Source organism: Dyella sp. C9, assembly GCF_003332825.1.
Lineage (GTDB): Bacteria > Pseudomonadota > Gammaproteobacteria > Xanthomonadales > Rhodanobacteraceae > Dyella.
Genome location: NZ_QIRF01000003.1, coordinates 399228 through 454381 on the forward strand (window position 1 = coordinate 399228; position 55154 = coordinate 454381).

At 66.2% G+C, this 55154-nt stretch carries 53 protein-coding genes and 1 tRNA gene (2 of these 54 cut by a window edge); 33 read left to right on the forward strand and 21 right to left on the reverse strand.

Annotated elements, in window-relative coordinates; translation table 11 throughout:
- Positions 1-945, forward strand: partial view of a nicotinate phosphoribosyltransferase gene (gene pncB / locus DVU99_RS06475; RefSeq protein WP_114239377.1) — the 3' portion only. It extends 252 nt beyond the left edge of the window; the window shows 945 of its 1197 coding nt (coding positions 253-1197); the start codon falls outside the window, past its left edge; it ends in the stop codon at positions 943-945.
- A 90-nt stretch (positions 946-1035) separates the two neighbouring features.
- Here pncB and DVU99_RS06480 read toward each other — a convergent pair whose 3' ends face one another.
- The 3 genes from DVU99_RS06480 to DVU99_RS06490 form a co-directional block, all read right to left on the reverse strand.
- The gene (locus tag DVU99_RS06480; RefSeq protein WP_198670204.1) at positions 1036-1845 is read right to left on the reverse strand and encodes a MetQ/NlpA family ABC transporter substrate-binding protein; all 810 of its coding nucleotides are present in this window, start codon (positions 1843-1845) and stop codon (positions 1036-1038) included.
- A gap of 67 nt (positions 1846-1912) precedes the next feature.
- On the reverse strand, positions 1913-2596 hold the full coding sequence (locus DVU99_RS06485) for a methionine ABC transporter permease (RefSeq protein ID WP_198670205.1): 684 nt from the start codon (positions 2594-2596) through the stop codon (positions 1913-1915).
- Positions 2593-3624, reverse strand: coding sequence for a methionine ABC transporter ATP-binding protein (locus DVU99_RS06490; RefSeq protein ID WP_114239378.1), 1032 nt, complete (start codon positions 3622-3624; stop codon positions 2593-2595). The genes DVU99_RS06485 and DVU99_RS06490 overlap by 4 nt, the downstream gene beginning before the upstream one ends.
- Positions 3625-3760: 136 nt before the next feature.
- Between DVU99_RS06490 and DVU99_RS06495 the strand changes: the two genes are divergently transcribed.
- Positions 3761-4246 (forward strand): glutathione peroxidase, encoded by a 486-nt coding sequence (locus DVU99_RS06495; protein ID WP_114239379.1) that lies wholly within the window; start codon positions 3761-3763, stop codon positions 4244-4246.
- Here the strand turns inward: DVU99_RS06495 and dacB are convergent.
- On the reverse strand, positions 4231-5850 hold the full coding sequence (gene dacB / locus DVU99_RS06500) for a D-alanyl-D-alanine carboxypeptidase/D-alanyl-D-alanine-endopeptidase (protein ID WP_232823482.1): 1620 nt from the start codon (positions 5848-5850) through the stop codon (positions 4231-4233). The two genes, DVU99_RS06495 and dacB, sit on opposite strands and share 16 nt — an antisense overlap.
- 119 nt (positions 5851-5969) lie before the next feature.
- Between dacB and DVU99_RS06505 the strand changes: the two genes are divergently transcribed.
- Complete coding sequence (locus DVU99_RS06505) at positions 5970-6452, forward strand: peptidylprolyl isomerase (protein ID WP_114239380.1); 483 nt, start codon at positions 5970-5972, stop codon at positions 6450-6452.
- Positions 6453-6538: 86 nt separating this feature from the next.
- Here DVU99_RS06505 and DVU99_RS06510 read toward each other — a convergent pair whose 3' ends face one another.
- Both DVU99_RS06510 and DVU99_RS06515 read right to left on the reverse strand, forming a co-directional pair.
- Positions 6539-7654, reverse strand: a complete 1116-nt coding sequence (locus tag DVU99_RS06510; RefSeq protein WP_114239381.1) for a phospholipase A — start codon at positions 7652-7654, stop codon at positions 6539-6541.
- A gap of 111 nt (positions 7655-7765) precedes the next feature.
- Positions 7766-8158, reverse strand: coding sequence for a hypothetical protein (locus DVU99_RS06515; RefSeq protein ID WP_114239382.1), 393 nt, complete (start codon positions 8156-8158; stop codon positions 7766-7768).
- Between the two features lie 147 nt (positions 8159-8305).
- Here DVU99_RS06515 and DVU99_RS06520 point away from each other — a divergent pair, with 147 nt between their 5' ends.
- Positions 8306-9592: a winged helix-turn-helix domain-containing protein gene (locus tag DVU99_RS06520; RefSeq protein WP_232823483.1), complete on the forward strand. Its 1287-nt coding sequence runs from the start codon at positions 8306-8308 to the stop codon at positions 9590-9592.
- Here DVU99_RS06520 and DVU99_RS06525 read toward each other — a convergent pair.
- Positions 9589-10053: a hypothetical protein gene (locus DVU99_RS06525; protein ID WP_114239384.1), complete on the reverse strand. Its 465-nt coding sequence runs from the start codon at positions 10051-10053 to the stop codon at positions 9589-9591. The two genes, DVU99_RS06520 and DVU99_RS06525, sit on opposite strands and share 4 nt — an antisense overlap.
- Positions 10054-10422: 369 nt before the next feature.
- Between DVU99_RS06525 and DVU99_RS06530 the strand changes: the two genes are divergently transcribed.
- The 7 genes from DVU99_RS06530 to DVU99_RS06555 all read left to right on the forward strand — a co-directional run bounded on the left by DVU99_RS06530 (position 10423) and on the right by DVU99_RS06555 (position 14575).
- Positions 10423-10632: a cold-shock protein gene (locus DVU99_RS06530; RefSeq protein WP_114239385.1), complete on the forward strand. Its 210-nt coding sequence runs from the start codon at positions 10423-10425 to the stop codon at positions 10630-10632.
- 289 nt (positions 10633-10921) lie between these two features.
- The gene (locus DVU99_RS06535; RefSeq protein ID WP_114239386.1) at positions 10922-11131 is read left to right on the forward strand and encodes a cold-shock protein; all 210 of its coding nucleotides are present in this window, start codon (positions 10922-10924) and stop codon (positions 11129-11131) included.
- Between the two features lie 9 nt (positions 11132-11140).
- Positions 11141-11272 carry a hypothetical protein gene (locus DVU99_RS20230; protein WP_255412908.1) on the forward strand — a complete coding sequence of 44 codons (132 nt, stop codon included), beginning with the start codon at positions 11141-11143 and terminating at the stop codon, positions 11270-11272.
- On the forward strand, positions 11272-12171 hold the full coding sequence (locus DVU99_RS06540; RefSeq protein ID WP_114239489.1) for an alpha/beta fold hydrolase: 900 nt from the start codon (positions 11272-11274) through the stop codon (positions 12169-12171). The genes DVU99_RS20230 and DVU99_RS06540 overlap by 1 nt, the downstream gene beginning before the upstream one ends.
- A gap of 52 nt (positions 12172-12223) precedes the next feature.
- On the forward strand, positions 12224-13282 hold the full coding sequence (locus tag DVU99_RS06545) for an NADH:flavin oxidoreductase/NADH oxidase (protein WP_114239387.1): 1059 nt from the start codon (positions 12224-12226) through the stop codon (positions 13280-13282).
- A gap of 30 nt (positions 13283-13312) precedes the next feature.
- Positions 13313-14185, forward strand: a complete 873-nt coding sequence (locus DVU99_RS06550; protein ID WP_114239388.1) for a pirin family protein — start codon at positions 13313-13315, stop codon at positions 14183-14185.
- Between the two features lie 87 nt (positions 14186-14272).
- Entirely contained in the window at positions 14273-14575 is a 303-nt protein-coding gene (locus DVU99_RS06555) for a DUF962 domain-containing protein (RefSeq protein WP_114239490.1), read from the forward strand.
- Between the two features lie 24 nt (positions 14576-14599).
- Here the strand turns inward: DVU99_RS06555 and DVU99_RS06560 are convergent, their stop codons facing one another.
- Entirely contained in the window at positions 14600-14989 is a 390-nt protein-coding gene (locus DVU99_RS06560; RefSeq protein ID WP_114239389.1) for a cytochrome c, read from the reverse strand.
- 125 nt (positions 14990-15114) lie between these two features.
- On the opposite strand from DVU99_RS06560, the gene DVU99_RS06565 reads away from it, so the two are divergent.
- The gene (locus DVU99_RS06565) at positions 15115-15957 is read left to right on the forward strand and encodes a ThiF family adenylyltransferase (protein ID WP_232823484.1); all 843 of its coding nucleotides are present in this window, start codon (positions 15115-15117) and stop codon (positions 15955-15957) included.
- Positions 15958-16015: 58 nt separating this feature from the next.
- Here the strand turns inward: DVU99_RS06565 and phbB are convergent, their stop codons facing one another.
- Positions 16016-16756, reverse strand: coding sequence for an acetoacetyl-CoA reductase (gene phbB / locus DVU99_RS06570; RefSeq protein WP_114239391.1), 741 nt, complete (start codon positions 16754-16756; stop codon positions 16016-16018).
- A gap of 157 nt (positions 16757-16913) precedes the next feature.
- Positions 16914-17774, reverse strand: a complete 861-nt coding sequence (gene gluQRS, locus DVU99_RS06575) for a tRNA glutamyl-Q(34) synthetase GluQRS (protein ID WP_114239392.1) — start codon at positions 17772-17774, stop codon at positions 16914-16916.
- A 193-nt stretch (positions 17775-17967) separates the two neighbouring features.
- On the opposite strand from gluQRS, the gene htpX reads away from it, so the two are divergent.
- From htpX to DVU99_RS06605, 6 genes are all read left to right on the forward strand, one after another.
- A complete protein-coding gene (gene htpX / locus DVU99_RS06580; protein WP_114239393.1) occupies positions 17968-18867 on the forward strand; it encodes a protease HtpX in 900 nt (299 codons plus the stop codon).
- A 104-nt stretch (positions 18868-18971) separates the two neighbouring features.
- Positions 18972-20843, forward strand: coding sequence for a molecular chaperone HtpG (htpG, locus tag DVU99_RS06585; protein WP_114239394.1), 1872 nt, complete (start codon positions 18972-18974; stop codon positions 20841-20843).
- Between the two features lie 154 nt (positions 20844-20997).
- Positions 20998-21900 (forward strand): AEC family transporter, encoded by a 903-nt coding sequence (locus tag DVU99_RS06590; protein ID WP_198670206.1) that lies wholly within the window; start codon positions 20998-21000, stop codon positions 21898-21900.
- A 12-nt stretch (positions 21901-21912) separates the two neighbouring features.
- A complete protein-coding gene (locus tag DVU99_RS06595; RefSeq protein WP_114239396.1) occupies positions 21913-22269 on the forward strand; it encodes a DUF4440 domain-containing protein in 357 nt (118 codons plus the stop codon).
- Positions 22270-22465: 196 nt separating this feature from the next.
- Positions 22466-22864, forward strand: a complete 399-nt coding sequence (locus DVU99_RS06600; RefSeq protein WP_114239397.1) for an RNA-binding S4 domain-containing protein — start codon at positions 22466-22468, stop codon at positions 22862-22864.
- A 101-nt stretch (positions 22865-22965) separates the two neighbouring features.
- Entirely contained in the window at positions 22966-23544 is a 579-nt protein-coding gene (locus DVU99_RS06605; RefSeq protein WP_114239398.1) for a PleD family two-component system response regulator, read from the forward strand.
- A 99-nt stretch (positions 23545-23643) separates the two neighbouring features.
- On the opposite strand, the gene katG is transcribed toward DVU99_RS06605, so the two are convergent.
- Positions 23644-25905, reverse strand: coding sequence for a catalase/peroxidase HPI (katG, locus tag DVU99_RS06610; RefSeq protein ID WP_114239399.1), 2262 nt, complete (start codon positions 25903-25905; stop codon positions 23644-23646).
- A 456-nt stretch (positions 25906-26361) separates the two neighbouring features.
- On the opposite strand from katG, the gene DVU99_RS06615 reads away from it, so the two are divergent.
- Positions 26362-26652: a hypothetical protein gene (locus tag DVU99_RS06615; RefSeq protein ID WP_232823485.1), complete on the forward strand. Its 291-nt coding sequence runs from the start codon at positions 26362-26364 to the stop codon at positions 26650-26652.
- Between the two features lie 200 nt (positions 26653-26852).
- Here the strand turns inward: DVU99_RS06615 and mutS are convergent, their stop codons facing one another.
- Complete coding sequence (mutS, locus tag DVU99_RS06620) at positions 26853-29432, reverse strand: DNA mismatch repair protein MutS (protein ID WP_232823486.1); 2580 nt, start codon at positions 29430-29432, stop codon at positions 26853-26855.
- Between the two features lie 275 nt (positions 29433-29707).
- Between mutS and DVU99_RS06625 the strand changes: the two genes are divergently transcribed.
- From DVU99_RS06625 to DVU99_RS06665, 9 genes are all read left to right on the forward strand, one after another.
- A complete protein-coding gene (locus DVU99_RS06625; RefSeq protein WP_114239400.1) occupies positions 29708-31108 on the forward strand; it encodes an amidohydrolase family protein in 1401 nt (466 codons plus the stop codon).
- Complete coding sequence (locus DVU99_RS06630; protein WP_114239401.1) at positions 31095-32243, forward strand: dipeptidase; 1149 nt, start codon at positions 31095-31097, stop codon at positions 32241-32243. The genes DVU99_RS06625 and DVU99_RS06630 overlap by 14 nt, the downstream gene beginning before the upstream one ends.
- Before the next feature lie 214 nt (positions 32244-32457).
- Positions 32458-33198 carry an SDR family NAD(P)-dependent oxidoreductase gene (locus tag DVU99_RS06635; RefSeq protein ID WP_114239402.1) on the forward strand — a complete coding sequence of 247 codons (741 nt, stop codon included), beginning with the start codon at positions 32458-32460 and terminating at the stop codon, positions 33196-33198.
- Positions 33199-33306: 108 nt separating this feature from the next.
- A complete protein-coding gene (locus tag DVU99_RS06640) occupies positions 33307-33813 on the forward strand; it encodes a CinA family protein (RefSeq protein WP_114239403.1) in 507 nt (168 codons plus the stop codon).
- Positions 33814-33936: 123 nt separating this feature from the next.
- Positions 33937-34974 (forward strand): recombinase RecA, encoded by a 1038-nt coding sequence (gene recA, locus DVU99_RS06645; protein WP_114239404.1) that lies wholly within the window; start codon positions 33937-33939, stop codon positions 34972-34974.
- Between the two features lie 146 nt (positions 34975-35120).
- Positions 35121-35621, forward strand: coding sequence for a regulatory protein RecX (locus DVU99_RS06650; protein ID WP_114239405.1), 501 nt, complete (start codon positions 35121-35123; stop codon positions 35619-35621).
- An 83-nt stretch (positions 35622-35704) separates the two neighbouring features.
- Positions 35705-38341 (forward strand): alanine--tRNA ligase, encoded by a 2637-nt coding sequence (alaS, locus tag DVU99_RS06655; protein WP_114239406.1) that lies wholly within the window; start codon positions 35705-35707, stop codon positions 38339-38341.
- A 266-nt stretch (positions 38342-38607) separates the two neighbouring features.
- Entirely contained in the window at positions 38608-38814 is a 207-nt protein-coding gene (gene csrA, locus DVU99_RS06660) for a carbon storage regulator CsrA (RefSeq protein WP_114239407.1), read from the forward strand.
- A gap of 76 nt (positions 38815-38890) precedes the next feature.
- A tRNA-Ser gene (locus DVU99_RS06665) sits at positions 38891-38983 on the forward strand.
- Between the two features lie 324 nt (positions 38984-39307).
- On the opposite strand, the gene DVU99_RS06670 is transcribed toward DVU99_RS06665, so the two are convergent.
- Together DVU99_RS06670 and DVU99_RS06675 are read right to left on the reverse strand one after the other, a co-directional pair.
- Positions 39308-40633: a hypothetical protein gene (locus DVU99_RS06670; RefSeq protein ID WP_198670207.1), complete on the reverse strand. Its 1326-nt coding sequence runs from the start codon at positions 40631-40633 to the stop codon at positions 39308-39310.
- Positions 40634-40724: 91 nt separating this feature from the next.
- The gene (locus DVU99_RS06675) at positions 40725-41525 is read right to left on the reverse strand and encodes a LytTR family DNA-binding domain-containing protein (protein ID WP_157971369.1); all 801 of its coding nucleotides are present in this window, start codon (positions 41523-41525) and stop codon (positions 40725-40727) included.
- A gap of 228 nt (positions 41526-41753) precedes the next feature.
- On the opposite strand from DVU99_RS06675, the gene DVU99_RS06680 reads away from it, so the two are divergent.
- Complete coding sequence (locus DVU99_RS06680) at positions 41754-42977, forward strand: M48 family metalloprotease (RefSeq protein ID WP_198670208.1); 1224 nt, start codon at positions 41754-41756, stop codon at positions 42975-42977.
- Positions 42978-43134: 157 nt separating this feature from the next.
- Entirely contained in the window at positions 43135-44253 is a 1119-nt protein-coding gene (locus DVU99_RS06685) for a YXWGXW repeat-containing protein (RefSeq protein ID WP_114239411.1), read from the forward strand.
- A gap of 69 nt (positions 44254-44322) precedes the next feature.
- Here the strand turns inward: DVU99_RS06685 and DVU99_RS06690 are convergent, their stop codons facing one another.
- The 7 genes from DVU99_RS06690 to DVU99_RS06720 all read right to left on the reverse strand — a co-directional run bounded on the left by DVU99_RS06690 (position 44323) and on the right by DVU99_RS06720 (position 53525).
- Positions 44323-45051, reverse strand: a complete 729-nt coding sequence (locus DVU99_RS06690) for a UDP-2,3-diacylglucosamine diphosphatase (RefSeq protein ID WP_114239412.1) — start codon at positions 45049-45051, stop codon at positions 44323-44325.
- Positions 45052-45057: 6 nt separating this feature from the next.
- Entirely contained in the window at positions 45058-45762 is a 705-nt protein-coding gene (locus DVU99_RS06695) for a peptidylprolyl isomerase (protein WP_114239413.1), read from the reverse strand.
- An 88-nt stretch (positions 45763-45850) separates the two neighbouring features.
- On the reverse strand, positions 45851-47368 hold the full coding sequence (locus tag DVU99_RS06700) for a Ppx/GppA phosphatase family protein (RefSeq protein ID WP_114239414.1): 1518 nt from the start codon (positions 47366-47368) through the stop codon (positions 45851-45853).
- Between the two features lie 91 nt (positions 47369-47459).
- Complete coding sequence (ppk1, locus tag DVU99_RS06705) at positions 47460-49562, reverse strand: polyphosphate kinase 1 (RefSeq protein WP_114239415.1); 2103 nt, start codon at positions 49560-49562, stop codon at positions 47460-47462.
- 119 nt (positions 49563-49681) lie between these two features.
- Complete coding sequence (gene phoR, locus DVU99_RS06710) at positions 49682-50776, reverse strand: phosphate regulon sensor histidine kinase PhoR (RefSeq protein WP_232823493.1); 1095 nt, start codon at positions 50774-50776, stop codon at positions 49682-49684.
- A gap of 255 nt (positions 50777-51031) precedes the next feature.
- Positions 51032-51721 (reverse strand): phosphate regulon transcriptional regulator PhoB, encoded by a 690-nt coding sequence (gene phoB / locus DVU99_RS06715; RefSeq protein WP_114239417.1) that lies wholly within the window; start codon positions 51719-51721, stop codon positions 51032-51034.
- Positions 51722-51839: 118 nt separating this feature from the next.
- Entirely contained in the window at positions 51840-53525 is a 1686-nt protein-coding gene (locus DVU99_RS06720) for a M48 family metalloprotease (protein WP_114239418.1), read from the reverse strand.
- A 258-nt stretch (positions 53526-53783) separates the two neighbouring features.
- Between DVU99_RS06720 and grxC the strand changes: the two genes are divergently transcribed.
- From grxC to DVU99_RS06735, 3 genes are all read left to right on the forward strand, one after another.
- Positions 53784-54047, forward strand: a complete 264-nt coding sequence (gene grxC / locus DVU99_RS06725) for a glutaredoxin 3 (RefSeq protein WP_114239419.1) — start codon at positions 53784-53786, stop codon at positions 54045-54047.
- Positions 54044-54448, forward strand: a complete 405-nt coding sequence (locus DVU99_RS06730) for a carboxymuconolactone decarboxylase family protein (RefSeq protein ID WP_114239420.1) — start codon at positions 54044-54046, stop codon at positions 54446-54448. Before grxC ends, DVU99_RS06730 begins: the two co-directional genes overlap by 4 nt.
- A 218-nt stretch (positions 54449-54666) precedes the next feature.
- A protein-coding gene (locus tag DVU99_RS06735) for an isocitrate dehydrogenase (protein ID WP_114239421.1) crosses the window boundary here: on the forward strand, positions 54667-55154 show its start. The gene runs 529 nt beyond the window's last position; 488 of the gene's 1017 nt are visible here — the first part of the coding sequence; it begins with the start codon at positions 54667-54669; its stop codon lies off the right edge, out of view.

The window sequence follows — 55154 nt, forward strand, 5'->3', positions numbered from 1 at the left end:
CTGTTCCAGCTCAACGCCAAGTACGTGGAGATTTATCCGGCGCAGGATGGTCCCGGCGAGATCGAGTTGCGCATCCGCGGGCCGTGGCTGCACACCATCCTGTTCGAGGTGCCGCTGCTGGCGATCATCAACGAGGTGTACTTCCGCAATACCCGGCCCGGGCTCGATCTTGCCGGGGGGCGCCGTCGCTTGCGCGAGAAGATTGCGCTGCTGCGCGACACCGAGGGCTTCGCGGATTGCCGCATCGCCGACTACGGCACGCGCCGGCGTTTCTCCCGTGCCTGGCAAGCAGAAGTGGTGACCGCGCTGCGCGACGGCCTGGGCCGACAGCTGGCGGGGACCAGCAACGTGTGGCTGGCGTGGAAGCTGGGGCTGACCCCGCTGGGCACGTTGGCGCATGAATACCTGCAGGCGCACCAGGCGCTAGGTCCGCGCCTGCGCGATTCGCAGGTGGCGGCGCTGGAGACCTGGGCGAAGGAGTACCGTGGCGACCTGGGTATCGCCTTGTCCGACGTCTATGGGTTGAGCGCGTTCCTGCGCGACTTCGACATGTACTTCTGCAAGTTGTTCGACGGAACCCGCCACGACTCCGGCGATCCGTTTGCCTGGGGCGAGCGCGTGCTGGCGCACTACCGTGCCAATCGCGTCGATCCGCGCACCAAGGTGCTGGTGTTCAGCGACGGCCTGGACATCCCCAAGGTGATGCGCCTGTACGAGCACTTCCACGGCCGCTGCCAGCTGGCCTTCGGCGTGGGCACCAACCTTACCAACGACGTGGGCCCCGAGCCGCTGCAGATCGTGATCAAGATGGTCCGCTGCAACGGCCAGCCGGTGGCCAAGATCAGCGACACGCCGGGCAAGAACATGTGCGAGGACAGTGCCTACGTGACCTATCTTCGGCAGGTATTCGAGATTCCCGCCGATCCCGAGGCCGTTCCCTGCTGAAACACTGCAGGAGCGCATCCGGTGCGCGACCTGGCGCGGCACTGAGGCACGACGGGTCGCGCACCGGGTGCGCTCCTGCAGGGACGGGGGTTAGAACGCCGGGAGTACCGCGCCCTGGTACTTCTGCTCGATGAAGGCCTTGATCTCGGGACTGGTCAGCGCCTTGGCCAGCTTCTGGATACGCGGGTCGTCCTTGTTGTCCGGGCGCGCCCCCAGGTAGTTGACGTACGGCGAGTTCTTGTCCTCGATCAGCAGCGCGTCCTTGGTCGGGTTGAGGCCGGCGGCCAGCGCGTAGTTGGTGTTGATCAGGGCCAGGTCCACCTCGTCCAGCGTGCGCGGCAGCATCGCCGCTTCCAGCTCGCGGAACTTCAGCTGTTTCGGGTTGGACGTGATGTCCTTGAGCGTGGCCAGCTCGTTGGTCGGGTCCTTCAGCGTGATGATGCCGTGCTTGGCCAGCAGCAGCAGCGCGCGGCTGTTGTTGCTCGGGTCGTTCGGCAGCGTGACGGTGGCGCCGTCGGGCAACTGGTCGATGGACTTGATCTTGTGCGAGTACGCGCCGAACGGCTCGATGTGCACGCCGGTGACGATGGTCAGGTTGGTGCCGCGCTCGCGGTTGAACGCGTCCAGGTAGGGCTTGGTCTGGAAGTAGTTGGCATCCACCGACTTCTCCAGCACCTGCACGTTGGGCTGCACGTAGTCGGCGAACACCTTGATCTCCAGGTCCACGCCTTCCTTGGCCAGGATCGGCTTGACCTGCTTGAGGATCTCGGCATGCGGCACGGCGGTGGCTGCCACCACCAGCTTCTGGTTGCCGGCGTCGCTGCCCGGCTGCGACGACGAGCAGCCCGCCAGCAGGATCAGTGTGGCGAGGACGGCAATGAGCTTATGCAACTTCGTCATATGGCTACAGCCCTTGATGCGGCGCACAAGAATAGCCGTCCATACCGCCCGATGCAAAAGCGACCGGCTAGTGGCGGGTGTAGTGGGCCACGATGCGGTCGCCCAGCATCTGCAGCAGCTGCACCAGCACGATCAGCAGCACCACCGTGACCACCATGTAGTCCGACTTGTAGCTGAGATAGCCGTAGCGGTAAGCCAGGTCGCCCAGGCCGCCCGCGCCGATGGCGCCGCCCATGGCGGTGTAGCCGACCAGGGCAATCGCCGTGACGGTGGTGCCGGCGATCAGGCCGCCGCGGGCTTCGGGCAGCAGCACATGGCGCACGATCTGCCAGGTGGTGGCGCCCATCGCCTGGCTGGCCTCAATCACGCCGCGCTGCACTTCGCGCAGGGCAGTTTCCACCAGGCGCGCGAAGAACGGCGCGGCGCCGATCACCAGCGGCGGAATGGCGCCGCGGATGCCCAGTTTGGTCCCGACCAGCACGTAGGTAAGCGGCATCAGCACGATCATCAGGATGATGAAGGGAATCGAGCGCAGGATGTTCACCACCAGCGACAGCACGGCATACAGCTTGGGCATGGCGCGCAGCTGGCCCTTGCCGGTGAGGTACAGCAGCACGCCCAGCGGCAGGCCGATTGCCACGGTGAGCAGCAGTGAACCGCCGAGCATCAGCAGGGTGTCGATGCAGGCTTGGCCGATTTCGCTCCAGTCGTCGATGTTGGGGAACAGGTTCTGCAGCGGTGCGATGCTCATGCGCGACCCTCCGGCGACTGCGCGGTGATTTCTTCGATCTCGATGCCGGCCTCGCGCAGGCAGGCCAGCGCGTCGTCCACGCGTTCGCCCTGCATGGCCAGGGTGAGCTGGCCGTAAGGCAGGTCCTTGATGCGGTCGATGCGGCCGGCCAGGATGTTGAAGTCCACGCCGGTCTCTCGTGCCACGCGCCCCAGGGCCGGCGTCCAGGTGGCTTCGCCGCGGAACGACAGGCGCAGGATCCGGCCCGGCACATGCGCGAAGGGCGCCTGTTCGCCGGCGGCCTCTTCCGGGAGCGCCTCATTGACGAAGCGACGGGTGGTAGGGTGCCTGGGGTGGAGGAACACGTCGGCCACGGCACCGGTTTCCACGATGTTGCCGGCATCCAGCACGGCCACCCGGTCGCATACCCGGCGCACCACGTCCATTTCGTGGGTGATCAGCACGATGGTGAGCTTGAGCTCGCGGTTGATCTCGGCCAGCAGGTCCAGCACCGAGGCGGTGGTCTGCGGGTCCAGTGCGCTGGTGGCCTCGTCGCACAGCAGGATCGCCGGATTGTTGGCCAGCGCACGGGCGCTGCCCTCGCGCTGCTTCTGGCCCCCGGAGAGCTGCGATGGATATTTGTCGGCGTGCGCGCTCAGGCCCACCCGGGCCAGCAGCTCGTCAACGCGACGGCGGATCGCCGTGGCATCGCGTTCGCCGGCCAGGCGCAGCGGAAACGCCACGTTTTCGGCCACGGTCTGCGAGCTGAGCAAGTTGAAGTGCTGGAAGATCATGCCGATGCGCTGGCGCTGCTGGCGCAACTGGTCGTCGCGGAGCGCGGTCATGTCCACGTCGCCGATCAGGATCTTGCCGCCACTGGGGCGTTCGAGCAGGTTGATCAGCCGTATAAGCGTCGATTTGCCCGCCCCGGAGTGGCCGATGATGCCGAACACCTCGCCATCGGCGATGTCCAGGCTGAAGGGCTGCAGGGCAGGGACGTCCCTGCCGTCGACGCGGTAGGACTTGTGTACGGCCTGGAATCTGATCACGGGATACCTTCGGGGAGACCTGAGGTGCAAGCCTAGGGACAGGCGCTGGCCAGTTTGGCGGAGCGCAAGCATACGGCATGTGCCATCACGGGCGCGCGCGACTAGACTGGCCGGACCACCCGTGAGGAGCGACGCCATGACGTCCGTCTATGACTTTTCCGCCCGCGACATCGACGGCAACGAGCGTTCGCTCGCCGAGTTCCGCGGCAAGACCCTGTTGATCGTCAACGTCGCCTCCAAGTGCGGCTTTACCCCGCAATACACCGGCCTGGAGGCGCTGTGGCGGGCCGATCGCGACCAGGGGCTGGTGGTGCTGGGCTTTCCCTGCGACCAGTTCGGCCATCAGGAGCCGGGCGACGAGGCAGAGATCCGCAATTTCTGCTCCACCAGCTACGACGTGAGCTTCCCGCTGTTCGCCAAGATCGACGTGAACGGGGATGGCGCGCATCCTCTCTACAAGTGGCTCAAGAGCGAGGGCAAGGGCATCCTGGGCAGCGAGTCGATCAAGTGGAACTTCACCAAGTTCCTGGTCGATCGCGACGGGCGGGTGGTGAAGCGTTACGCACCAACCGATACCCCGGAGAAGATCGCCAAGGACATCCGTCCTCAGTTGGCTGGATGAGTGGCTACGGCCGGGGCGCCCGCTGCCACGCCGCCGGGGTGTCCGCGCAGGCCGGCCAGCATCACCGCGATGGCATCGAGATCGCGGCTGGCGCTGGGGGCACCCTCCGGCGGGTTGTAATTGTTGAGCATGATGGCGAAAGCCAACCGCTCGCCGTCGCCGGTGGTGACATAGCCGGCCAGGCAGTGCACGAAGCTCATGCTGCCGGTCTTGGCACGCACGTTGTTCGCCGCGGGTGTGTTGCGCATGCGCCACTGCAGGGTGCCGTCCACGCCGGCGACCGGCAGCGCAGCCTGCACGGTGGCCGCATAGGGCTGGCTGGCCAGGAACGCCAGCAGGCGCGCCATGGCGTTGGGCGTGGCGAGGTTGCGACGAGACAGGCCGGTGCCTTCCTCGATCACGCTGGCTGATGGGCTGATGCCGATCTGCTCGAGCAGTTGGTGCATGGCGCGGATGCCCCAGCGCTCGCTGGTGATGAAGCCGGCCTCGCCATCGTGTTGCTCGGCATCGGCCTGGGCCTTCACCCCGGCAAGTAGCAGCAGGTTCTGCAGGTACAGATTCTGGGAGCGCTTGAGGCCACGCGAGACGATTTCGCCCAACGGTGGTGAAAGCACTTCGGCCAGCGTGTGCGGAGGTGCCATCAGCGCGGGGTCGCGACGCGGCCATTGCACCGGCTGCACCTTGCCATCCATCTGGATGCCATGCCGCGCCAGCGCCTCGCGCAGCAGATTGCCGGCGTAACGTGCGGGATCGGGCACGGCCAGCTTGTAAGTCTGCGCGGGGGAGCGCACGGCGATGTTGCCGAACGCATACAGCACGCCGTCGCCCGGTGCACGGTAGAGATTGATGTCGTTGCGGGTGCGCGGCTGGCTGGTGGTGATCTCGTTGACCAGGCTGGGGATCGCTTCGGCCGGATCGGGGGTGACCTCGGCCGGCATTCCCGCCGTCTGGGCGGGGGTGATGGTGACGTTGACCTCATTCTCGCCCACGCTGAGCGCAGTGGCTGGTACGGCAAACCAGCTTTGCAGGTCGATAGCCTCCCAGCCGGTGCCCATGGTCGGGCTGGCAAAATAGGTGGCGTCGGCAATCAGGTCGCCGTGGACATGGCGCAGGCCCTGGGCCGCAAGCTGCTCGGCGAGTTGGTCGGGCCATGACTGCGTGCTGGCATCGGTGCCGAGGGTGGGGTCACCCATGCCATAGAGAATCAGCGGCCCGCTGAGCTGGCCGTTGTGGATATCGCCGGTGGCGAGCACCCGGGTGGGAATGCGGTAATCCGGGCCAAACTCGCTGAGTGCCACGGCAGCGGTGAACAGCTTGGCGGTGGAGGCCGGCTGCAGAAGCTGGTCGGCGTGGTAGGCGTAGATCGTGCGCCCCGTATCCAGCGATATGACTGAAATGCCCCAGTCGGCCTCTGCGAAGCGCGGTTCACCGATCAGCGTGTCGATCTGCTGGGAAAGCGACATCGATGACGGGGCAGGAGCAGGAGCGGATGCCGCTGCCTGCTCAGGGGTGGCCAGGGCGCCCCCGGCCAGCGAAATGCCGAGCATCCCCGCACCAAGCAGGATGCCGGTTAGGCGGCGATGCAGGTTTGACGACGTGCCCATGGGCAAAGTATCGCCAATCCGGCCGTCAGGCGGCTAGCCGGTGTGGGCGGGCGCAGTCTGTTACCCTTGCTGTTTCGTGCCGGCCACGGCCGGTGCCCCTTTCCCCATCCGAGAACGTCATGCAGATCGCACAGAACACGGTTGTTTCCTTCCATTACACGCTGACCGACGACCAGGGCCAGGTCCTCGACAGCTCGCAGGGTCGCGAGCCGCTGGTGTATCTGCAGGGCGTTGGCCAGATCGTGCCGGGCCTGGAGAAGGCGATGGAAGGCCGCAAGGTCGGCGACCAGTTCAAGGTCGACGTGGTGCCGGAAGAGGGTTACGGCGTGCATCACGCCGAGCTGGTGCAGGAAGTGCCGCGCGAGGCCTTCCAGGGCGTGGAGGACATCCAGCCGGGCATGCAGTTCCAGGGTCGCGGCCCGCAGGGCGTGATCAACGTCACCGTGACCAAGGTCGAAGACGACAAGGTGCACATCGACGGCAACCACCCGCTGGCTGGCCAGACCCTGCACTTCGACGTCGAGGTCACCGACGTGCGCGAGGCCAGCGAGGAAGAGCTCGCCCATGGCCACGTGCACGGCGAAGGCGGCCATCACCACTGAGTGATGCGAGGGCTGCCGGGTTGTTGCCCGGCAGCCTTCATGCCGTTGCGGGGGCGCGGCGTGTGCTCGCCGGTGGATGCGAGCGATCAGTACCAGTCAAGCAGCGACAGGCCGAGGCCGAGATAGGTCGCGTTGTGGTTGTAGTCGATCATGCTCACGCCATAGCCCTTGAACAGTTCCATGTAGCCTCGCAGGTTTCCCGCGATCGGGAACGACCAGGTGAATTGCGCCGCGCCGTGGCTCTCGCTGCCGCCGCGCAACGAATGGCGAAGCATCAGGCCGAACTCCTGGCCGTTCCATTCGTGGATGATCTGCATGTCCATCCGGCCCATGTAATTGCTGATGTCCGGGTTGTTGTCGTCCTTGCCGCCCTCGGGCACGCGCCACCATGGGCGCAACATCACCGTCCAGTCGTCACGCTCGAATCCGACGTAGCCCATGATGCGGTTCCAGCTGCGTGACAGCGGGTCCGACTGCCCATTGGATTGATGGTTGAAGCCGATGCCGAGCATGCGGCCATTCCATCCCCACAGGTCGTAGTTCGTGTTGAACGCGAGGATCGCTTCGGGCTCGTAGTCGGTTTCGCGGAACGGGCGCGAATCGGGCTTGTTGTAGACCTGCCAGTACGAGGCCTGGGTATAGCCCACCCACACGTCGCCCTGGTCACCGAACAGTCCCTGCCACACCTTCGTCTTCAGGCTGAGCTGGAACTTGGCCTCGATGTTGTCCAGGTGTTGTGGCGTGTCGACGGTATTGAGTGGATTGGGGCTGCTGGGCTCGCGGTTCTGGTTGCTGCTGGCAAAGAACGGCATCACCGTGATCGGTTTGTATCCGCGCAGGTTGAACGTGCCCAGCTTGCTGTCCGGCGACAGCTCCCAACGACTGTCGAGCAGGGATGGTGCGGTGGCGGCTTGCTCGGTGGCCGGTGCTGCAGCCGTCGTCGCCGTCTTTGGCGGCTCATGACTGAACATCGCGCCGCTGGTGTGATCGGACGATGCCTCGCTCGTCGTGTCGGCCTTCTTTTGCGCGGCGGGCAATCGATCGCGGCCAGTGGCGCGGTCATAGCAGGCCAGGCGTTGCGAGTCGGTCTCGATGGCGGTGCACGCGTGGATATCCGTGGGTTCGGGGTTCTGCGCGTGGGCTGAAATCGTCGGCAGGACAAGCACGAAGGCCGTGGTGGCCAGAGATGTCAGTCGCTTCATGGGGCTCCGTCCGTGTCCGGCGGTGACCGCGGTCATAACAGCACCGGCATGCACCACGCGTGACGACGCGGACCGCGTTGTCGCGGCCCGCGTCGGGTTGGCCCATCTTACTTATTTGTTGCCGTTCAACCAGCGCTCGTACTGCGCCTTGGTAATGTGTCCGGTCTTGCCTTTGTCGACATAGGCGAAGTCATTGGCCAGCAGCGGATAGGCCGAAGCCTGGTCTTCGGTGATGTAGCGCGAGCCGCCCGAAAGCTGTTCGAAGCTTGGCGCGGGGCCGGCTGCCACCGGCGGCACCACGGAGTTGATCGTCCCCTGCTGGCCCTGCATGCCGCTGACCTGGGCCTGCGTCCCGCCCGGAGGCGGAGGTGGCGTCGGGGCGGTGGCCGGCATGGTTTCAGATGGCGGCGGGGGGGGCATCGTCTGGTCCTGCGCCAGCAGGGAACCGGCCAGCATCATCGAGCCGGCTGTGATCAATGCGATTAGGGGAGTGCGGGATTTCATCGTCGTTGCTCCATGCCAGAATTTGGCTCGTGAACGAATGCGCGCGATCGGAACATTCGTGCCGCTTGTGCGGTGAGGTCCTTCGCGCTGAATTGAACGCTAGCAAAGGCTGGCTAAATGTCGCCTCAATATCGGCATGGTGAGTGCGTGAAACCATCGTTACCGTTGTCTGTCTCTTCATCCAATCCACAGCGTGCAGTCAGCCTGGGCCAGGCACAGCGGCTGCATCTTGCTGCACAGGGACTGCTGGCGCGGCCGCGCGCACGTTCACGGGTGGATGACGTGATCGCGAGCATTTCGCGCATGCGCCTGTTGCAGATCGACAGCATCCACGTGGTCGCGCGCAGTCCGTACCTGGTGCTTCATTCGCGGCTTGGCGATTACGACCCGCAATGGCTGGACGACGCACTCGAACAGGGACGCATCGCCGAGTGCTGGGCGCACGAGGCGTGTTTCGTGCCCGCCGCGGATATCGCCTTGCATCACGCATGGCGAAGCCAGCGTGCGGCGCATTGGGCCTACAAGCATGCCGATCGCATGCATCGCGAACATCGCGCCGGCATGGATGCCTTGCTGGCGCGCATCCGCGAAAGCGGGGCCATGCGTGCATCCGACTTCGAAGGCGAGCCGCGCGGTGCAGGTGGCTGGTGGTCCTGGAAGCCCGAAAAGCGCTGGCTGGAAGCGTGGTTCGCGCTGGGCGAATTGATGGTGACGCGGCGCGAGCGCTTCCAGCGGGTCTATGACCTGGCAAAGCGCGTCGCGGCCAAGCTCGATCCCCCGCTTGACCAGGCGGTGCTGCACCACGGCCACGCCGCGCTTCGGCGTCGGCTGGTTCTTGATGGCGTGCGCGCCTTGGGCATCGCGCAAGCCCGCTGGGTCGCGGACTATCACCGGCTCAAGCCGGCCGTAACCGATGCCGAACTGACGCCACTGGTGGCCGAGGGCGAGCTGTTGCAGGTGCGGGTGGCCGAGTGGAAGTCGCCGGCGTACGTGCATCGCGATCATGCCGAGTCGTTGGCGGCAGCGGAGCAGGGCAGGCTGCGCGCCACGCATACCACGCTGCTGTCACCGTTCGACCCCGTGGTGTGGGACCGTTCCCGGGTGCAGGCGTTGTTCGACTTCGAATACACCATCGAGTGCTACGTACCCGCGCCCAAGCGGCGTTATGGGTACTACGTGTTGCCGATCCTGCATCGCGGACGCCTGATCGGGCGGCTGGATGCCAAGGCACATCGCCGCGAGGGCGTGTTCGAGATCAAGGCACTGTTCTTCGAGGAAGGTGTAGAGGCGACGGCTCGTCTGCTCGAGGACGTCGCCGGCGCGATCGCCGCGACGGCGCGTTGGCATGGCACCCCCAAGCTGCGCCTGGGAAAGTCGCGCCCGGCGAGCATCGCTGCGCCGTTGCGGGCGCTGTGGCGCCACTCGGGCGCCTAGCGGGAGGTCGGGGCCGAAGCCGGGGCCGCCGGGCTGGCCGGAGCACAGGACTTGCCGTGCAGCGCCTGCCTCAGCTGCTGCGCCAGGGCGGTGCAACGTGCGCCCAGCTGGGGACGGATGGCCGGGTCCTGCGAGTCCTTGAGCAGACTGGTGCGCATGTCCTGGTAGTGGGCGTCGATCTGGTCGGGCGCATAGATCGCTGCGGCACGGTGGCACGCCACATAGCTGGACAGGTAATCGTCGCAGGCCGGAATGCCGGTACTGCTGGGCAGGCCGGCGGTGGGCTTGGCCGCACTGCTGCGCGTGCCGGTACTGGCGGCGCCGCCATGCGCGGCGGCACCGGCCGACGTGCCAGAGGCGGAGACCGGGCGGGTCGCGGGCTTGCTGGCGCAACCGGCCAGGATCAGCAGGGTGGCGGCCAGCAGCGTGGGCAGGGTCGATGGCTTGGGTAAGGGTTTCATGGGCTACTCCTGCGCGTGTCGTGGCCGTTCCGGGAGGCGCCAGGGGCGGCGTTGGCCGAATCGATGGGGTCGTCCCGGGGGTAAAGCAAAAGGGTCAAATGAGAAGGTTATGTGAAAATCATACCTTTCCTTCCTGCCGTGGATAGGGATTCATTCAGCTTTGCAGGCAAAATCCGGTTCGCGTTACGGACTTTGAGCGGTTATGATGTCTCCGCTGTGTTTGCCGGGGTCACCAGAGTTTTGTGACCCGATGGCGCCTGATCTCGATCTAGCATCATCGCCTCACCCCTAGGGTTTCCTAGCACACCAGTAAGCCGGCCTGCGCATGTTGCGCGGGCCGAGTCTGTTCAATCCTACGGAGTGATTTACATGTCTGATCGTCAGATCGGTACCGTCAAGTGGTTCAACGATGCCAAGGGTTTCGGCTTCATCAGCCGTGACAACGGCCCGGATGTCTTCGTGCATTTCCGCGCGATCCAGGGCAATGGCTTCAAGAGCCTGCAGGAAGGCCAGAAGGTCAGCTTCAAGGTTGTGCAGGGCCAGAAGGGCCTGCAGGCCGACGAAGTGATGGTGGCCTAAAGAAAAGCGCGTTTAATTGCGCAAAGAAAAAGCCAGGCAGCAATGCCTGGCTTTTTTGTTTTTTGGCAAATGTCGTTGAAATGTGAAAATGCGTGAATATGCATAAAGCCATTCACTTGCATTAAAGAAATCCGTTATGCTGCATTTACTGTGGTTGCTCGGTCACGTGCGTGCCCGATGCGTGACTCGCAAGAGTCCACATCGCTTCACCCGATCCCTGCATGCCCAGTAAGCCGTCGGCCAAAGGGGAGGCTGACTTGTCTCAGCATCGAGCAGATCGGAGTGAGTCATGTCGGATCGTGAAGTTGGCACAGTCAAATGGTTCAACGACGCCAAGGGCTTCGGCTTCATCAGCCGCGAGAGCGGCCCAGACGTCTTCGTGCATTTCAGGGCGATCAGCGGTTCGGGCTTCCGTAGCCTGAAAGAGGGGCAGAAGGTGAGCTTCAAGGTCGTGCAGGGCCAAAAGGGCCTGCAGGCCGATGAAGTGACTCCCGCTTGAGTTGTCGCCATGAATGAAGAAAAAGGCCGGCGCAAGCCGGCCTTTTTTTTATGGGCGGTCTTTTTCATCGTCAATGGATTGGTTAGCCTGCCACGCTCCCGCATCGCCATTGGTCATTTACGCCCGTGCCTCTTCCGATGATGTCTGCAAACGCGCCAGATAATGCCTGCTTGCCCGCATGCGAAACCCTACCGGCTACCAGTGGTGACGGTGCATTTGCCGAAGTGCTGCTGCAACGGCCGGCGGGCGAGGTGCGCGAGGTGCTGTATTGGCTGCCTGCGCTGGGCGTCTCGGCCCGGCAATACCTGCCATTGGCGCAGGCACTGGCAGGGCAAGGGATCGCAGTGGCGATCCACGAATGGCGTGGCATCGGCTCGAGCAATCACCGCGCCGGCCGCCATGACGACTGGGGCTATCGCGAACTGCTGCTGGAAGACATCCCCGCTGGCGTGGCTGCGTTGCATGCGCGACTGCCGCGCCAGCACTACTGGATGGGCGGGCATAGCCTGGGCGCGCAGCTGGCTTCGCTGTACGCGAGCCTGCACCCGGCGCGAGTGGCGGGGCTGGTGGTCGTGGCCAGCGGATCGCCGTACTGGCGGCAGTTTCGCTACGGGCGCTGGATCTGGATGGGTTACACGCTGGCGCCCTGGCTGGCGAGACTGGTTGGCTACCTGCCAGGACGGCGGATCGGCTTTGGCGGGAACGAGGCTCGCCGCGTGATCGAGGACTGGCCCCGCAGTGGTCGCACCGGACGCTATGCCGCTGCCGGCAGCGAGGTGGATTTCGAGGGGGGCCTGCGGGCATTGGACCTGCCGCTGCTCGCCCTGCGCCTGCACGACGACTGGCTGGGGCCTGCGGCTTCCCTGGACTGGCTGCTCGGCAAGATGCCGCATAGCCAGGCCGCACGCGAAGTCATCACTGGCGCCGACCTCGAGGGCCGGCGCGCCGATCACTTTGGCTGGATGAAGACGCCTGCACCCGTGGCCACTCGCGTGGCGGCGTGGCTTGCCCAGGTGCAATCGCGCGATGCGGCAACTTGAAGCGGCGCCTGCGCGCCTGCATGTGTGCCTGATCTTTCCCCGGACCCCTCCCATGAAACTGTTCACTCCCTACGCCCAACGCAGCCTGACGTTGCGCAATCGACTGGTCATCGCACCGATGTGCCAGTACTCGGCTGTCGATGGCATGCCGGACGAGTGGCATCTCGTCCATCTGGGTAGTCGAGCCGTGGGTGGCGCCGCGCTGGTGATCGCGGAAGCCACCGCCGTCAGTGCACAGGGGCGCATCTCGCCTGGCGACGTGGGCTTGTGGAATGAGCGTCAGGTGGCTGCATGGCAGCCGATCACGCGTTTCATCCACGCACAGGGCGCCATCGCCGGCGTGCAGCTGGCGCACGCCGGACGCAAGGCCAGCGTGCAGGCCCCCTGGCTGGGCGGCCACCCGCTGACGGCCGAGGCCGGAGCGTGGCAGACCGTGGCACCGTCGGCCATTCCGTTCGACCACCATTGGCACGTGCCGCAGGCGCTGGACGCGGCGGGGATTGCCCAGGTGGTCGCGGATTTCCGCGCGGCCGCGGTGCGTGCGCGGGAAGCGGGCTTCCAGTTGATCGAACTGCACGGGGCGCATGGCTACCTGCTGCATCAATTCCTTTCGCCGCTGAGCAACCAGCGCACCGACAACTATGGCGGCAGCTTCGAGAACCGCACGCGACTGGTGCTCGAAGTGATCAAGGCCGTGCGTGAGGTATGGCCCGAGCACTTGCCACTGTGGCTGCGCATTTCCGCCACCGACTGGGCCGAGGGTGGCTGGGACATCGAGCAGAGCGTCCAGCTGGCGGGGCTGGTGAAGCCACTGGGCGTGGATCTGGTGGACGTGTCGAGCGGCGGCCTGGTGCCGCATGTGAAGATTCCCGTGGCGCCCGGTTACCAGGTGCCGTTCGCCGCGCGGATACGGCGCGACGCGGACATCGCCACTGGCGCAGTGGGCCTCATCACCGAATCCACACATGCGGCGCGCATCATCGACGAGGGCTGTGCCGACTTCGTGCTGATTGCGCGTGAGAGCCTGCGCGACCCGTATTTCCCGCGCCGCGCTGCGCAGGAGCTGGGCGTGTCGATCGAGGCGCCGGTGCAGTACCAGCGCGCCTGGTAAGCCGCCCTGTCTTTATTCCAGGAGTCATGGATGGAACAGCAACCGATGGTGATCGACGGTCGTGTGCACGACCTGGGTGATGGCTTCAACGTACGACGCCTGCTGCCTGTATTGCAGGCCCGGCACGTGGGGCCGTTTGTGTTTTTCGATTACATGGGCCCGGTGACCTTTCTGGAGGACCAGGGCATGGATGTGCGGCCGCACCCGCACATCGGCCTGGCCACCGTGACCTGGTTGTTCGAGGGCGTGATCCGCCATCGCGACAGCCTGGGCAGCATCGCCGACATCCGTCCGGGCGAGGTGAACTGGATGACCTCGGGGCGTGGCATCGTGCATTCCGAGCGCACGCCGCCCGAGGCGCGCGGCGGCGGGCAGCGCACGCACGGCATCCAGGTCTGGGTGGCCTTGCCGCAGAAGGACGCGGAGATTGATCCGGAATTCCATCACCACGGCGCAGACGAGCTGCCGCGGCTGGAGCTTCCGGGCGCCAGCCTGGTGTTGATCGCCGGCACGGCCTACGGCAAGGCATCGCCGGTGAAGGTGTTCGCACCGATGTTCTTCATCGAGGCGACGCTCGAGGCAGGCGCCGAGCTGTCGTGGCCGCCGGAGCACAGCGAGCGCGGCGTGTGCGTGGTCGACGGCGAGGTGGAGTGGGACGGCGTCACTGTGCAGCCCATGCAGGCAGCGGTACAGGCCGGCGCGGACTCGCCGCCGTTGCGCGCGCGCGTGGCCAGTCGCGTCATGTTGTTCGGCGGCGCGCCGCTGGATGGCGAGCGTCACCTGTGGTGGAACTTCGTGGCCAGCAGCCGTGAGCGCATCGACCAGGCCAAGGCCGACTGGGCGGCTCAGCGCATGGGGAAGGTCGTGGGCGACGAGCAGGAGTTCATCCCGCTACCGACCTGAAGAAGGCGCAGCCGCATGCTGCGACTGCGCGTGCATGCGGCTGCGTATGGTATTAGGCTGGTGTTCATTCTTTCCGGGGTGACCAGCATGTCCGGCTTTGCCAGCTTCCGCGAGTTCTATCCGTTCTACTTGAACGAGCACGCCGACCTTCAGTGTCGCCGCATGCACTTCGTGGGAAGTACGCTGGTGCTGGCGGTGATCGCACTGGCGCTGCTCACCGGTAACGCCTGGTGGCTGCTGCTGGCGCCGGTGGCGGGCTACGGCTTTGCCTGGATCGGCCACTTCGTGTTCGAGAAGAACCGGCCGGCCACCTTCACCCATCCGCTGTACAGCCTGATGGGCGATTGGGTGATGTACTGGCAGATCCTGCGCGGCAAGGTAAAGATCTGACGCCGCGCAGGCGCTGGCCGAGGGTCAGCGGTACTGCTCGTGGCAGGACTTGCAGGTTTCGTTGACCGGCCGTATCGCCTGGGCCAGTGCGGCGCAGGTGGTGGGGGTGGCCTGCACGGCGGCCTGCGCCTCCTGGTGCAGCTTGGCGGCTTCGTCCAGGAAAGGCTTGTCCACGCCGGGGAAGGCTTCCGTGATGTCGGCCGAGGTCTCCAGCAGGCGGGTCAGGTGCTGCTGTACCTGGGGGGCATCGCATTGATTAGTCTTCACGGCCTGGTTGAGCGCGCCCGCGTGGTGCCCCATCAGCTTCATCACCGAGTGCGATAGCGGTTCGTGTTCGTGCAACGCATTCATGGAGAACACCGTGCCAAGGATGCCGATGGCCAGGCCGAGCACGATCAGGAGGGCGGCGCGCATGCTGGAGGTTTCCGCGTGGTGGCAAAGGAAGCGCAAGCATACCCGCGCTTTTCGCGGCCGTGCTGCGGCGCGCGTCGGCTGCAGCTAAAATGCCCTGTCTTCAAGGTCTTGGACGGGTTTCAGTAATGCATCCAGATAGTGCGGCTGGCGCCGTTGCAGGGGCTTCCCCGAAGGGCGTGGCCGAAGTGGCCTATCCACGCGAACGGTTTGCCGGCGTGGAGCGCCTGTACGGCGTGGGCAGCGTGGACCGGCTGGCGCAGAGCCATGTCTGCGTGATCGGCATTGGCGGCGTAGGTTCCTGGGCGGCCGAGGCGCTGGCGCGCAGCGGCGTGGGCCGCCTGACCTTGATCGATGCGGACGAGATCTGTGTATCCAACACCAACCGACAGCTGCACGCGCTGGATGGCGAGTACGGCAAGTCCAAGGTTGCGGTGATCGAACAGCGCCTGCGCGCGATCAATCCTGCGATCCAGGTGGATGCGATCGAGCGCTTCCTCACCACCTCGACGCTGGACGAACTGCTCGACCGCGGCTACGACGTGGTGCTGGATGCCTGCGACGCGTTCCGCGTAAAGCTGGAGGCCATCGCCTGGTGCCGTCGCCGCAAACTGCCGATGGTGACAGTGGGCTCGGCCGGTGGGCGGACCGATCCGACGCAGATCCGCGTGCGCGATCTTTCGCGCACCGAGCACGACGCGATGTTCAGCCTGATCCGCAAGAAGCTCCGCCAGGACTTCGGCTTTCCGCGCAACCCCGATCGTTACTTCGGCGTGTCGGCGGTGTACTCGCTGCAGAACGTGCAGTACCCGCAGCCGGATGGCAGCGTGTGCGGCACGCGCCCGCCGGTGGCCAACGGCACCGAGGCGCTCAATCTCGCCTGCGGCGGTGGGCTGGGGGCCGCCACCCATGTGACCGGCGCGTTTGCATTCGCCGCGGTGGGCAAGGTGATGGAGAAGCTGCTGGGGTGAAACCGGGGTTGGGGGCGCATATCGGAGCACCCCCGCGACACATCCCCCATCCCTGCTTTTACCAACCCATGTAGTGACCGCCGTTGATCGAGAGGTTCGCGCCGGTGATCCAGCCGGCCTCTTCGCCGGTGAGGAAGGCCACCGCATGGGCGATTTCCTCCGGACGGCCCAGGCGGCCCACCGGGATCTGCGCGATGATCTTTTCACGCACGTCCTCCGGTACCGCCATCACCATGTCGGTGCCCACGTAGCCCGGCGACACGGTGTTCACCGTGATGCCGAACTTGGCGTTTTCCTGCGCCAGCGAAATGGTGAAGCCGTGCATGCCGGCCTTGGCGGCGGCGTAGTTGGCCTGGCCGTACTGGCCCTTCTGGCCGTTGATGGAGCTGATCTGCACGATGCGGCCCCACTTGCGCGCGCGCATGCCCTCGATCACCGGGCGTGTCACGTTGAAGCAGGCGTTGAGGTTGGTGTTCACCACTTCCATCCACTGCGGATAGCTCATCTTGTGGAAGGTGGTGTCGCGTGTGATGCCGGCATTGTTGACCAGGATCTCCACCGGGCCCATGGCGCCTTCGATGATGCGTGCCATCGCTTCGCACGAATCAGGGTCCTTGACGTCGCCCGGCACCAGCATCACCTCGATGCCTTCCTTCGCCATCAGTTCCTTCACCGCTTCGGCCTTGGACTGGTCGCGGTAGTTGGTGGCGACCCGATGCCCCTGGCGGGCGAGGTAGCGAATGATCGCGGTGCCGATACCGCCGGTGCCGCCAGTGACCAATGCCGTGCGCTGCGTCATGCCTGTTCTCCGAAAGATGCCGATGTTCATTCACCCCTGACCATGCGACCGGGGCCACGCCATCTCTACCACGTAACACATGGCAAAACGTCTACGGACGATGAGCGGGCGCCGCGCCATACGCGAGGGTCAGGACGGAACTTCTTTATAGCGGTTTTCAGGCGGCAATGCGCTCGCTGCAGTGCGGCAAAAGCGCGGGATCGAAGTGTGCGAGCGCCTCCGCGAGCAGGGTGTCGGCGGTTTCGGCTGTCGCGGATGCTGGCAATCCGAGAAAGGCCAAGGCTTGGCGTAATGCAGGAAGTGGCTGGGTCGGGTCGACTGGATGGGCCTGCTCGGACTTGGACAGCTTGCGGCCGCCTTCGTCCAGCGCCAATGGCAGGTGCAGATAACCCGGCGTCGGCAGGCCCAGGCAGTGTTGCAGGAAGATCTGTCGCGGCGTGGAGTCGAGCAGGTCGTTGCCGCGCACGACCTGGGTGATGCCCTGGTAGGCGTCATCCACCACGCAGGCCAACTGGTAGGCGTAGTAGCCCTCGACCCGGCGTATCACGAAGTCGCCCGCGGTGTGGCGCAGGTTTTGCGCCTGCGGCCCCTGCAGGGCGTCGTCAAACGCGATGATCTCGTCCGGAACGCGCAGGCGCCACGCCGGAGCGCGCTCGGGCTGCGGAGCGGCCAGGCAATGTCCGTCCAGATGGAGGCCGCCTGCCAGATCGTTGCGGCTGCACCAGCAGGGAAACACCAGGTCGGCGGCCCTGAGTTGCTCGAAGGCCTCGTCATAGGCGGCAATGCGCCGGGACTGGAACAGCACGGGAGCGTCGGCATGCAGGCCGAAGGCGGGCAGGGCGGCAAGGATGCTCTCGGCCGAGCCGGGCATCTCGCGCGGTGGATCGATGTCCTCCACCCGCAGCAGCCATGCGCCGCCCGCATGGCGCGCGCAGAGCCAGCTGCCCACGGCCGCCACGAGGGAACCGAAATGCAGGTGGCCGGTCGGAGAAGGGGCGAAGCGTCCGCGGTAGCTCATCGGGCCATTCTACGGAGGTTGCCTTGGCCGATGCCCCACGTGTGCGCGGTTGGCCTGGCTGACGCGTCGATAAAGCCTGTCATGGCTGGCGTTGCCTGCTGTCGCGCCGGGCCTTGAAACCGCAAGGTTTCGCCACGATCCTTTCACGGCGGCGAAAGCCGTATCCCTTTTCATGACTGCCCGAGAGACAGCCATGCGTCGCATCGCATTGTTCCTGCTTACCAATATCGCCGTACTGTTCCTGCTGAGCATCGTCTGCCATCTGTTTGGCGTCGATCAGTGGGCCGCCGCCCGTGGTTACGGCGGCATGGGTGGGTTGTTGATCTATGCCGCCGTGTTCGGCATGGGTGGCGCCTTCATTTCGCTGGCCATGTCCAAGTGGACGGCCAAGATGTCCACCGGCGCCCGCGTGATCGAGCAGCCGCAGAACGAAGCCGAGCGCTGGCTGGTCGAAACGGTGCGCCGACACGCGCAGGCGGCCGGCATCGGCATGCCCGAGGTGGCCATCTACGACGCGCCCGAAATGAACGCGTTCGCCACCGGCATGACCAAGAACAGCTCGCTGGTGGCGGTGAGCACCGGCCTGCTGCAGCAGATGGACCGCGAGCAGGTGTCGGCGGTGCTCGGCCATGAGATCGGCCATGTCGCCAACGGCGACATGGTGACATTGACCCTGATCCAGGGCGTGGTGAACACGCTGGTGATCGTGGCGGCACGTGTGGTGGGGCGCCTGGTCGACAGCTGGCTGTCCGGTGGCCGTGACCGTGAAGGTGGCGGCGGCATTGGGTATTTCGTGTCGGTGATGGTGCTGCAGCTGGTGTTTGGCCTGTTCGCCTCGATGATCGTGATGGCGTTCTCGCGCTGGCGCGAGTTCCGCGCGGACGCGGCCGGCGCCAAACTGGCGGGCCGTGGCGCGATGATCTCCGCCCTGCAGCGCCTGCAGGTGCAGCACGGCGAGAGCACGTTGCCGCAGACCATCGCTGCATTCGGTATCTCCGGCCACCTGGCGACCGGCTTCAAGCGACTGTTCATGAGCCATCCGCCGCTGGAAGAGCGCATCGCCGCGCTGCAGAACGCCTCGACCAGCGCCTGAATTCACCTGCCCTCCCCGTGGGGGCGGGCAGCATGAGGGGCCGAGCTGTCGGCCCCTTTGCTTGTGTATCCCCTTTCGCCTGACCTTTGCACGAGTCTTTCCGTATGACGAACTCCGCGCCCGAAACCCGTAAATTCGAAGCCGAAGTCGCCCAGGTCCTGCACCTGGTCACGCATTCGCTTTACTCGCACAAGGAAATCTTCCTGCGCGAGCTGATCTCCAACGCCTCCGACGCCTGCGACAAGCTGCGCTTCGAGTCCATCGCCAACCCCGACCTGCTGGCCGGCGACGGCGAGCTGGAGATCGAGGTGAGCTGGGACCCGCAGGCCCGCACCGTCACCGTGCGCGACAACGGCATCGGCATGAGCCGCGACGAGGTGGTGGCCAACCTGGGCACCATCGCCAGCTCCGGCACGCGACGCTTCCTGGAAGCGATGAGTGCGGAGCAGAAAACCGACGCCCGCCTGATCGGCCAGTTCGGCGTGGGTTTCTATTCCGCCTTCGTGGTGGCCGATCGCGTCTCCGTGCTGAGCCGTCGCGCCGACCTGCCGGCAGGCGAGGGCGTGAAGTGGGAGAGCGACGGCAAGGGCGAGTACAGCCTGGCCCAGGTCGACCTTCCTGAGCGCGGCACCGCGGTGGTCCTGCACCTGAAGGCCGACGAGGACGAGTTCCTCAAGGGTTGGGAGCTGCGCTCGCTGATCCGCAAGTATTCCGATCACGTGGCGTTCCCCATCCGCATGCCCAAGGAGCACGACGGCAAGCCGGGCGACGAGTGGGAGACGGTCAACGATGCGTCGGCCTTGTGGGCCAAGCCGCGCAACGAGATTTCCGACGAGGATTACCAGAGCTTCTACAAGTCGCTGGGCCACGACTTCAACGATCCGCTGGCCTGGACCCACAACCGGGTGGAAGGCAGCCAGAGTTTCACCACGCTGTTGTACATCCCCGAACAGCCGCCGTTCGATCTGATGATGGGCGGACGCGACGAGCGCAAGGGCCTGAAGCTCTACATCAAGCGCGTCTTCATCATGGATGCGGCCGAAGAGTTGCTGCCCAACTACCTGCGCTTCGTGCGTGGCGTGGTGGATGCGGACGACCTGCCGCTCAACGTGAGCCGCGAGATCCTGCAGCACAATCGGCAACTGGAGCGTATCCGTGCCGCGTGCGTGAAGCGCGTGCTCGACCTGATCGAAAAGCTTTCGCGCGATGAGCCCGAGAAGTTCGCTACCTTCTACACGTCGTTTGGCAACACCCTGAAGGAGGGCATTGCCGAGGACAGCGCCAATCGCGAGCGCATCGCCAAGCTGCTGCGCTTTGCTTCCACCAAGGGCGAAGGCGCGGGCCAGACCGTGTCGCTGGACGATTACATCGGCCGCATGGCCGTGGGCCAGGACACGATCTGGTACATCACTGCGGACAGCTATGCCGCCGCATTGGGCAGCCCGCAGTTGGAGGCGTTCAAGGCCAAGGGCATTGAAGTGCTGCTGATGTCCGACCGCATCGACGAGTGGATGCTCGGCAGCCTGCACGAATACGCGGGCAAGAAGCTGCGTAACGTGGCCAAGGGCGAGCTGCCGCTCGACGAAGCGGGCAAGAAACACCAGGAAGAGGCGAACAAGGCCGCCGAGCCGCTGCTGAAGAAGCTCAAGGAACTGCTGGGCGATCGCGTGGGCGACGTGCGCGTGTCGGCGCGACTGACCGACTCGCCGTCGTGCCTGGCCCTGTCCGACTACGAAATGGCGCCGCATCTTGCTCGTCTGCTGCGCGAGGCCGGCCACGACATGCCCGAGAGCAAGCCGACGCTGGAGGTCAATCCTCAGCATCCATTGCTCAAGCGCGTGGAAGACGAGAGTGATCCGGCCAAGGCCGCCGATCTCGCCAACCTGCTGCTGGACCAGGCCGAGATCTCGGCCGGTGCGCAGCTGCCCGATCCGGCAGCCTTCGTGCAGCGCCTGAATCGCCTGATCGTGGGGTGACGGGCTGAGGGCAGCCTGCCCGTCGAACATGCCATGCCTGTCGTCCCGGCCGGTGCCGGGATGACGGCAAGCGTGATGCACACTCAGCCGCATGCGCGGCAGGCAACCCGCGAACGGCCGCTATACTGCGGCCGTTTCTTTTGACGGGGACTCCATGAGCGCGTTGTTGCTGCTGTTCACCTGCCTCTTGCTCGGCGCCCTGGTCGCACGCTTTGCCAAGCCGCCGGCCGGCATCGTGCATGGCATCAACTGGTGGGTGATCAACATCGCGCTGCCCGCGCTGGTGCTGGCCCTGGTGCCCAAGGTGAAGATCGATGCGCAGTTGTGGTTTCCAGTGGCGGCGATGTGGGTGGTGTTCTTCGGCGCATGGCTGCTGTTCGCTACCCTCGGGCGCTGGCTGGGCTGGTCGCGCCAGCGTGTGGGTGCGCTGACGCTGGTCTGCGGGTTGGGCAACACCTCGTTCATGGGTTATCCCATGATGCAGGCCTTGCATGGCAAGGAGGGGCTCGCGTTGGCGGTGGTGGCCGACCAGCTGGGTTGTTTCCCGCTGCTGGCGTCGGCTGGCGTGGCGGTGGCGTCGTGGTACTCGGGCAAGACGCCCCAGCCGCTGGCGATTGCGCGCCGCATCCTGACTTTTCCCGCCTTCCTTTCGCTCATCGTCGGCGTGCTGGCTGGCGCACTGGGCGGCTGGCCAGCGTCACTCGACGGTGTGTTCATGCCCATCGGTGCCACGCTGACGCCGCTGGCCCTGTTCTCGGTGGGCCTGCAATTCAAGTTGCATCTGGGCGAGCGGCAGTTGTCGGCGCTTGCGCTGGGGTTGGGGTGGAAGCTGGCACTGGCTCCGCTGGCGGCGTGGCTGTTGGGGCGTGCCTTCGGCATTGGCGGCCTCACGCTGACCATTGGCGTGCTGCAGGCGGCGATGGCGCCGATGATCTCGGCGGCGATCCTGGCCGATGAATCGCGGCTGGAACCGCAACTGGCCAACACCGTACTCGGCGCCGGTATCCTGCTTTCATTGATCACTGTGCCGTTGGGCAACCTGTTGCTCGGTGGCTGACCGGAGAGGGTGATGGAACTGGCGGATCATCTGCATGACCTGGAGACCCGGTTGCATCGGCAGGATGTACGTGCCGACGCCGAGGCATTGCGGCAGCTGATCGCCGAGGACTTCTTCGAATTCGGGGTGTCCGGCACCGTGTGGACGCGCGAGGCGGTGATCCAGGCCCTGCACGGCGAAGCGTTTTCGCCGCGCGAGGTCAGCGAGTTTCGCGTTACCCGGCTGGCCGACGACGTGGCGCTGGTCACCTACCGCGGCCATCGACAGGCCACCCCGGAACGCCCCGCCGCGGACTCGCTGCGCAGTTCGATCTGGCGCAGGCATGACGGTGCATGGCAGATGCTGTTCCACCAGGGCACCGTCCTGTAGGAGCGCATCCTGTGCGCGACCGGATCGAAGCGGGGGCGAGGGATGAGCGGCGATGGTGCAAGCGCCCATTTCCGTCACGGCATGCACGCTGGCCCCAGGTGGCCGGACGTGGCGCCCTCACTACTCATCCCTCGCGCGTCGTCGGTCGCCCACAGGGTGCGCTCCTACAGGGCTGGCTTTGGGGGAGAATGGGCCCATGTCATCTCCCCAAACTCCGGGCGCGCCGATGGTTCGCGCCGATGTGTGGCTCTGGGCCGCACGCTTCTTCAAGACCCGCAGCCTGGCCAAGCAGGCCATCGATGGCGGCAAGATCGATCTCAACGACGGTAGCTGCAAGCCGGCCAAGCCCGTGCACGTGGGAGACCTGTTCCGCATCAGCCGGGGCGAGGAGCGCCTGGAAATCGAGGTATTGGCACTCTCCGAACAGCGCGGGCCGGCCCCCGTGGCGCAGGCGCTCTACCGCGAGAGCGAGGCCAGCGTGGCGGCGCGCGAAGCGGCGAAGGCCCAGCGCAAGCTAGTGGGCGCGATGGCCCCGCCAGGGCGGCCGGACAAGCAGGCGCGTCGAGAATTGCGACGGCTTAAGGATTCCATGTGAGTCACCCATCGCAGAACCGGGCGCGGTTCTGCGGGAGCATCACTTCCACGGAAACGTCGCACAGGGGCGGCTTTCCAACGGTCTGATGCTGGAGGACAACTATGGCGGGCTTGGCATTCCTGAAGCGTTGGCTTGGGGGCGCGGCACAGGGTCGGCCTCATGAATCGTCGGGCAAGGCGCCGCTGGGTGCCCGCGTGCTGGTGGTGGATGACTCGGCCACCATCCGCGCGGTGCTCGGGCGAATGCTGGAGGTGGACGGCTACCAGGTAAGCCGCGCGGTGGATGGCGAGACTGCGCTGGAGATGGCCCGCAACGAGCCGCCCGCGTTGATCTTCCTGGACATCGTGCTGCCCGGCATCAACGGGTTCTCCGTACTGCGCTCGCTCCGACACGATCCGCTGACGCAGCATATCCCGATCGTGATGATCAGCGGCAACCAGCAGGCCACCGAGCAGTTCTACGTGCAGCGCTTCGGCGCCGACGATTTCATCAGCATGCCGTTTGGCCAGGCCGAAGTGGCCGCGAGCATCGAGCGGCTGGTGCGGCTGGGACGGCTGCCGGCACGCGCGATGGCCAAGGTGGTCAGCCTGCCGGTGCCGGTGGAGACCATTCCCGCCATGCTCGCCAACGCCACCTCCGACATGCCCGAAGGCGGCACGGTGCCGGAACTCGCAGCCTGAGGTTTCCTGCTGGCACCCCTCATGCCGGCAAGAAAAGGGCGGCCACCCTCGCGGATGGCCGCCCTTGGTTTTTGCGGTACTGCCGCTTGGCGACGGGGATCAGGCCAGGTCGAAGCGATCGAGGTTCATGACCTTGTGCCAGGTGGCAACGAAGTCACGCACGAACTTCTCCTGTCCATCGGCAGCACCGTAGACCTCGGCCAGGGCACGCAGCTGCGCATTGGCACCGAACACCAGGTCGACGCGCGTGCCGGTCCAGCGCACCTCGCCGGTCTTGCGATCGCGGCCTTCGTACAGTTCGTTGGCCGGGGACTGCGCCTTCCACTCCGTACCCATGTCCAGCAGGTTCACGAAGAAGTCGTTGGTCAGCGAGCCAGGCCGCTTGGTGAAGACGCCGTAGGGCGTGTGGCCGTAGTTGGCATCGAGCACGCGCAGGCCACCGATCAGCACGGTCATCTCCGGTGCGGTCAACGTCAGCAACTGCGCCTTGTCTACCAGCAGCGCCTCCGCCGACACGCTGTACTTGCCCTTGAGGTAGTTACGGAAGCCATCCGCCACGGGCTCCATCACGGCGAACGACTCCACTTCGGTCTGTTCCTGTGATGCATCGGCACGACCCGGCGAGAACGGCACCGTGACGCTGTGGCCGGCGTTCTTCGCTGCCTGTTCGATGGCCGCGCCACCGGCCAGCACGATCAGGTCGGCCAGTGAGATCTTCTTGCCGCCGGACTGCGCCTTGTTGAAGTCCTGCTGGATGCCTTCCAGCGTCTTGAGCACCTTGGCCAGTTGCTCCGGCTGGTTGACCTTCCAGTCTTTCTGCGGGGCGAGGCGAATGCGCGCGCCGTTGGCGCCGCCACGCTTGTCCGAGCCACGGAAGGTGGATGCGGACGACCAGGCGGTGTAGACCAGCTCGGGCACGGACAGGCCGGAGGCCAGCACCTTGCCCTTGAGCGCGGCCACGTCCTTGTCATCGACCAGCGGGTGATTGACCGCAGGCAGCGGGTCCTGCCAGATCAGCTCCTCGGCCGGAACCTCCGGGCCCAGATAGCGGGCGCGCGGGCCCATGTCGCGGTGGGTCAGCTTGAACCACGCACGCGCAAACGCATCGGCCAGCTCTTCCGGATGCGCGAGGAAGTGCCGCGAGATCTTCTCGTAGGCCGGATCCACGCGCAGCGACAGGTCGGTGGTGAGCATGGTCGGCACGCGACGCTTCTTGGGGTCGTGCGCATCGGGAATGGCATCTGCGCCGGCGCCGTTCTTCGGCTTCCACTGGTGCGCGCCGGCCGGGCTCTTGGTCAGCTCCCATTCGTAGCCGAACAGGTTTTCCAGGAAGTAGTTGCTCCACTGGGTCGGGGTCTGGCTCCAGGTGACTTCCAGGCCGCTGGTGATGGCGTCGCCGCCGGCACCGGTGCCGAAGCTGCTCTTCCAGCCCAGTCCCATCTGCTCCAGCGGGGCGGCCTCGGGTTCGGGGCCCACATGGGTGGCCGGACCGGCGCCATGGGTCTTGCCGAAGGTGTGGCCACCGGCAATCAGCGCGACGGTCTCATAGTCGTTCATGGCCATGCGGCCGAAGGTGTCGCGGATGTCGTGCGCCGCCGCTTCGGGGTCGGGGTGGCCGTCCGGGCCTTCCGGATTCACGTAGATCAGGCCCATCTGCACCGCGGCCAGCGGGTTTTCCAGGTTGCGCCCGGCGTCGGTGCGGCTCTTCTCGCTGCCGTGCAACTCCTTCTCGGCAACCAGTACCGCTTCCGTGTAGCCGCCTGGACCCTTGCCATAGCGGATGTCGCCGCCCAGCCAGGTCTTCTCGGTGCCCCAGTAGACGTCATCATCGGGCTCCCACACGTCCGGGCGCCCGCCGCCGAAGCCGAAGGTCTTCAGGCCCATGGATTCCAGCGCGACGTTGCCGGTAAGCACCAGCAGATCGGCCCAGGAGAGCTTGCGGCCATATTTCTGCTTGATTGGCCACAGCAGACGGCGCGCCTTGTCGAGGCTGACGTTATCGGGCCAGCTGTTGAGCGGCGCAAAGCGCTGCTGGCCGGTGCCGGCGCCACCGCGTCCGTCGCCGATGCGATAGGTGCCGGCGGCGTGCCAGGACATGCGGATGAAAAGCGGACCGTAGTGGCCGAAGTCCGCCGGCCACCAGGGCTGCGAATCGGTCATCAGTGCGTGCAGGTCTTTCTTGACCGCGGCCAGGTCGAGGGTCTTGAACTCCTTGGCGTAGTCGAACGCCTCGCCCATGGGGTCGGACTTGGAGGAATGCTGCGCCAGGAGCTTCAGATTGAGCTGGTTCGGCCACCAGTCGCGGTTGGTCGTACCACCGCCCGCGGTGTGATGAAACGGGCACTTCGCTTCGGTTGACATGTGTTCTCTACCTTTGGCCGCGTGTATTCAACGACTCGGTCCGCGTGGGAGCCGAGCACCGAGAAAAGGGTCTATGTGGGGGGCATCGGGCGATAGGCCCAATGGGTAGTTGCTGCGTAGTCCAACAGCCACGACAGCACGCATTTGCGGCGATCCCGTGTGTCGGGCCTGCGCGTGTCGGAAGCGGTGGCAGGCTTGGCGCGGTGCGCTCATCCGGTGCTCCTGGCTGACGATGCTTGGCTGGCGATGGCTGGCTTCCCTAGGACTGTACGCAGCCCAGGGCATTCACGGAATTCGTTTTTATTGATGCATTTCATAGGTGCCGGCTATGAATATGCGCAACGCCCGGGGAGGTCGCGAAGCTTGGCCTCGAACGAGGTGATGGGTGCGTGATGGCCGCGATGATGTCCCGTTAAACCGCGGCTGCCCGCTTCACGCGGACCAGACGGAAGCTTGATGACGATCCACCGCATCAACGACGCGTGGAGAAAGGCCGTGGCCGATTCGATCGAGGAAGGCGCCCTGGTGTTCGTGGCCGATGGCGAGGACGGCATCGGGTCGGTGCGCCGTCTGTTGCCCGAAGAGAATGCGTTGCTGGTCTACATCGAGAACGCCGGGGATTTCGTGATACCGGCCAAGGGCGTGCGCGCCGTCCACTCAGGCAAGGTGGTGCTCGACCTCGACCACTTGCCCCGGTCGGTGCTGGACGCGATCGGCAAAGCGCGACGCTCCGAGTATCCGCATTGAGGCGTGCTGTGGTGAAAGAGGCGGCGCAGTTCAGGGTTGCGCAAGCCCCGAACCCTCACCCCAACCCCTCTCTCCCACAGGGACTACCTTCGAGGCGCCGCAGGGAGAGGGGCTAGCTGGGCGGACCTGGATGGGAGCAATTCTTACCCCTGGGGGGACGGTGCCGGCGGTCGGAGCGGGGCGGCTGAAACCGAACGCAATCAGCCCAGCGCCTTCCGCCGGTACAGCGCTTCCAGCGCCTCGCGTGGCGAGAGCGCGTCCGGGTCGATGCCTTCCAGCACACGCTCCACCGCCGACGGTGCCGTGGCGAACAGGCCCAGCTGGGGTGATTCCTGCGCCGGTGCCTTGCCAGTAGCGGCCGAGGCCTGCTGGTACATGCCGCGCTCCAGCTCGGCCAGCGTGCGGCGGGCATCGGCGATCACCGACCTGGGCAGGCCGGCCAGCGCGGCCACCTGCAGGCCGAAGCTGCGGTTGGCAGGGCCTTCCTTCACGGCGTGCATGAACACCAGTTGCTCGCCGTACTCCACCGCGTCCAGGTGCACGTTGGCGATGCTCGGATATTCGTTGGCCAGTTCGGTCAATTCGAAATAGTGCGTGGCAAACAGCGTGTAGGAGCGGCTGCTGGCGGCCAGGTGCACCGCGGCCGCGCGCGCCAGCGCCAGGCCATCGTAGGTGCTGGTGCCGCGGCCCACTTCGTCCATCAGCACCAGGCTGTGTTCGGTGGCGTTGTGCAGGATGTTGGCCGTTTCGCTCATTTCCACCATGAAGGTGGACTGGCCGCGCGAGAGGTCGTCGCCTGCGCCGATGCGGGTGAAGATGCGGTCGATCGTGCCGATCACCGCGCGCGAGGCCGGCACGTAGCTGCCGATATGCGCGAGCAGCACGATCAGTGCGTTCTGGCGCATGTAGGTGGACTTACCACCCATGTTCGGGCCGGTGATCACCAGCATGCGGCGACTGTCGTCCAGCGCCAGATCGTTCGGTTCGAACGGTTCGTCGCGCACCTTCTCCACCACCGGGTGGCGGCCGCGCTCGATGGCGATGCCCGGATCGTCGGTGAGTTCGGGCGCGCTCCAGTCGAGCGCGGATGCGCGTTCGGCCAGGGTCGACAGCACGTCGAGTTCGGCCATCGCCGAGGCCGCGCTCTTCAGCGGCTCCAACTGCGCGATCAAGGTGTCGAGCAGCGCCTCGTACAGGGCGCGCTCGCGCATCAGCGAGCGCTCCTTGGCCGACAGCACCTTGTCCTCGAAGGTCTTCAGTTCTTCGGTGATGTAGCGTTCGGCGTTCTTGGTGGTCTGGCGGCGCGTGTAATGCGTGGGCGCCTTGTCGGCCTGGCCCTTGCTGATCTCGATGTAGTAGCCGTGGACGCGGTTGTAGCCGACCTTGAGGGTCGGGATGCCGCTGGCGGCCTTTTCGCGTTCCTCCAGCTCCACCAGGTACTGGTCGGCGTGGGTGGCGAGGCGGCGCAGTTCATCCAGCTCGGCGTCGTAGCCGTCGGCGATGACGCCGCCGTCGCGCTGCAGCACCGGTGGCTGCGGCACCACCGCACGGACGAGCAGGGCGGCCGTCTCGGCGTGGTTGCCGATGCGCGCGACCAGGGCATGCAGCAGCGGGCTGTCCAGCATCGCGATCAATCCGCGCAGCTCGGGCGCAGCGGCCAGGCCGTCGCGCAGGGTGGACAAATCACGTGGGCGCGCGGAACGCAACGCCACGCGCGCGAGGATGCGTTCCAGATCGCCGATGCCGCGCAACTGGTCGCGCAGCGCCTCGTACTGGCGGTTGTCGATCAAGGTGCCGATCGCCTGGTGGCGGCTGCGCAGCAGCTCGCGCGAGCGCAGTGGGCGATTGAGCCAGCGGCGCAGCAGGCGCGCGCCCATCGGCGTCACCGATTCGTCCAGCACGCCCAGCAGGGTGTGCTCGGTGCGGCCGCTGGGGTGGGTGTCCAGTTCCAGGTTGCGGCGCGTGGCGGCGTCCAGTGCGATCGTCTCGCCGGCGCTTTCCACCGCCATGCCCGACAGGTGCGGCAGCGCGCTCTTCTGGGTTTCTTCCACGTAGCCGAGCAGGCAGCCGGCTGCGGCGATGGCGAGCGGCATGCGGTCCACGCCGAAACCGCCGAGGTCGCGCGTACCGAAGAAGCGATTGAGCTCGCGTCGCGCTGCGTCGCCGTCGAAGTGCCACGGCGGCCGCTTGCGCAGGCCGGGCAGGGTGCTGACGAACTTCGGCCAGGCCACATCCTCGCCAACCAGGGTTTCGGCCGGTTGCAGGCGCGCCAGCTCCGAGGCCAGCGCTTCGGCGCTGGGTACTTCGCTGAGCAGGAAGCGGCCACTGGCCAGATCCACCCAGGCCAGGCCGTAGGCGCCATGGGCACCGGCGCTGATGGCCATCAGCAGGTTGTCGCGGCGCTCTTCCAGCAGGGCAGCGTCGGTCACCGTGCCCGGCGTGACGATGCGCACCACCTTGCGTTCCACCGGTCCCTTGGCCAGCGCCGGATCGCCGATCTGCTCGCAGATCGCCACCGACTCGCCCAGCCGGACCAGCTTGGCCAGGTAGTTCTCCACCGCGTGATAAGGCACGCCGGCCATCGGGATCGGCTGGCCGGCCGACTGGCCACGCTGGGTCAGGGTGATGTCGAGCAGCCGCGCCGCCTTGCGTGCGTCGTCGTAGAACAGCTCGTAGAAGTCGCCCATGCGGAAGAACAGCAGCACGTCCGGGTGCTCGGCCTTGGCGGCCAGGTACTGGCGCATGAGTGGGGTGTGGCTTTCGAATTCCTGGGAGGCCATAACGTGCTGTTCTGTCGGGCCCGGCGGGAGCGCCGGCCGTGGCGGTGGGGCAGGGGCTGCCCGTCGAAAAAATGTCCGCAAAGATAACCCAATTGCGCCGGCATGTATCCCGGCGAAGTACCGGCAACGACCACCAGGCCCCGGCCAATGGGCGATGTTGCCGCGTTGGCCCGGGTTCCGTGGACAGGCATGATTTTGCGGCGGCCATCCATGGAGAGGGGCGTGGCGTTGCTGCCCTTGTCAGGTGAAAAATCCGGCCTGTAGGATCGTTCGCCATGTACCGACCCTACCGATCCGCCCCATCCTTGCTGGTGCTGGTCCTTGCACTGGCCGCTCCCCTCACGTTCGCGACGGACAGCGATCCCGGCAAGCCATCGGCAGGCGATACCTCCACGCTTTACACGGATGCCACCGTGATCGATGGCACCGGTGCGAAACCGCGAGCCCATCAGGACATCCTGGTGCGCGGCGAACGCATCGTCGCCGTGGGGCGGCATGGCTCGCTGGCCGCCGCGGCGGGCAAGGACGTGCACACGGTCGACCTGAAGGGGGATTACGTGATCCCTGGCCTGATCGACAGCCATGTCCACATGGCCACGCCGCCCAATGCCAGGCGCGCCCAGGCCATCCTGCGTCGCAACCTCTATGGTGGCGTGACCGCGGTGCGCGACATGGCCGATGACCTGCGTTCGGTGGGCGAGCTGGCGCGTGAGGCGCGTGCCGGGGAGATTCCCGCGCCGGATATCTACTACGCCGCGGTGATGGCGGGCCCCAGCTTCTTCGCGGATCCCCGCGTGGCGGCGGCCAGCTTTGGCGTGACGCCGGGCAAGAGCCCATGGATGCAGTCCATCGATGACGACACTGACCTGCGCGAAGCCGTCACCCTGGCTCGTGGTACGTCGGCCACCGCGCTCAAGGTCTACGCGGACCTGCCACCCAACCTGGTGAAGGCGATTACTGCCGAGGCGCATCGGCAGCACATCCTGGTGTGGGCGCACAGCGCGGTGTTCCCGACCCGTCCGCTGGACGTGATCGATGCCGGCGTGGACGTGGTGAGCCATGCCTGCTACCTGGCCTATCAACTCGAGCCGGTGATGCTGCAGTCCTATGAGGACCACACGCCGTTCCACGATGAGCTGCTGGCGCCGAAGGGTGATGACCCGGTGATGGCCGGCCTGTACAGGGACATGCTCAAGCACGGCACCATCCTGGATGCCACCGGCAGCCTGTTCGTGCGCTACGACGCCGAGCGCAAGACCCATCCCGACCGCAAGCCGCTGCGCTGCACTGGTCCCACCACCATCCGCCTGGTGCGCCAGGCCTGGAAGGCGGGTGTGCCGATATCCACCGGCACCGACAACGACAGCGGCGTCGACGACCCGTGGCCCACGGTCTACCAGGAAATCAATTTCCTCAACCACGACGTGGGCATGCCGCCGCTGCAGGTGATTCGTTCCGCCACCCTGGTTGGCGCGGAAGCGGCCGGGCAGGCCAAGGACATGGGTAGCATCGAGGCCGGCAAACTCGCCAATTTCGCGGTGCTGTCGGCCGATCCGCTCAAGGATCTGGGCAACCTGCGCAGCATCCGCATGACGGTGAAGCGGGGGCACGTGTATCCGCGTGCCGATTATCGACCGGTGACCAACGACGAGATGGGTTCGGATGACGACGATTGATCGGCGGACGTTCCTGACGGGGGCGGCATGGGCAGCGGCGGCATCGATGCTGCCGTGGGAAGTACAGGCTCGGGGCGCGACCCCGGCGGAGGCGGGCGTGGTGGACAGCGGGATCATCATCAACGCCTTGGGTGGACTCGATGATCCCAATCGCCAGTCGGACAGCCTGGTGCCGGAAATCACCCCGCGCGTGCTGGCCGAGGCGCATGCGTCGGGCCTGACCGCGGTCAACATCACGCTGGGCTACGTGTCCGGGCCGGACGACCCGTTCGAGGCCAGCGTGCGTGACATCGCCGCCACCGATGCACTGGTGCGCCAGCACGAGCAGGACCTGCTCAAGGTGCTGACCGTCGCGGACATCCATCGCGCCAAGGCCGAGAAGAAGGTCGGCCTGATCTACGGCTTCCAGAATGGCGCGATGATGGGCCAGGACGCCAAGCGCGTCGACATCTTCGCCGACCTGGGCGTGCGTGTGTTCCAGCTCACCTACAACCCGGCGAACCAGCTCGGCGATGGCTCGATGGCGCCGGAGAATCGTGGGCTGACGCCGTTTGGTCGCGAGGTGGTGGCCAGGCTCAACGCGCGTCACGTGATGGTCGACCTCTCGCACAGCGGCGAGCAGACCTGCCTGGAAGCCGCGCGCGTTTCCACCGCGCCGATCTCGATCAACCACACCGGCTGTCGCGCCGTGACCAACCTGCCGCGCAACAAGACCGACGCCGAGCTCAAGGCCGTGGCGGAGCGGGGCGGCTTCATCGGCATCTACTTCATGCCCTTCCTCAATGTCTCCGGACATGCCCATGCCGAAGACGTGGTCGCGCACATCGACCATGCCGTCAAGGTGTGCGGCGAGGACCACGTGGGCATCGGCACCGACGGCTCGGTGACCCAGATCGACGACCTCAAGGCCTACCAGGCGGCGCTGGCCAAAGAGATCGCCGAGCGCCAGGCCGCGGGTATCAGCGCGGCCGGCGAACGTCCGGATACCTATCCGTTCGTGGTCGACCTGCGCGGCCCTGACCAGTTCCGCAAGCTGGAGCAGCTGCTGGCGCAGAAGGGCTATTCCAGCGGACGGATCGAGAAGATCCTCGGCCTGAATTTCCTTCGCTACGCCCAGGCCATCTGGGGCGCATGACGCATGCACCGGACGTCTCGCGACGTCCGGTGCCGCGAGGGTCGGCTGGCGCGTCGTCGCTACGGCGCGTTTCCGTTCGATGCGGGTTGCAGTGGCACCGTGGCGATGTGCCACGCGGCCGCGCGTGCAGGTTTCACGCGATGCACGCGCACCCTGCCGGTATACCTCTGCAGGGCCCTTGCGGGCCGATAGTCCATTCCAGAGGAGAAGCCACATGCGTTTCAAGGACAAGGCGGTGATCGTCACCGGCGGCGCCAGCGGCATCGGCGAAGCGAGCGCACGACTGTTTGCGGCCGAAGGCGCGCACGTGGTCATCGCTGATTTTTCCGAGCACGGGCAGGCCGTGGCCGACGCGTTGTCGCAGGGCGGCACGCGCGCGCTCTTCATCAAGACCGATGTGACCGATGCCGCGGATGTGCAGCGCATGGTCCAGCAGACGGTGGCAGCGTTTGGCCGGATCGACGTGTTGTTCGCCAACGCGGGCATCGCCAACGATGGCCCGGTGGACCAACTGGGCGAGAAGGCCTGGGATCGCACCATCGCGATCAACCTGAGCGGCGTCTACCTGTGCGACAAATACGTGATCGAGCAGATGCTCAAGCAGGGCGGTGGCGTCATCGTCAATTGCGGCTCGATCCACAGCCACGTGGGCAAGGCCGGTGTCACCGCGTATGCCGCCGCCAAGGGTGGCGTGAAGCTGCTGACGCAAACCCTGGCGATCGACTATGCGCCCAGGGGCATCCGCGTCAACGCGGTGTGTCCGGGCTATATCGACACGCCGCTGCTCAAGGAGCTGCCGCCCGAGGCCAAGGCCGAGCTGGTCAAGCTGCACCCGATGGGGCGGCTGGGCCGGGCCGAGGAAGTCGGTCGTGCCGTGCTGTTCCTGGCCAGTGACGACGCATCCTTCGTCACCGGCTCGTCGTTGCTGGTGGACGGCGGCTACACCGCGCAGTAATCCCGGCCAGGCCGTGCGGGGCGGGTCGCGCTTCCGCACGGGCTTGGCGTGGGGCGAACGAGCGGGTAGAACGGTCGTCCCCACCGGCCCCCGTCCCCAGGAGTCCCCATGTCCGTGTCCGTCCCCACCGATGCCGAGCTGCGCGTGCTCGCCGAGCAGGTAGCCCAGAGCGTGCAGCAGCAGCGCATGATGATGGTCACGGCCGAGTCGTGTTCCGGGGGCTGGATCGCCAAGACCCTGACCGACCTGCCGGGGAGTTCAGGCTGGTTTGACGCTGGCGTGGTCACCTACAGTTACGAGGCCAAGGAGGCGCTGCTCGGGGTCAACCCCGCGACCCTGCAGCGCACGGGCGCGGTCAGCGAGGAAACCGCGCTGGAGATGGTGTCGGGCGCGCTGGCGCGCTTCGGCGCGGGCGTGGCGGTGGCCGTCACCGGCATTGCCGGGCCCAGTGGCGGTACGCCGGACAAGCCGGTGGGCACGGTCTGGGTGGGCTGGAAGCGGCGTGGCGGCTATGCCCGCGCCCAGCTGTTCCATTTCGACGGTGACCGCGAGGCGGTGCGGCGCCAGACCGTGGCGGCCGCGCTCAGGGGCGTGCTCCAGACCCTGACCGACTGAGGCGCCAGATCCTGCCGGGACGGCTTGACGGGTGTGGGATACTGGACGTTCTGAGATCGCAGCCCGTGAGACAAACCGCGGGCATGATGCCTTTCATTCACTGCCACTCCGGGATTCAAGACGATGGATGACAACAAGCGCCGTGCGCTCACCTCCGCCCTCGGCCAGATCGAGAAACAATTCGGCAAGGGCGCGGTCATGCGCCTGGGCGACCGCACCGACGACGCCATCGAGACGGTCTCCACCGGTTCGCTGGGCCTGGACATCGCGCTGGGCGTCGGCGGCCTGCCGCGCGGCCGCATCGTTGAAATCTACGGTCCGGAATCCTCGGGCAAGACCACGCTGACCCTGCAGGTCATCGCCAACTGCCAGAAGAACGGCGGCACGGCGGCCTTCGTCGACGCCGAGCACGCCCTGGACCCGACCTACGCCGCCAAGCTGGGCGTCAACGTGGACGACTTGCTGGTGTCCCAGCCCGACACCGGCGAACAGGCGCTGGAAATCGCCGACATGCTGGTGCGCTCGGGCGCGGTGGACGTGGTGGTGGTCGACTCGGTCGCCGCGCTCACGCCCAAGGCCGAAATCGAAGGTGAAATGGGCGACTCCCACGTCGGCCTGCACGCCCGCCTGATGAGCCAGGCGCTGCGCAAGCTCACCGCCAACATCAAGAAGTCCAACTGCCTGGTGATCTTCATCAACCAGATCCGCATGAAGATCGGCGTGATGTTCGGCAGCCCGGAAACCACCACCGGCGGCAACGCGCTTAAGTTCTACGCCTCGGTGCGCCTGGACATCCGTCGCATCGGCGCGGTGAAGAAGGGCGAGGAAGTCATCGGTTCGGAAACCCGCGTCAAGGTGGTCAAGAACAAGGTGGCCCCGCCGTTCCGCCAGGCCGAGTTCGAGATCCTCTACGGCGAGGGTTCCTCGCGCGAGGGCGAGATCATCGAGCTGGGCGTGGCGCAGAACCTGATCGACAAGTCCGGCGCCTGGTACAGCTACAAGGGCGACCGCATCGGCCAGGGCAAGGAGAACGTGCGCCAGTTCCTGCGCGACAATCCGGCCATCGCCAACGAAGTCGACGCCGAGCTGCGTGCGCGCCTGCTCACCACCGGCAGCGGCAAGGGCACCCCGGTGTCCGAAGAGGCGATGGAAGAGATCTGATCCCGAGCCGGCGGCTGTGCGATGGCCCATGAGGCAGGCCACAGTTCGCTCGTCGTCCCTGCGCGAGCAGGGATCCAGCGACTTCAACGGCGCTGAACTCCCGCTGTGGCGGGAATGACGCGCCCAGGCCGGCTTTCGAGGCTCCCATGAAGCGCCGCTCCGATAGCGAGGATGGCAAGAAGCCCAAGCCCAGTGCCTACAACAAGGCGCTGGGCTTGCTGGCGCGCCGCGAGCACTCCCGGCGTGAACTGCGGCTCAAGCTCAAGCAGGGGGGCTACGAGGGCGAGGAGGCCGGCGCGGCGCTGGACCGCCTCGGTGAGCAGCACTATCAGGACGACGACCGCTTCGCCGAGATGCTGGTGCGCAGCCGGGTCGCCCAGGGCTATGGTCCCATGCGGCTGCGGGTCGAACTGAAGAGCCACGGGCTGTCCGACGCCCGTATCCGGGCCGTGCTGGACGCCGCCGAGGTGGACTGGGTCGCCAGCGCGGCTGCCCAGCTGCGCCGCCGATACGGCGCAGCTGGGGCGCCGGACCCCGCCGAAAAGGCCAAAAGGGCGCAATTTCTCTTGCGTCGGGGCTTTCCCGCCGCCACAGTACGGAGTGTTACCCACGCCGACGTGGACGACGCAGCCGACGACGATGCCTGACCTCCCCGCAGCTGGGGCGGGTAGGCGTCGCTTCGGCGCCGCCACCCGGGCGTGACCCATTCCGCCAGGTCTTCCCCAGCCGCATGAAAACCGCCGAAATCCGCTCGACCTTCCTCGACTTTTTCCGCTCCAAGGGGCACACCATCGTGCCGTCCAGCTCCCTGGTGCCGGCCAGCGATCCCACGCTGCTGTTCACCAACTCGGGCATGGTGCAGTTCAAGAACGTGTTCCTGGGCAGCGAGAAGTTGCCGTACGTGCGCGCGGCCGACGTGCAGCGCTGCCTGCGAGCCGGCGGCAAGCATAACGACCTGGACTCGGTGGGCTACACCGCCCGCCACCACACCTTCTTCGAGATGCTGGGCAACTGGTCGTTCGGCGATTACTTCAAGCGCGATGCCATCGCCTATGCTTGGGAACTGCTGACCTCGGTGCTCAAGCTGCCCAAGGACAAGCTGTGGGTCACCGTCTATCACACCGATGACGAGGCCTACGACATCTGGAACAAGGAAGTGGGCGTGCCGGCCGAGCGCATCGTGCGCATCGGCGACAACAAGGGCGCGCCGTACGCGTCGGACAACTTCTGGCAGATGGCCGATACCGGCCCCTGCGGTCCGTGCACCGAGATCTTTTACGACCACGGTGAAGGCATCGCCGGTGGCCCGCCGGGCTCGCCGGACGAGGATGGCGATCGCTACATCGAGATCTGGAACCTGGTGTTCATGCAGTTCGATCGCGCGCCCGACGGCACGCTGTCGCCGCTGCCCGCGCCGTGCGTGGACACCGGCATGGGCCTGGAGCGTCTCGCGGCCGTGCTGCAGCACGTGCATTCCAACTACGAGATCGACCTGTTCCAGCACCTGATCAAGGTCGCGGCCGGACTCACCGGCACGCCGGATCTCGCCAACAAGTCGCTGCGGGTGATCGCCGATCACATCCGCGCCTGCTCGTTCCTGATCGTCGATGGCGTGCTGCCGTCCAACGAAGGCCGTGGCTACGTGCTCCGCCGCATCATCCGCCGCGCGCTGCGCCATGGCTGGATGCTGGGCGTGCGCGGCGATTTCTTCTGGAAGATGGTGCAGCCGCTGGTCGAGGAAATGGGCGAGGCCTATCCGGAACTGGCGCAGAAGCAGGCCTTCGTCGAGGACGCACTGCGCACCGAAGAGCGCCGCTTCGGCGAGACGCTTGAGAACGGCATGCGCCTGTTCGACGCGGTGGCCGCCAAGACCAACGGCAGCATTCCCGGCGCCGATGCCTTCCGCCTGTACGACACCTATGGCTTCCCGGTCGACCTCACCGCAGACATCGCGCGCGAGCGCGGGCTGACGGTGGACATGGACGGCTTCGAGCAGGCCATGAAGGAGCAGCAGGAGCGCAGCCGCGAAGGCGGCAAGTTCGAGGCCAAGGGCCAGATGCCGGCCGAGCTGGCCAGCCAGCTCTCGCCGACCGCGTTCCTCGGCTACGAGGCGCTCACCAGCCAGGGCAGCAAGGTGGTCGGCATCGTGCGGGCCGGCAAGCAGTTCGACCAGTTGGAAGAGGGTGAGGAAGGCCTGGTCATTCTCGACCGCACGCCGTTCTACGCCGAATCCGGCGGCCAGGTTGGCGACACGGGCGCACTGCAGAGCGTGGCCGGCTCGTTTGCCGTCGCCGATACGCTCAAGATGGGCGGCGTGTTCTTCGGCCATGCCGGTCGCTGGCATGGCAAGCAGGCGCTGCGCGTGGGCGACACCGTCGAGGCCAATGTCGACGGCCGCCGCCGCCAGGCCATCGTGCTGAACCACTCGGCCACCCATCTGCTGCACGCCGCGCTGCGCAAGGTGCTGGGCGAGCACGTCACGCAGAAGGGCTCGCTGGTGGCGCCGGAACGCCTGCGTTTCGACTTCGCCCATTTCAAGCCGATGAGCGCCGAAGAACTGCGCGAGATCGAGAGCCTGGTCAACGCCGAAGTGCGCCGCAACGAGGCTGCCGAGGTGCATCACATGGGTTACAACGAGGCGATCGAATTCGGCGCCATGGCCCTGTTCGGCGAGAAGTACGGCGACGAAGTGCGCGTGCTCAAGATGGGTGGTTTCTCCACCGAGCTGTGCGGCGGCACGCACGTCAGCCGTACCGGTGACATCGGACTGTTCAAGATCGTCAGCGAGGCTGGCGTGGCGTCGGGCGTCCGCCGCATCGAGGCGGTGACCGGCGCTGGCGCGCTGGCCTACGTGGCCGACGAGGAGCGTCGCCTGGGCGAGTTCTCCCAGTTGTTGTCATCGTCAGGTGACGACGCCGTGGAGAAGCTGCGCCAACTCTTCGACAAACAGAAGAAGCTCGAGCGCGAATTGGAGTCGCTCAGGGCCAAGGCCGCCGGCTCGGCCACGGCCGACCTGGCCTCCACCGCGCAGGACGTCCAGGGCATCAAGGGCGTGGTGGCCCGCCTGGAGGGCCTGGATGCCAAGGCTCTGCGCGCCAGCATGGACCAGCTCAAGCAGCAGCTGGCCGATTGCGTGATCCTGCGGGCCGGCGCAGCCGACGGCCGCGTGTCGCTGGTGGCCGGCGTGAACGGCAAGGCTTTGGGCCGGATCAAGGCCGGCGATGTGGTGTCCCACGTGGCCAGCCAGATCGACGGCAAGGGCGGCGGTCGTCCCGACATGGCCCAGGGCGGCGGTTCCGACACTGCCGAATTGCCGGGCATCCTGAACGGTTTGGCGGGTTGGATCGGCGAGCGATTGGCTTCCTGAAACAGGTCAACCAACCGGACTCCGTTGCCGTTTACGCATTGCACAGCCATCGGACGCTCGGCTAGTATCCAAGCACTGCCGACACCGATGGTTGCGACGGTGTCGCTCGACATGGCATTCGCAGGGGATGCCGCGTCTGTGAACCGGGGAAGGCGGTAGGGCCTTCGGCGGATTAATTGATCGTCGAACTGTCCAGACGGTGAAGCTCAGGGGTGAGGCAACACCGTCTGTTGGCCTATGACCAAAGTATTCATGGAGTGGCAAACATGTTGATTCTGACCCGCAGGGTCGGTGAAACCTTGATGATCGGTGACGAGGTGACCGTTACCGTTCTGGGCGTTAAGGGCAACCAGGTGCGTATTGGCATCAATGCGCCAAAAAACGTTGCCGTGCATCGTGAAGAGATCTACCAGCGGATCAAGAACGAGCACGATCCGGATGGCAGCGCCTCCGGGGACACTGGCGAACACTGACAAGCAAGAAAAGGCTTTACCTCGAGCGCGCCGGTTAGTATCCTTGCCGGCTCCGCAGTAATGCGGACGAAAATCCGGAGAGATGCCCGAGAGGCCGAAGGGGCTCCCCTGCTAAGGGAGTATAGGGTCAAAAGCCTTATCGAGGGTTCGAATCCCTCTCTCTCCGCCAGTAAGTTGCGTAACTGGCTGACATGCGCATTCTTCCCAAAGAAGACAGGCATGCTTGGATACATTACGCATGCAAGGAAAGGCGCTGATGGCGCCTTTTTTTGTGCGTGGCATTTGCCTGCATTGGGCCAATCCGTCGCATCTTGCACGGTACGCGCGTCATGCACTGCCTTGATGTGCTTCGCCGCAAATGACGGCGCTCCTCTCGCAGGCTGGCGTGCCAGCCGCAGTCTTCGATCTCCCTCGGCGGTGCTCCTTGCGGGTTGCGGGCGACTTCGCCTGGGCGACGAGGATCGCCATTGCCCATGGTGTACGCCGGCTTTTACTACCGGTGCTGCCGGAAGATCCACTCGCGTATCGGTTCGATCGTGTAGGCGATGCGCCAGGTGTTGCGATGGCCGCTGGCGCCGGCGGTTGAGGCGCCCGGTGGAATGACGCTGCCCTTGGCGAAGGTCACGTAGTTGATCGGGCTACCCTGGGCATCGATCTTGTCGAAGGCGGTGCGGAACTGCTTGGCCGTCCAGGTGCCGTCCCAGGTCGCACGGCTGATCTTGGCGCCGTTCCTTGCCAGGACTTCAGTGATGGCGTTCTCGCCGGGGAATGCCTTGTCGTCGTCCTGCGAGACCAGGATCCACAGCTTTTGTCGGACCAACGGCTTCACCAGTGCCGGGTCCCACTGACCGGCGACCAGGAAGGATGCGGCGAAGAAATCCGGGAACTTGATGCCCATTGCGATCGACATCATGCAGCCGCCGGACTGGCCGGTCGCGTAGAGCCGCCGGCGATCGATACTGTATCGGCTTGCCAATTCCTCGATCAGGTCGATGGTGGTGTCAAGCATGGCCGAGGTGTGCCCGTCGTCATCGGCGATGATTTCGGCGTATTGCGGCGCCAGCACGAACGCGGGGCGCTGGGCCTGGTCTTGTGGACTGGCCCAGGCAATCGCGCCGAGCCCTTGGTACAAGGTGGTACGCGTCACGTCGCTGGTCGCGCCGGCATCGTGCATGAACAACACCAGCGGATAGGTGCGCTTCGGATCGTAGCCTTTCGGGACGAAGAGGTTGTAGCGCAGTGTTTTGCCGGTCTTGGCATCGTGGAATTCGAGCTGCCGGAAGTCATCGACGATCGGATTCTTCACCATCGTCGTGGTCAGCGCGGTGTTGCTCGCCGCGACGCGTTGGTCATGGATCGTCTCGAGGGGACCGGTCTGAAACAGCGTGGCCCGGGGCAGTTTGTAGGTTGTGTCGTAGAACGGGATGTCGCCGGCATTGCCCGGGCCGCCTCGTCCGTTCGACCCGGCGGAGCTTCCCGGCGTGGCGCCCGTCTTGTTGTCACCCGGTGGCGTGATCTTCTCGGCAAGGAGGGCGTTGGTGTCCGCGGGCGAGAGCGTGACGATGACGAAATGGCCGGACGCCGCGCGGTCGGCGGGATCAGCCGAGGTGCTGGTAAACGCGCCGGTGACGGTGCGTCCTTCAACCTGGAAGCTCGCGGGCGACAGATTCGTCCCTTGAATCGGCGTGTCGTAGGCCACGGCCACGGCGGTCAGGCGGATGCCGTCGCCGAAGACTTGGGTGATGGCCGTAGCGCTGCGAGCGTGGCCTGCGCCACTTTTCGCCAGGGCGGGGGCGCCGACTGCCACCAGCGTGCCCACGCCGACGCTGATGCGAAGGAAATCCCGGCGGGATGGCACAGGCCGTACTCCTTTGGGTTCCGGATGCGTACATCACGCATGACGGGTATGTTCAGGCAGATGTTTTCGCGAGCTCCATGCGGGTTGCAAGCTGTTTTCGGTACAGGCGGCTGACGCGCACGGTTTGCCCGCTGCGAAGACGCAGTTCGGCGTCTCCATTGGTGAGCGACTTGAGATCCTGGATGCGCTCGATGCATACCAGGGCGCGACGATGCACGCGGACAAACTGCCTGGAATCCAGCTGCGCCTCGAACGCAGTGATGGTCTGCCGGATCAGGTAGGTGTTCTGCCCGGTGTGCAAGGCCAGGTAGTTGCCCTGTGTCTCGATCCAGTCGACTTGGTTCATGGCCACCAGGATCTGCCGGCCGCGCATCTTGGTGGTCACATGCGTGAGGGGACCCGCCGTCACGGGGCGATGCGTGGCGGGTGTCCCCGCATCGGTCGGATAGCGGCGTCCGAGCAGGCGCGCGGCTACCACTTGTGCACCCAGCGCGTAGGCCAGCAACACGCCGTTGTCCGTGACCTGCCAGTACAGCTCGTGCGCAGTCGGCAGCCAGCTTCGGTAGAAGGCCCACGCAGCCAGGATGCAGGAAAGCACGCTCAGGCCCAGCGCCAGACCGACCACGCCGAGCGCTTGCATCAGCAGGTTGCGCCATGGCCGGAGCGCCGTCAGTGGAAATCGTTCGCTCCACCACAGCAGGGCCGGGGTCGCCATGGCGCCGATCAGGGCGGCCCCGAGCATGCGCAGCGCTTCGTGGATCATGCCCAGGTGGGTACCCGCTTCCGACGCGCGCAACAGATTGCCGGGCTCGAGCATCACCAGGAAGGCCAGCCAGTAGGCAAAGCCGAACATGCCCCGGCGTAGCCACGGAGAGGGCGTCCGTTGGGATGGCGTACCGGCAACGTTCATGGGGGCCAGTCTGCCGACGGCCGGCCACTCCGTCCATCACCGTGATGGCACGGTGGCTTTTGTGCCGGGGCGTGCCGGAACGGTGGTGAACCGGTCTGGGGGAAGACTCCGTGGATTCATAGGCTTGCCCGATCATTCCGGAGAGGGCAAGCGATCATGGAAACGACAGGCATGCGTTGGTGGCGCGTCGGCTGGGTCGGCATGGGACTGCTGTCACTGGCCGCGATCGCGCACGCACAGGTCCCCATCCCGGCCATTCCTGCGCGCGAAGTGCAGGTGAATCGCCTGCTGGATGCGTACTGGTTGGCTGGCCGGATCGTTCAGCTGCTGCTTCCACTGGTGTTGCTCTGCAGCGGGTATGGCGCTCGCCTTTGCCGTGGCTTGAGTGCGTGGGTGCGCGGCTCGCGCTTCCTCACCGAGGGTCTGTTCGGAAGTGCCTATGTCCTGCTCGGTGCGCTGGTCAGCCTGCCCATCGATTATGGCCGCCATTACCTGTTGCCCAAATCCCTCGGCTGGCTGGGTGACGAAACACGTGGTCAGTGGCTTGCGGGGCAACTGCTGGGCCTGCTCCCCTGGCTGGTCGCCGCGATGTTGCTGCTGTGGGTTCCCTATGCGCTGATGCGGCGCAGTCCCCGGCGATGGTGGCTGTGGGCGACGTTGGCCGTCATTCCGGTCACCGTGTTCTTCCTGATCGTCCAGCCGCTGTGGATCAAGCCACTTTCCGCCCAGTACGAGCCCCTGGCCGACGGCTCGTTGCGCGCGTCGATCGACGCACTTGCCGCGCGCTGCGGCCTTGTCCACGTGCCGGTGGTGGTGGGCGGGAACGATACCGCGGTCTACGGCCTGGGCCCGACCGCGCGTATTTTCCTGCAGCAGGATTTGGCCTCGACGGAAACGCCGGGCCAGATCCGGTTCACGGTGGCGCATGAGCTCAAGCATTACGTGCTGGCGGACAACTGGAAGTTGCTGCCCATCATCGCGCTGCTGGCGCTGGCCGGCTTCTGGCTCACCTATCGGATCGGCGGCCATGCGACGCGGCGCCTGCATCGGCGCTTCGGATTTGCGCGAATGGATGATCCGGCCTCGCTGCCCTTGCTGGTGCTGTGCATGACCGTGCTGTGGCTGGCGGTGACACCGGCGTTCCTGGCCTACAACCGCTACATCGAACGCGAGGCCGATCGCTTTGGGCTGGAGCTTTCGCACGAGAACGAGGCGGCCGCGCGGCTGTTCGCATCCTGGGCGGGAGAGGGGACGGATTGGGTGCAGCCGGACCGTTTTGCGCTCGCGTTCTTCTACACGCATCCCTCCATCGCGGAACGCATGCGCATGGCCAATGACTACCACCCCTGGCTGGAGGGCAAGCCCCTGCGCTACGCGGGTTCATGCGAAAGATAAGCCTGCCAGCCTCATGCGCCAACGCCCCGTAAGCTTCACGACATTCATGCCCCATGCAAGCTGCTGAACCTCATCGAACCGTCACGGCAAGAACGGGTAGGGCGCTGCGTGTCATTGGGCGTTAACCTGCGTGCATACACCCGCAGGAGGAGCGGCCATGGAAAAGTGCCTGCATGATCATCGCGTAGCGCATCGCCGGCTGCGTTCGGCTGCGCTGATCCTCGCCATGGCCGCCTGTGCGGCTGTGCCCCTGGGGGCACAGGCGGGAGTCTCGATCGGCGTAGGTATTTCCGTGGGCGTACCGCCGCCGCCGCTGCCGATATACGTGCAGCCGGCGATTCCAGCACCGGGTTACATCTGGGTGCCGGGCTACTGGGCGTGGGATGGCGACGGTTATTACTGGGTGCCGGGCACCTGGATCCTGCCGCCGTTCGTGGGCGCCTTGTGGACGCCCGGCTGGTGGGGCTGGTCGGGAGGCCTCTACGTGTTCCACGCGGGCTACTGGGGGCCGCACGTGGGGTTCTACGGCGGCGTCAACTACGGTTTCGGCTACACCGGGGTGGGCTATGTGGGGGGCTACTGGCGTAACGGCGGCTTCTACTACAACCGCTCGGTGAACCACATCGACAATGTGCACATCACCAATGTGTACAACCAGACGGTGAACAACGTCACCGTAAACCGCACCAGCTTCAACGGTGGCCAGGGCGGCCTGACCGCACGCCCGACACCGCAGGAGGCGGCGTTCGCACGCGAGCAGCACGTTGCGCCGGTGGCCGCACAGGTGCAGCAGGGCAACCTGGCCGCACGCGATCCGTCGATGCGTGCCTCGTTCAACCACGGTGCGCCCGCGGTGGCCGCCACGCCACGCGCGGGCTCGTTCAGCGGCCAGGGCGTGGCGGCGTCGCGAGGCTCCATCGGGCAGGCTTCGCCGGCCGCAGCGACGGTCCAGCACGCAGCGACGCCGGTACAGCAGGCGCCGCGCAACAACGACATGGCATTGCGTTCGGCCGGCTTTGCGCCACACGCTGCTGGCACGGGCACGCCGCAGGCGACGGCCGCGGCGGCTACTCACGCCGGCAATGGCAACTACGCGGCTTCGGGCAGCCGCGCGACCTACGCGTCGCACAATGCGGCGCCGCACGCCAATTATCCATCCAGTTATCACCCACAGCAGGCCTATCACGCCCAGGCCTATCACGCGCCGGTGGCACGCCCTGCGCCGCAACATGCGCCAGCGTCGCACGGTGCACCGTCGCACGAGGAGCATCATTGAGCCTTGGCGACGGGAGGTGCCGCGGGGCTGGGGTGCGCGGAGCCCGGGGGCTTCGCGCGATGGGCCGGCTCAGCTCAGCGAGAGGCCGCGTAGTTCCGCACCTTCCGGGGTGATGCGCAGCACCGAGCCATGCTCGTACCAGTCGCCCAGCACGATGCGTTCGGCCGGCTGGCCGTCCAGACTAAAACGATGGATCGCGGGGCGATGGGTGTGGCCATGGACCAGCCGCGTCACGCCGGCATTGCCCATTGCGCTGGCGACGGCGCCGGCGTTGACATCCATGATGGTTTCCATGGTGCTGCCGGTGTGCGCCTTGCTGTCTTCACGCGCCTTCGCCGCGAAGGCGCGGCGGGCGGGTAGTGGCATGGCCAGCACCTGGGCCTTCCATTCGGGCGTGCGCACCTGCTTGCGCACGGCCTGGTAGGCCACGTCGTCGGTGCATAGCACGTCACCATGCATCAGCAGGGTGGGGCGGCCGTACAACTCGTGCACCGTGCCGTCCTCGAGCAGGGTAAAGCCGGCGCGCCGGGCGAAATCCTCGCCCAGCAGGAAGTCGCGGTTGCCGACCATGAAGTAGACCGGCACGCCGCTGTCGCGCAGCGCGCGCGTGGCGTTGGCGATGCGCGTGGGCAGTTCGGCGTCGTCGTCGTCGCCGATCCAGGCTTCGACCAGGTCGCCCAGGATGTACAGCGCATCGGCCGAACGGGCTTCGTCGCTGGCAAGGTAGTCCTCGAACAGACGGGTGATCTGCGGCCTGCTGTCGTCCAGGTGCAGGTCGGCGATGAACAACGTAGTCATGCCGCTTCAGCCCTTGGACTTGGCGGCGGGTTTGTCGCCCTTGGCGGCCGCAGGCGTGGTGGCGGGCCTGGTGGCGGGCGTGTTGCCCGCTGCCGCAGGGCTTTCCTCGCCGACCACGTAGGCGCTGTCGATCACCACCAGCGGATTGGGTACGTCCCCGGCAAACGGGCCGAGGCCACGGGTCGGCAGGCCGCCGATCTTGTCGACCACGTCCATGCCCTTGACCACCTTGCCGAACACCGCATAGCCCCAGGTCAGGCCACTCTGGTTGCCGACGAAGTCGAGCCGGCGGTTGTCGACCAGGTTGAAGAAGACCTGCGAGGTGCCCGAGTTCGGGTCGGCACCGCGGGCCACGGCGACGGTGCCGCGTACGTTGGACAGGCCGTTGTCCGCCTCGCTGGGAATGGCCGAGCGGGTGCGCTTGGCTTGCAGGTCGCGCGTGTACAGGCCGCCCTGCACCAGGTAGCCGAGGATGGCGCGATGGAACACTGTGCCGCTGTAGAAGCCGTCGCGCACGTACTGCAGGAAGTTGGCGACGCTCTTGGGCGACTTGTCCGGATACAGCTCGATGGTGATGTCGCCTTCGGACGTATGCATCACCACTTCCGGATGGGCCACCGCGGCAGGCGCCGGCGTAGCCGGCTTGGCGGCCTGGGCGAGCAGCACGGACGGCGAGAGCAGCAGGAGCGCGGCGAGCAGGAATCGGGTCATGGCAGGTCGGGCGGCGAGTGGCATCAGGACATGATACGCGGCGGAGCCGCTCTGTGGCTGGGACGGGCGGCATTCATGCCGCCCAGGGTCAGGTGGGGTGGACTTCGAGCAGCAGGCCGAGCTCGTTCATCGGGGCCTGCTCCTGCTCCAGGTCGGCCTCGCTGAGCGGGTGCTGGTCCAGCCAGGCGCCGGGAATGCCCAGGCGCAGGCGCTGGCTGGTGGCCGCCAGCTGCATCTGCGGCAGGGCCTCGGCGCGGCGGGCACGGCGGAACAGCACGCCCAGGCGCAGCAGGGCGGTGATGTAGCGGGCGAGCTGCCGGTAACGCTGGGGCAGGGCAGAGAAGATGGCCTTGTCGGGCTTGCGGCGGTGCGCCTCGACGATCGCGGCCAGCAGCTGCTGCTCCTGCCGCGAGAAGCCGGCCAGGTCGGCGTGGCGCAGGATGTAGGCGCCATGGTGGTGGTGCTGGCTGTGCGCGATGGCCAGGCCGATCTCATGCACGCGGGAGGCCCACGATAGCCATTCGCGCGCCTCGGTATCGAGCTTCCAGATGCGGGCGACCTGATCGAAGAACATCAGTGCAGTGGATTCCACGCGGCGGGCCTGGGCGCGATCCACGCCGTAGCGGTTGGCCAGGGCGTCGATGCTGGCCGTGCGCGGGTCGGTGCCGCCGGCGCGGCCGATCAGGTCCCACAGCAGGCCTTCGCGCATCGAGCTTTCGCACACGCGCATGCGCTCGATGCCCAGGGCCTCGAACGCGGCTTCGAAGATCACCACGCCGCCGGCGAACACGGGGGCACGATCGTCGGCCAGGCCTGGCAGCTTCAGTGCACCGATCTGGCCCTGGGTCACCAGTGCATCGCGCAGCACGGCCAGCGAGGCCGGCGTGATGCCATCGTCCGAGAGCTTCATGGCCTGCACCACGGCGCCAATCGCCTTGGCCGTGCCGGAAGAGCCGTAGGCCTCGATCCAGCCCGACTCGCGGTAGTCCTCGGCGAACTGCTGCAGCAGCACGCCGATTTCGTTGTTGGCGCGCTGCCAGCGCTTGCGGTTGAGCTTGCCGCCGGGGAAGAAGCGCAGCGTGGATGCGATGCAGCCCGCCTGCACGCTCTCGGTATGCATCGGCGCGAAGCCGCGGCCGATGATGAATTCGGTACTGCCGCCACCCACGTCCATCACCAGCCGGCTTTCGCGCGAGGCGGGCAGGTCGTGCGAGGCGCCCAGGAAGATCAGGCGGCCTTCCTCGCGGCCGGAGACAATTTCCACCGGATGGCCGAGGGCGGCCTCCGCGGCGGTGAGAAAGGATTGCGGCGAGGCCAGCCGGCGCACCGTGTTGGTGGCCACGGCGCGCACGCGGATCGAGGGCACGCCGGCGATGCGCTGGCCGAAGCGGGCCAGGCAATTCAGTGCGCGGGCGCGGTGTTCGGCGTCGAGGGTGCCGTCGGCGCGCAGGCCGGCGGCCATGCGCACAGTCTCGCGCAGCCGGTCGATCACGCGCGGTTCGCCGTGTTCCACGCGGGCCACCACCATGTGGTAGCTGTTGGAGCCCATGTCCACGGCGGCGATCAGTTCGCCGTCCTTGATCTGGGTCTGATCGCCTTGGCTCATGCGGGGCTCATGTGGGGCTGCTGAGGGTGAATTCTCGCATGGGGCGCCCGGAGCGCGAAGCATGCAGTCCCGGCGAGGGCTGCAACGCTGCTCAGCCCGCGCCTGGCACCAGCTTCGCCAGCAACCACTGCTGCGCACTGTGCGGTGGCTCGTCGCCGGGCTCGGTCCGCGTGTAGTGACCGTCGCTGCGGAGCAGCCAGGCATCGGTGTTGTCGGCGAGGTAATTGGCCAGCGTCTCCTCGTAGACGCGTGCCGCAAGCGCGGGATCGAGGATGGGGAACGCCACCTCGATGCGCCGCTTGAGGTTGCGGTCCATCCAGTCGGCGCTGGCGCAGTAGATTTCCGGCGCGCCGTCGTTGGCGAACCAGTACACGCGGCTGTGCTCCAGGAAACGGCCGACGATGGAGCGCACGCGGATGCGCTCGGAAACGCCTGGCAGCCCGGGACGCAGCGTACAGGCGCCGCGCACGATGAGGTCGATCTCCACGCCGGCCTGCGAGGCACGGTACAGCGCCTGGATCACGTGGGCCTCGTTGAGCGCGTTGAGCTTGGCCACGATGCGCGCGGGACGGCCGGCTTCGGCATGGGCTGTCTCGCGCTCGATCATGGCCAGCACGCGCGGATACAGCGTGAATGGCGAATGCAACAGATGATGCAGCTCGATCACCGGGCCCAGGCCGGACAGCTGCTGGAAGACCTTGTGCAGGTCCTCGCCGATGCCCGGGTGCGCGGTCATCAGGCCGATGTCGGTATAGGTGCGGCTGTTGGCCTGATGGTAGTTGCCGGTGGACAGGTGCACGTAGCGGCGCAGTACGTCTTCTTCGCGGCGCACGATCAGCAGCATCTTGGCGTGGGTCTTGTAGCCCACCACGCCGTAGACCACCTGCACGCCCGCTTCCTGCAGGCGCGTGGCGAGCCGGATGTTGGCCTCCTCGTCGAAGCGTGCGCGCAGCTCGATCACCACGGTGACGTCCTTGCCGTTGCGGGCCGCTTCCACCAGCAGATCCACCAGCGGGGTATCCACGCCGGCGCGGTACAGCGTCTGCTTGATCGCCAGCACCGCCGGATCCTGCGTGGCCTGGCGCAGCAGGTCCACCACCGCGGCGAACGACTCGTAGGGGTGATGCAGCAGCACGTCGCGCTGGCGCAGCACCTCGAACTTGCAGCGGGCGTCCTTGAAGGCCGCCGGCAGCTGCGGGATGAAGCGGGGAAACTTCAGCTCGGGCCGGTCCAGCCCGTCGTAGATGGTGCCGGCGCGGATGATGTTGACCGGGCCGTCGCAGCGGTAGACGTCGGTTTCCTCCAGCTCGAAGTTGGCGATCAGCATCTGCACGATCGCCTTGGGGCAGTCGTTGCCGATCTCCAGCCGTACCGGTCGCGCATAGCCGCGGCCCACCAGCTCCTCGCTCAGCGCGCGGGCCAGGTTGTCGACCTCGGCTTCCTCCACCATCAGCTCGCTGTTGCGGGTGACGCGGAACTGGTAGGAGCCGGCCACCTTGAAACCGGGGAACATCAGGTCGACGAAGCCCTGCAGCAGCTCGGCCAGGAAGATGTAGTGCACGCCGCCGTCGCATACCTCGTCGGGCAGGCGGATGATGCGCGGCAGCGAGCGCGGCGCACGCACCAGCGCCATGTGACCCTCGCGGCCGAACGCATCGCGTCCCTTCAGCACCACCGCGATGTTGAGCGTCTTGTTGAGGATGCGCGGGAACGGATGCGCCGGGTCCAGGCCCAGCGGCGACAGCACCGGCAGCACCTCGTTCTCGAAGTAGCCCTGCAGCCACCGGCGCTGGCGTTCGGTCCAGCGCGAGCGGGTGAGGAAGTGGATGCCTTCTGCGTCCAGCGCCGGTCCCACTTCGTCCTGCCAGGTCTTGTACTGCTCGGCCACCAGGTCCAGCACGCGCTTGCGGATGCGCGACAGCAGCTCGCCCGAAGGCAGTCCATCGGGGCCGGGGGCGGCCGAGCCGAACATGTGGTGGTGCTTGAGCATGGCCACGCGCACCTCGAAGAACTCATCGAGGTTGTTGGCGACGATGCTCAGGAAGCGCAGACGTTCCAGCAGCGGGATGCGCGTGTCGCGCGCTTGCGCGAGCACGCGAAAATTGAATTCGAGCGCGGCCAGTTCGCGGCTGAAATACAGGTCGGGAGCAGCCCGGTCGACGACAGGAGAAGGAGTGGCAGGTTTGCGACGCATCCCGCCATTCTGGCCGATGCGGCGTTTTGTTACATGGTGCACTGCCGCGTATTGTGACCGGCGTTCAGCCAGCGAGGGTGGAGGGCGCGCGGCCGCTGGCGGGCACGCCCCCGGAAGGCTTATTCGGGGTCGGTCGTGCCTGGCGCAAGCAGGCGCTCGTTACTGAACCAGCAGGAGAAGGTGGAGCCCTGGCCGGGCTCGCTCTGGATCTCCAGGCGGGCCTGGTGCAAGTTCAGCACGTGCTTGACGATGGACAGGCCCAGGCCGGTGCCGCCGCTTTCGCGCGAGCGGCTGGACGACACGCGGTAGAAGCGCTCGGTGAGACGGGCCAGATGCGAGGCGGGGATGCCATAGCCGGTGTCGGTGACCGAATACACCGCGCCGTCTGCCGTGCGGCGCCAGCGGATGGTGATGCGGCCGCCGGTCGGGGTGTAGCGCACGGCGTTGCTCACCAGGTTGGACAGCGCGCTGTGCAGGTCCTTGATCGAGCCGAGCAGGTCCATCTCGGCGGTGGATTCCACCGTGATCTGGTGCCGGCCCTGGCTGAGCGCCTCGGCTTCCTTGCGGATGGTGGCCAGCAGCGGCGTCATCTGCACGCGCTCGTCCTGTACGTGGTCCTGGGTTTCCAGGCGCGACAGGGTGAGCAGGTCTTCCACGATCTGGCCCATGCGCTTGGATTGTGCGCGCATCTCGCTGAGCACCGGCGCAAGCTCGGGCACGTCTTCCGGATCGATCAATTCGAGGTAGCCGTGGATCACCGTCAAAGGCGTGCGCAGCTCGTGCGACACATTGGCCACGAAGTCGCGGCGGATCTGCTCGAGTCGCGTGAGATGGCTGATGTCGCGCGCCAGCAGCAGACGCTGGCGACGGCCGAACGGCAGCAGCGTGACGTTGATGTGGCGATTCGGAAGCCCGGGCGCGGCCACGTCGTTGAGCGGCTCGCGCGCGCCGTCCTTAAGCCAGGTGGCGAGTTCCGTGGTGCTCAGGCGCTCGTCCAGGTGCACCCCGCGATCCTGCGGGCGACGCAGGCCGAGCAGGTCTTCGGCGGCGTGGTTGAACCATCGGACATGCTGCTCGTTGTCGAGCAGCACGACTGCATCCGGCAGGCTGCCGGCGGCACTGCGCAAATCGCGCAAACTGGAGGCAATGCGGCGGGAGCGCGTCATGAAACGGTCATGCTGAAGGGAGGTCAACCTAGGGTCTTGCGTCATCATGAGCTGGGCTTGATGACGGATTCGGGTCAGCAGCAAGACGGTTTCGACGATGGCGACGACCGCCACTCCCGTGGCGACGTGGCCTCCCGCAAACCAGCCTGCGGCGGCGCCCACGGCCAAGCCGGCCGCGAGTGCGGCCGGCAGCATCCAGGAGCGGTCGAAAGCGTTAGGCATGGGGCGATTCGGACGTGAGTGCCGAGGAGCGGTTGCCCAGCATCGGCAAAAGTCGGGGCGCCCGCAATAGTGCCGGGTGCGTCAGATGCTGGCGGAGAAACGGTAACCCGCGCCGCGCACGGTCTGCACCATGTCGTCGAGCTTCCACGGTTCGAGCGTCTTGCGCAGGCGACGGATATGGACGTCCACCGTGCGCTCCTCCACGTACACGCTGCCGCCCCACACGTGGTCGAGCAGCTGGGCGCGCGAGTACACGCGCTCCGGGTGCGTCATGAAGAAGTACAGCAGGCGGTATTCGGTCGGCCCGATCGTGACCGGCTCGTCGCCGGCGAACACGCGGTGGGCCGGCCCGTCGATGCGCAGACCACCGAGTTCGACCATGCCCGAGCCGTCGTCACCCTGGCTGCGGCGCAGCACCGCCTTGATGCGGGCGACCAGCTCGCGGGTGGAGAAGGGCTTGATCACGTAGTCGTCGACGCCGGCCTCCAGGCCGTTGACGCGATCCATCTCCTCGCCGCGGGCGGTGAGCATGATGATCGGGATCTCGCGGCTGAGTTCTTCCTTGCGCAGGCGGCGCGCCAGGTCCAGGCCGCTGGTACCGGGCAGCATCCAGTCGAGCAGGATGAGGTCCGGCACCTGTTCGGCGATGGCAAGTTGGGCCGCACGGGCATCGGCGGCGTGAATGGCGTCCATGCCGGCCTTGCGCAGGGCGAAGGCGACCATGTCGCGGATCGAGGCTTCGTCTTCGACGATCAGGATGCGTTTGTGCACGCGTGGGGTCCGCTTGGGGGCTGTGACGCAATTATTGCAGCGGGACTATGTTACGCCCCGATGACATTTCACGCCGTCACAACGTGACGGCGCTGCTGAAGGCCCGAGGCAGTGGGACTCAGTGGCTGTTGCCGGTCGTGCTGAAGCACAGGCGCCCCTGGCAGTTTCCGTTGCCCTGCAACTGGCTGCGCCCGTCCGGGTTGTCATCGGTCTGCACCTTGCGCTTGCGCAGTTCCATCACCAGCGGGGTGAGGTCGTTGATGCGGGCCTGGATGCGGGCGCGGGCGTAGTAGTCCAGGTCAGGGCGCTGCAGCAGCCGCTTGAGCTGCTCCATGGCGTCGAAGGGGCGGCCGGACAGGTAGGCCGCATCCGCGTAGGCCTCGCCGGAGCGCACCGGGTCACCGGCCTTCTCCGCTGCGCGGGCATAGGTGCGGTAAAGCTCCGGCTCGTCGTTGTTGTCCAGCATCGGCATGACCATTTCGGCCGCCTGCTTGGCGTCCTGCGGGGTGCCGCCATCGGTCAGCGCGTTGGCGTAGCCCATGGCAATGGCGCGATTACGGGGTGACTGCTGGTTGAGCGCTGCATAGATGTCGAGCGCCGCGGCGCGCTGCCCGGCCTGCAGGCGGGCGTCGGCCATGGCCATGCGCAGCACCTGGTTGTCGGGATGGGCGGTGAGCAGGGGCTGCAGTTCGTCCACCGCCTTGGCGCCGCGGTTGCTGCGGGTCAGTGCCAGTGCATAGCCATAGCGGTTCGAGGGCGTGTCGAAGCCGCGCTGGTTCTGCAGGTTGGAGCCGTAGTAGGTGGCCAGCTGGGTGGCATCGCCGGACAGCACGCGTATGCGTTCGCGCATGAGCAGGAAGTTGTCCGGGCCACCCTTGTCGGTGCGGTTGGCGAGTGCCGTGGGGTCTTTCACATAGGCGATCGGCGCCGTGTTCTTTTCCCACTGGCTCTTGTCCAAAGTCGAGCCGTTGGGCCGCTGCTTCTGCTGGGCGATCAGGGCGCTCGCGCGTGCCTTGGCATCGCTGATGCGGTCCATGGTCACCGGGTGGTCCTGCAGCAGCGCCGGCAGTTCGCCCTGGTCGCCGCCGGAGCCCACGCGCAGGGTGTCTTCCATGCGCTCGAAGAAGCTGGCCATCGCGTTGGGATCGTAGCCGGCGTTGGCCAGGGTCTGGATGCCGGCCCGGTCGGCTTCGATCTCGTCCTTGCGGGTGAAGTTGATCTGGCGCTGCATCAGCATGCCCTCGCCACCCATCAGGATGGCGGCGGCCGCGTCACCCGCGCTGGCGCCTGCGCCTGCGGCGATGGCGCCCAGCAGGACCAGCGCCATCAGCGGGGTGTCCTTCTTGGAGGCCTCGAAGGCTCGCTGCAGGTGGTTCTGCGTGATGTGGCCGATTTCGTGGGCAATCACGCCGGCCAGCTCGCTCTCGCTGTTGGTGAGCACGATGAGACCGGAGTTCACCGCGATATAGCCGCCGGGAGCGGCAAACGCGTTGATTTCGTTGTCCTTGGCGATGAAGAACTGGAAGTGGTCCTTGGGCTTCTCGCTGCCGGCGACCAGGCGATAACCCAGGTCGTTGATGTAGTCGTCCAGCATGGGGTCGTCCACCACCATGTCCAGCGCGCGCATCTGGCGCAGCATGGCGGCACCGTAATCCTGCGCCTCCTGCGGGGAGATCAGCGCGTTGGCCGAGCTGCCCAGGTCGGGCAGGCGCACGTCACGATCCTGGGCCCCTGCCTGCGGGGCCAGCGTAAGGCCGGCACACAGCAGCGCCGTAAGCAGACGGTTGCGGGAGAGCCGGTTCATGGGGCGTCCTGCCCCCGGGAGGTACGTCAACATGCCGTTTACTGTCCTGGACCCGTACCGACGCAGGTATTCCCGGTCGCGGGCGGGGTGGGTGCCTGGGGCGATTGGAGCCGGGCGTGGTGCCATACGCATAGCTTCAGCGACAATAGCATCAGTGACCACCGGGGATGGTGTCAGTTCAGCAACATTCGCTTGTTTCAGGATGTCGCCAGCCCCATTTTGGTGGTGTCGTACATTTTTTCGGCTCCGGAGTCTGTCGTGCCCAAGATCGAGGTCTATTCCACCGCGGTATGCCCCTACTGCGTATCTGCCAAGAACCTGCTCAAGTCCAAGGGGTTGGAGTGGAATGAGGTGCGCATCGACACCGATCCGTCCCAGCGCGAGGTGATGCTGGCGCGCAGCGGCGGCCGCCGCACCGTGCCGCAGATCTTCGTCAACGACCAGCACGTGGGTGGTTTCGACGACCTGGTGGCCGCCGACCGCAGCGGCAAGCTGGCCCAGCTGCTGGAGAGCGCCGCATGAGCAAGCCCCTGGACGAGAAGGGCGCCAAGAACCGCGTCGCCGAATTCACGGCGTTTCGCCAGCGCATGAACGAACGCATCCTGTCCGAGGACAACCAGGTGGTGCGGCGCTTCTTTGCGCTGGACACGCAGACCTACAAGCCCGGCGCGCTGGACGTGAAGACCAAGGAGCTGCTCGGCCTGGTCGCCTCCATGGTGCTGCGTTGCGATGACTGCATCAGCTATCACGTGGCGCAGTGCAAGGAAGCGGGCGTTACCCGCGAGGAATTCTTCGAGACCTTCAGCGTGGGCCTGGTGGTGGGCGGATCGATCGTGATCCCGCACCTGCGTCGCGCGGTGGATTTCCTCGACCAGCTCGAGTCGGGCGAGGCCGAGGCCGCCGACTGCTCCAGCCACGGCTGATTCCTGCCTTTGCAGTGGCGGCCCATCGCGGGCCGCCACTTCTTGCCGCCATTTTGACGCGTGCGAGTTTATTCAATGCTGCATGCGAGGATTTGCAACGGCTGTCCGGGCCTTCGCTCTGGCCGTCAAGGGGCGGCATGGGGGATAATTGAAGGGATTTATGGCCCTGTCGTTCCCCGCCACAGGGTTGCGCGATTCTTATCCCAAGGAGTGTCCCCATGAGCAAGACCATTGCCGTGATTCCGGGCGACGGTATCGGCCCCGAGATCATGAACGCCACGCTGCGCGTGCTCGATGCCCTGGACTGTGGTCTGTCCTATGAGTTCGTCGATGCCGGCATGGTCGCGCTGGAGAAGAGCGGCGACCTGCTGCCGCAGCCGACGCTCGATGCCATCGCCAGGCACAAGGTGGCCCTGAAGGGCCCGCTGACCACCCCGGTGGGCGGTGGCTTCACCTCGATCAACGTCACCCTGCGTCGCCACTTCGACCTGTACGCCAACGTGCGTCCGGCGATCAGCTTCCCGGGCACCAAGGCGCGCTTCGAGAACATCGACATCATCACGGTGCGCGAGAACACCGAAGGTGCCTACCTGTCCGAAGGCCAGACCCTGTCCGAGGACGGCGAAACCGCCATTTCCATGGTGCGCAACACGCGCAAGGGTTCCAGCCGCATCGTGCGCTATGCCTTCGAACTGGCCGTGAAGAA

What these genes read in the sequence shown, in the direction of transcription:
- DVU99_RS06480 (WP_198670204.1), bottom strand. Translation starts at nt 1,845, where the DNA reads ATGACGAAGTTGCATAAGCTCATTGCCGTCCTCGCCACACTGATCCTG.
- DVU99_RS06485 (WP_198670205.1), bottom strand. Translation starts at nt 2,596, where the DNA reads ATGAGCATCGCACCGCTGCAGAACCTGTTCCCCAACATCGACGACTGG.
- DVU99_RS06495 (WP_114239379.1), top strand. Translation starts at nt 3,761, where the DNA reads ATGACGTCCGTCTATGACTTTTCCGCCCGCGACATCGACGGCAACGAG.
- dacB (WP_232823482.1), bottom strand. Translation starts at nt 5,850, where the DNA reads ATGGGCACGTCGTCAAACCTGCATCGCCGCCTAACCGGCATCCTGCTT.
- DVU99_RS06505 (WP_114239380.1), top strand. Translation starts at nt 5,970, where the DNA reads ATGCAGATCGCACAGAACACGGTTGTTTCCTTCCATTACACGCTGACC.
- DVU99_RS06510 (WP_114239381.1), bottom strand. Translation starts at nt 7,654, where the DNA reads ATGAAGCGACTGACATCTCTGGCCACCACGGCCTTCGTGCTTGTCCTG.
- DVU99_RS06515 (WP_114239382.1), bottom strand. Translation starts at nt 8,158, where the DNA reads ATGAAATCCCGCACTCCCCTAATCGCATTGATCACAGCCGGCTCGATG.
- DVU99_RS06525 (WP_114239384.1), bottom strand. Translation starts at nt 10,053, where the DNA reads ATGAAACCCTTACCCAAGCCATCGACCCTGCCCACGCTGCTGGCCGCC.
- DVU99_RS06530 (WP_114239385.1), top strand. Translation starts at nt 10,423, where the DNA reads ATGTCTGATCGTCAGATCGGTACCGTCAAGTGGTTCAACGATGCCAAG.
- DVU99_RS06535 (WP_114239386.1), top strand. Translation starts at nt 10,922, where the DNA reads ATGTCGGATCGTGAAGTTGGCACAGTCAAATGGTTCAACGACGCCAAG.
- DVU99_RS20230 (WP_255412908.1), top strand. Translation starts at nt 11,141, where the DNA reads ATGAATGAAGAAAAAGGCCGGCGCAAGCCGGCCTTTTTTTTATGGGCG.
- DVU99_RS06540 (WP_114239489.1), top strand. Translation starts at nt 11,272, where the DNA reads ATGTCTGCAAACGCGCCAGATAATGCCTGCTTGCCCGCATGCGAAACC.
- DVU99_RS06545 (WP_114239387.1), top strand. Translation starts at nt 12,224, where the DNA reads ATGAAACTGTTCACTCCCTACGCCCAACGCAGCCTGACGTTGCGCAAT.
- DVU99_RS06550 (WP_114239388.1), top strand. Translation starts at nt 13,313, where the DNA reads ATGGAACAGCAACCGATGGTGATCGACGGTCGTGTGCACGACCTGGGT.
- DVU99_RS06555 (WP_114239490.1), top strand. Translation starts at nt 14,273, where the DNA reads ATGTCCGGCTTTGCCAGCTTCCGCGAGTTCTATCCGTTCTACTTGAAC.
- DVU99_RS06560 (WP_114239389.1), bottom strand. Translation starts at nt 14,989, where the DNA reads ATGCGCGCCGCCCTCCTGATCGTGCTCGGCCTGGCCATCGGCATCCTT.
- DVU99_RS06565 (WP_232823484.1), top strand. Translation starts at nt 15,115, where the DNA reads ATGCATCCAGATAGTGCGGCTGGCGCCGTTGCAGGGGCTTCCCCGAAG.
- phbB (WP_114239391.1), bottom strand. Translation starts at nt 16,756, where the DNA reads ATGACGCAGCGCACGGCATTGGTCACTGGCGGCACCGGCGGTATCGGC.
- gluQRS (WP_114239392.1), bottom strand. Translation starts at nt 17,774, where the DNA reads ATGAGCTACCGCGGACGCTTCGCCCCTTCTCCGACCGGCCACCTGCAT.
- htpX (WP_114239393.1), top strand. Translation starts at nt 17,968, where the DNA reads ATGCGTCGCATCGCATTGTTCCTGCTTACCAATATCGCCGTACTGTTC.
- htpG (WP_114239394.1), top strand. Translation starts at nt 18,972, where the DNA reads ATGACGAACTCCGCGCCCGAAACCCGTAAATTCGAAGCCGAAGTCGCC.
- DVU99_RS06590 (WP_198670206.1), top strand. Translation starts at nt 20,998, where the DNA reads ATGAGCGCGTTGTTGCTGCTGTTCACCTGCCTCTTGCTCGGCGCCCTG.
- DVU99_RS06595 (WP_114239396.1), top strand. Translation starts at nt 21,913, where the DNA reads ATGGAACTGGCGGATCATCTGCATGACCTGGAGACCCGGTTGCATCGG.
- DVU99_RS06600 (WP_114239397.1), top strand. Translation starts at nt 22,466, where the DNA reads ATGTCATCTCCCCAAACTCCGGGCGCGCCGATGGTTCGCGCCGATGTG.
- DVU99_RS06605 (WP_114239398.1), top strand. Translation starts at nt 22,966, where the DNA reads ATGGCGGGCTTGGCATTCCTGAAGCGTTGGCTTGGGGGCGCGGCACAG.
- katG (WP_114239399.1), bottom strand. Translation starts at nt 25,905, where the DNA reads ATGTCAACCGAAGCGAAGTGCCCGTTTCATCACACCGCGGGCGGTGGT.
- DVU99_RS06615 (WP_232823485.1), top strand. Translation starts at nt 26,362, where the DNA reads ATGACGATCCACCGCATCAACGACGCGTGGAGAAAGGCCGTGGCCGAT.
- mutS (WP_232823486.1), bottom strand. Translation starts at nt 29,432, where the DNA reads ATGGCCTCCCAGGAATTCGAAAGCCACACCCCACTCATGCGCCAGTAC.
- DVU99_RS06625 (WP_114239400.1), top strand. Translation starts at nt 29,708, where the DNA reads ATGTACCGACCCTACCGATCCGCCCCATCCTTGCTGGTGCTGGTCCTT.
- DVU99_RS06630 (WP_114239401.1), top strand. Translation starts at nt 31,095, where the DNA reads ATGACGACGATTGATCGGCGGACGTTCCTGACGGGGGCGGCATGGGCA.
- DVU99_RS06635 (WP_114239402.1), top strand. Translation starts at nt 32,458, where the DNA reads ATGCGTTTCAAGGACAAGGCGGTGATCGTCACCGGCGGCGCCAGCGGC.
- DVU99_RS06640 (WP_114239403.1), top strand. Translation starts at nt 33,307, where the DNA reads ATGTCCGTGTCCGTCCCCACCGATGCCGAGCTGCGCGTGCTCGCCGAG.
- recA (WP_114239404.1), top strand. Translation starts at nt 33,937, where the DNA reads ATGGATGACAACAAGCGCCGTGCGCTCACCTCCGCCCTCGGCCAGATC.
- DVU99_RS06650 (WP_114239405.1), top strand. Translation starts at nt 35,121, where the DNA reads ATGAAGCGCCGCTCCGATAGCGAGGATGGCAAGAAGCCCAAGCCCAGT.
- alaS (WP_114239406.1), top strand. Translation starts at nt 35,705, where the DNA reads ATGAAAACCGCCGAAATCCGCTCGACCTTCCTCGACTTTTTCCGCTCC.
- csrA (WP_114239407.1), top strand. Translation starts at nt 38,608, where the DNA reads ATGTTGATTCTGACCCGCAGGGTCGGTGAAACCTTGATGATCGGTGAC.
- DVU99_RS06675 (WP_157971369.1), bottom strand. Translation starts at nt 41,525, where the DNA reads ATGTTCGGCTTTGCCTACTGGCTGGCCTTCCTGGTGATGCTCGAGCCC.
- DVU99_RS06680 (WP_198670208.1), top strand. Translation starts at nt 41,754, where the DNA reads ATGCGTTGGTGGCGCGTCGGCTGGGTCGGCATGGGACTGCTGTCACTG.
- DVU99_RS06685 (WP_114239411.1), top strand. Translation starts at nt 43,135, where the DNA reads ATGGAAAAGTGCCTGCATGATCATCGCGTAGCGCATCGCCGGCTGCGT.
- DVU99_RS06690 (WP_114239412.1), bottom strand. Translation starts at nt 45,051, where the DNA reads ATGACTACGTTGTTCATCGCCGACCTGCACCTGGACGACAGCAGGCCG.
- DVU99_RS06695 (WP_114239413.1), bottom strand. Translation starts at nt 45,762, where the DNA reads ATGACCCGATTCCTGCTCGCCGCGCTCCTGCTGCTCTCGCCGTCCGTG.
- DVU99_RS06700 (WP_114239414.1), bottom strand. Translation starts at nt 47,368, where the DNA reads ATGAGCCAAGGCGATCAGACCCAGATCAAGGACGGCGAACTGATCGCC.
- ppk1 (WP_114239415.1), bottom strand. Translation starts at nt 49,562, where the DNA reads ATGCGTCGCAAACCTGCCACTCCTTCTCCTGTCGTCGACCGGGCTGCT.
- phoR (WP_232823493.1), bottom strand. Translation starts at nt 50,776, where the DNA reads ATGATGACGCAAGACCCTAGGTTGACCTCCCTTCAGCATGACCGTTTC.
- DVU99_RS06720 (WP_114239418.1), bottom strand. Translation starts at nt 53,525, where the DNA reads ATGAACCGGCTCTCCCGCAACCGTCTGCTTACGGCGCTGCTGTGTGCC.
- DVU99_RS06730 (WP_114239420.1), top strand. Translation starts at nt 54,044, where the DNA reads ATGAGCAAGCCCCTGGACGAGAAGGGCGCCAAGAACCGCGTCGCCGAA.